The following is a 45445-nucleotide window of genomic DNA, read 5'->3' as shown; positions in this document are numbered from 1 at the left end:
AAACGCAGGAACTTGACCACTACGACTAACACAAACGATACCTAAAAGCGGGTCACTTCTCGGTGGAAACGCCGGGTCAGCTCTCAATGGGAATCAACAGGTGCCGGCATAACCACCGAGGCGATGCAAGCAGCGATCAAGGCTTATCTTAAGTCTATGCGGGTCGTCCTTTGTGAAAGGGAGCCGATTGCCTACTTGAAGATGAGCACCACAACTTGGATCACCGGTGAGACAGTGCCTGCAGCAGTAATGTCTGACGAGGAACACCACTCTGCGTTCCCGGTCTACCGCGGCATCAACGACTAGCACGACTGCTTACATAATAGACACCTTGTAAAGGCTCGCTTCGGCGGTCCTTTTTCGTTGTCACAATCACAATAATCTGGAGTGTCCTATCCAACCTCGACCGAGGCGGCATGGAAAGCAGAAGCGGAAACGTTCGTGGCTTGGCGGGACGCGGTCTGGCTCTACGTCTACGATGAGCAGGTCAAAGTTGGCTCCGGGGAGCGTACGCAGTCGACCGTTCAAGAATTACTGGACGAGCTTCCCGAAATCGTATGGCCATAATCGCGGAGCCTACGGCGAAACGCGACGGAACAATCGGGAAGAACGAGCGGGGGATTCGAAGGACGCCTCTCGCTTGAAGGTAACTCCTGAACCATCTCTGATCTCCTCGACGTCCCACGATGCTTGCCAGTCCTCGGGGATGCCATCGTTCCTTGCGTCCAGGAATAGGAAATCTACCTTCTGGTTATCGCCAGCAATGAAGGTCTCGTAGGGTGGGAAGGTTACCTTTCTAGCCTTATCGATCTGCAGCGAGATAACAGGGGTTCCGTAGGAGACCATGATGATACTCCCGGCTCCAACGCTTTCGAAGATGGCCGGGGGGAAATCTTCAGCCATGAAGTTCTGCTTCGCGTTCGCCCAATCCACTTGGAATGCACTAATCAGCACGAGTACGCCAGAGGTTGTGGCCGCGATGTAGCGACTATGACGAAAGGAAGCGGTGCGTCTGGTTAGGACATCACCGATCAGCAAGAAAAGAGCCAACCAGAACAGGCAAATTAGGTGAACGAAATAGCGATCGCTTACACCGTCACCAACCGTGCCCGCCATATAGAAGGCAAAGAGCGCCATCGTTACGGTGCTCGTCACATAAAACGCCGTTACCTCTCGTGCGGCCGCACCCGCCTTCAGTATCCGAGCCGCGATCAAGAGTGCGAACGATGCCGCGAACGAAAACCAAAGCCATTTGAAATCGTAGAGATTGTCGCTGACTACCTGGATCGCTTGTGACGGGGACAGGGTGTATTTTTGCGTGAAAACCCTGCCGTAAAATCCCGTCGTAGATTCACCGGCTTTTGGAAACATTAATTTCAACGCCAACCACGTGAGAATGGCAGAGGCCGAAATACCCAATAACAAGCCCATTATTCTACGCCGGGAAGGGAAAGGGTTTCCTATGGAAGCTGGAAGCCAGGCCGATATCTGAGCTCGAAAGAAAAACCCGAAGCCCAGACACACGCCGGCTAAAACGTATCGGCCTTTGAGTATGGCCCAAAGCGCGATCAGCCCGAACAGCATCATCCAGGCCTCGGTCGCGAAATTCAGCGAAATATATCGAAACTGAGGAACAGTAAGACCGATAAAGGCAGTTCCAGCGAGCGCCCATCCCGCGTCGATAGCAACGCGCAATATTCCGAAAATGGCGAACAGGGAACCGGCGAACGCGATCAAGTTAGCGAGAGCAAGCGTGGAAATATTTGGGGAAGCGCCCAGGGCGATAAGCCCGCCCAGTAGAAGCTGAACCAGTTGGCTCGGGTAAGGGTAGGGTTTTGGCGGGAAAAAGCTTGTCGCCAGCTGGTCATAGCGAATTGGGTTGCTGTAGCCGTGCCCCTCAGTGATCAAGCTGTGGCCGGAAGCGAGATACCGCATTCCATCGGCTATTCCCTCGTAGGGGCCGCTGGAAAAAGTCTGAGCAAACGCAAGCAAAGCTATCAGAATTATGACGGCCACTTGAATTGATGCCGAAATCCGAGCCTCGGTACCGGCCGGGAAAGTCTGTGCTTCGATCTCGTTAGCCGACATTGTTCTAGCGGTGCTTCCTGGCGATGATGATGCCTTGAGCGAGGCCGATCGCTCTATTGGTCAGCTCCTCGAGGATTTCCCCGTGCGGCGCGATAGCGTCGCGGACTTCGTCGAATCTCAGTGGGCGCTCATCCGGGAACTTCCACGTTTTGGTGACCTCGAGCGCGCCACGGATCACTCGATATACGAAGACGGGAGTCGGAAAAGTCACAAGGACAAGGGCGCCTGGCTTTGCGATCTCAAAGTGCCGAGCGACCGCTCTGCGAGTGTCTGCTTTGTCGAAGTGTTCAATGAGCCCAACGCTGAATACGAGGTCAGCTTCGCCTTTGAGCGCCCCGACATCGTTCAAGATGTCTCCGAGGACGCAATGAGCTCTTCCATCTTGATTCTGGTCTGAGAACTTCTTCAGGCCTTTAGCGTTCAGATCGAAAAGATAGTATTTCGAGGGTGAAAATTTGCTCGTGAACGATTGGTAGAAGCAGCTGTTCGCGCCACCCGGCTCCACGATGACTGGTTGGCGAGCCGGTTGGTGGCGATGGATGAGGTCGATCAATACACTGGTCGTAATTCGCCTGGTGACATGGGCAGTCCATGGAACGTGGTCATAGTAGTCGTCCCAGTCAGTTTTCTCGGAAAATTCAACCACGATTAGCTCCAAAAACAAATGTTCGCTGCACGGCGAAGCTAGCCAGGAACAGCGCCCCCTCGGCGAGCGCTTTGGCAATGAGCACGTGACCGTTCATCAGACCGGAAAGTGCTTCAGTAGAAAGCCAAGACAGGACCATCAGCAGCACGACGAGAGCTACATACTTTCCGAGTTCAGGCGCGACAGAGGTTTCACTCTTAAACACAACCCGCTTGCTGGCCGCAAAATTGAAGGTTCCGGCTACCAAACGAGACGCGAAGATCGACCAAAAAATGTTGCCTAGAAGACTGAACGCGGCCGCAAATACCGCAAAATCCAGCACTGCGGTTGCAATCGACACGCCGGCAAAGCGAACGAATACAAAGTAGATGCGGAGAGAGTCTTTTAGCGGGTTAAAGTGCGACGAGGAGTTGTTGTCGATGTACACGGTTTCGATCGGAACCTCTCGGATGTTGGCGCCGGACTTCACCGTCTCGACGAGCATGGCCAATTCGTAATCGTATCCACCGTAGGGAATTCTCAGGAATTTCGGGAGCATGGCGCGGGGCAGGTAACGCAGGCCCGTTTGGGTGTCAGTTATCTTCTGCCCTACAACCGCTCGGAAAACGCCCATCGTCAAAAGGTTTCCGAAGCGACTTCTTAATGGCACGCCATCGGCAAACGTTCGCGAACCGAGTATCAAGTCGCTTCCTGTTTTTCCCTCGAGACCAACGCGGAGGATGTCGGAGGGGAGGTGTTGCCCGTCAGCGTCGGCGGTGACAATCCCGGGACAGCTTGAGGACGAAACGACAAGGAAGTGATTGATGCCCGTCTTGAGGGCCTGCCCCTTACCCCGGTTGACCGCGTGGTGGATCACAACGACGCCGGGCTTTTTCTCAAGCGTTTCAAATATCGAACGGCACCGCTCTGCCGAGCCATCGTTGACGACCAGTACGGGGAAATTCGTATCTCGCTTGATGGACTCCACCAGGTCAACCAACGTTTCGGTAGGCTGATACGCTGGGATCAGCACCCAGGGTTCAGAAGTGAGTTGAGTTATCTGGTCCATTAGACAGCCCTGATCGAGTGTGTGTCGAGCCTTGCCTCACGCGCGTGGGCGTTGTCAATAGCGCGTCGAGACTATCCTCAGGTCGTATAAGTAGCTGCCGAATTCGGACTAGATCGGTAGCCGGTCCACGTTGGCGCGCACCCTAATGCTGGACACGAATAACCTCGTGCGCGACGAGAAGCAGAAAGGTGCTGTCGTCGAGGCGCTCAGCAACTTCCCCGTCGTCGGTTAGGTAATCAGTTCGCGGATTGTCTGTTGAGGCAAATTTAGGTGCGGAGGCAACAAGCGACTGCTCGATCACCGTATAGTGGCGCCCTGATGCTCCTTCGCAACGAAACCGACGGATCTCTTTATAGTGCGGCATGTTCACCTCGCATTGAAAAAGCCCGCCGCTCAGCGCAGCGGGCCATACGCAGTACTAGAGAAGCTGACCGCATCTCGGTCGGGAACAGAAAACCACAACTGCCCATTGCTTTCACTTCCGCCATTGGACGTAAGTTGACTACCATTCGGTGAAATAGTTGTCGCGCGGAGATCCGACATCGATCCTCGCATGGTCCGCCTGCCGGATCTCCTACCGCTAGGGGTGACGCGGCTAGGTCTGTTTGATCCCCCTCCATCGATTCGATCCATCTGAATGACTTCATAGGGATAACCGAGGGTTACACCCGCTCCCTATGTGTGCCCGAAACTGAAACATCACTGGGAAAACCTCATGAACATTGACGAACTGAAGCGGTTTGCTCCGGGTGGCAAGCCGACGATCATTGCTGCTCTCTCGGATGCGAACGACGACCTGAACGCTGCTGGTATCAACACGCCGGCGCGTATCTGCCATTTCATGGCGCAGATCGCCCACGAAAGCGGCGGCTTCCACACCATGTCGGAATACGCCTCCGGCAAAGCCTACGAAGGCCGTACGGATCTCGGGAATACGCAGCCGGGAGACGGCATCAAGTTCAAGGGCCACGGCCTCATCCAGACAACCGGCCGCGCGAACCATCGGGCGTTCACGGACTGGGGAAAGACCCGCTATCCCGGCTGCCCGGATTTCGAGAAGGTGCCGGATCAGCTCGCCCAGATGCCGTGGGCTCTCCGCTCGGCAATCTGGTACTGGACCGAGCACGGCCTCAATGCTTGGGCCGACAAGAACGATATCCGCACCATCACGAAGAAGATCAATGGCGGCTACAATGGGCTTGCTGATCGCCGCGCGTGGTTCCGCAAGGCAGTCTCCATTTGGGGCGATGGTCAGGTCTCGGAGATCGGCGGCAAGGGCGTGGCGTCCAGCAAAACGGGGAAAGCGGCGCTGTTCGGCGGGGGCCCATCGCTGGCAGGTATCGGATCGCAGGCCTATGAGGCCTCGCAGCTTGTCGATAGCGGCAAGTCGATCTCCGATAACCTCGGCATCCCGATCACAACGCTGGTGCTCTTCGTCGCTGTCCTTGGGCTGCTGGTCTACATCTTCAAGGACCGGCTGTTCATGTCGAAGTGGGAAGGCCTATGACGGTCATCCTCGCAATTGCCCGTTATCTCGGGTTCGCCGGCTGCTGCGTCGTCTTCCTGCTCGTTTACTACGAGGGAATCCCAGGCGCCTATCGAGTGCCATTCCTTTCCAGTCTTCCGATCGTTGGGGACATCACCACCGGCAAGGTCCATTCCTATGCCGCCGAACAGGTGAGGATCGCCACGGCCCAGCAGCGCGCAGTCTGTGACGGCAAGCTGGAGAAGCTTGTTTCAGTCGCCGAACTCGCTGCTGCGAACGCAACGATCGCGCGTGAGCGCGCTTTGCGCCGCATGGCAGACGAAGCGACGGCGGAGGCCGACAGGCGCGCCTCAGAATCCGAGAAGGCCAAAGCATCGGCCGACGCAAAGCTCGAGCAGATCCTCAAGGAAGCAGCGCAGGATCCAGATCTGTCGCGCCCAACCGAGAAAGACCGAGAATGGCAAGCAAAACACTGATCCTGACCGTGGCTCTGCTCGCTGGCTGCGCAACCACCGATGAGCAGACATATCAGAACGCAGAGAAACGTGTGACCAACGCTGCAGTGGTCGAGGGGCAGGCGAGGGCGCAGTTCGACTTCCCACCGCTTCCCCCTGCCTGCACTGCGAAGGTTGAACGTGTGAAGACGCGAGATGAACCGTGGGTCGTTATTAACTACCGTTGGCAGGTCTCTGCTGATAATCGCGATCGCCGAGCGGACGATTGCGCCAAGTGGGGCACGGATATGCGTGATAAGTACGGCAAGGCAGGCGGAGGCTAGAGCGGGCTCAACAACCTCAAGCTGTTGGTGTCTGTAATGAGCTCGATGATCTCGTCGTCTTCAAGGTCGAGGAGGGCTTCAGCTAACTCGCCCTCGCCGAGGCCCTGAGCGACCAATGGCACCCCGATCGTGTAGAGGCTGACGATGTCGTCGGGGGTGTAGCCGTTCGACCGAAGAAGCTCAAGAATGGCGTTCCGCGCCTCAAAATGCCGTTCCATAGGTAGTCCTAGTGATGTGCTGATCGAGCTTTCCATTGGGGAAGTCTCTTTGGTTGATCGCGCGGCGCGCCACGAGGCCAGAGGTTGTCGCTGTTGACGATCAGGGGGAGCTCGGCATCGTCGGCGGCCAAGATGAAGGCAGCTCTTGCAGCGTCTCCATTGGTCTGAGCTTCGAACGCTCGGATGCATGCCGATACCGCGGCTCGCCAGATATCGTCTTTGGGATGGTGCCAGTCACCCAACAGGGTGCCGGCGAGGTCGTTGACGGTCTTCGCAATCCGGTACTTTCCCGGCTGGCCTTCGATCCCGATGCCTAGCGGCGTGATCGGGACATCTGAGAGTTCTTCTTGGGTCATGACGCCCTCCCGAGCTGACGCGACTCAACGGGCGTTCAAGTGATTCGTTCCATTAGAAAACATGCATTTATGCGGCATTGAAAAGGGCAGGGAATTGACGCCAACGGATGAAGGAATCATGCACCGCGAAATCGGGATGCTGACAGCGAAAGTCGATATGCTCCTTGAGGGTATGCGCCGATCGGAAGAGAAAGCCGACGCCAGCCGAGCCTCGATGCATCGTCAGATCGAGACGGTCACTGAGCGTGTCGGCAAGGTCGAAGCTTATGTCTCCACGATCCGTGAGGACGTCGAGGAGATGAAGCCGACGGTCGATGAAGTGAAGGCTATGAAACAGAGAGGCATTGGAGCCCTGGCTGTGGTCGGCATAGCAGCTTCGATGCTGACGTTTCTGGTCACCCAGTATTTCGGGGAGCTGATCGGCTGGGTGCTGAGGCGATGAAGCCGCTCTATAAGGGCGAAGGGCTCTTCGGAAGCATTGAGGAAGGAAGATCCCTCCGCCCGATCGTCGTGATTTGGAAGCAGGACGATCAACCCTTTAACCTGCGGCTACCAGGAATGTTCCCCTTTGGAGGCGCAAAAAGCCCCGCAGGGAGCGGGGCCATGGGATTTCAATGATGAAAATACAACGAGTTACTGAAGCGGGGCGCTCGGATGTCTTCCAAGGCTATCGATAGCAAACCCGTGTTGCCTTCGTGACCCATCTGTCTTCGCGATTGCTGTAAACGCGTTCTTTCTTGGTGCGGCAGTCTGCAGGGTTCCGTCGGTAATCTTCTCGTTCGTATCGGCGATAATCATCTCGATAGTCTCGGTGGCTGGGATCGACGTATACGCCCCCTGGACCAAGGCGAATAACGGTATCTGCCAGTGCTGGCGCGGCGGCGCCTGTCATTGCCGCAACGGCAACTACAACTGATATGACTAGCTTTCTCATGTGTTGTCTCCAACAATCCTTCGAACGGCGGTATTGAAGAAGCAACGTAAGAAGAGAGAAACGGTTCCCCGCCGTTGTCGACGAAAGTGCCCCTTTCTCCGAAAGGATTCTAGCGTCGAAGGACCTTCGCGAACCAATTTCGCTCGCCCTTGCTATCGATTGGCTCGACGCCTGCGGAGAGGAATACTCGCCTCTCATAGTCTTTCTGAGCCGCAGCTTTCGCATCTTCGAGTTTCTTGTGCCGTCCTAGATCGATGTCTTCGCTGCAGACGCGGAAGTTGGTACGCTCGATCTCGATAGCGTAGAACAAATCATCAGGCGTTTCTGCTGCGTAGCCGAGCAGATCCTTTGACGAGTCGTCTTGCGAGTGCACGTTCTGCCACTCGAGCAAGGACACCGTCACGTGTCCCGTCGTGTTGCGTTGGCTGGTCATGAAATCCCCCGATTTTCACTTGCACGCGTTTCCTGTGCGGTCCAACCGGCCCACAGGTTATGATGGCAAATCAATCGCGCCTGTTGCAAGCGTTAATGACAAATCACCCACAAGTAGTTTTTAGTGGCTAGATTATTCCAAAGCGATGGCGGACAGCCTTCCATTCGAAAGAAGCCCCGCGGGCTGGGCGGGCCAGTTGGCTTCATTTCGCGTCCGGGGAAAGGACACCGACGCTATGGCGCCGCGAGTTTCGACAGTTTGTTGATCTCGTCAGCCAAGACCATGAGGGCGACGCCGAATATCTCTGCAGGGGTATCGTCCGGTTCGTCCAGCAGCGTTGCTACTTCCTTCAGTATCCGCGACGACATGGTAGTGACCACGCCGCGCTCGTCCAAACTGTGGCGAAGATCTGCGATAGTGCCCAGTCCCCGTGCGATCAGGCGCCTGCGCTCGAAAGGGGTGACCAAATGAACCTGGTTCGTCGCCCTGATCAACTCCACCACAAAGTCTGAGATTATCGACACGCTTCAGTCCCCGGTCGGTGCTGGTTCGATTTCATCCAGGATGTCCGGCGTGTCATTCCTTGGCGATCCGACTTTTCGGTCAATAGGCCACATTTTCATAAGTTCGGCGGGGAAGGGTGCCATGAGGTCGTCCGGATCGGGCTCTGGAGACAGCCAGCGCTCGTAGTCGTCGCGATGCAGTATGACTGGCATTCGGTCGTGGATCGTCGCCATCATTTCGTTTGGCGGGCATGTCACGACGGCGAAGTTGCGGACGTCGGCTCCGGTGGTCGGGTCGCGCCAGGTGTCCCAGATGCCGGCAAGTGCAAAGGGGCTGTCCTCGGCCATGGCTATCGCGTACGGCTGTTTGTTCTTGCCCGTGCCGAAGATGTCCTTCCACTCGAAGAAACCGTTGATTGGCACCAGGCACCGTCGCGACCGGTAGGCGGACTTGAATAGGCCGTTGGTTGCGATCCCCTCGCGTCGAGCGTTGATCGGCGGTGGGCGGCCGCCCGGCTTCATCCACGATGGCTGCAGCCCCCACCGCGCTGTGACGAAGACCGGCCCCATGATATCGGGTTCGCGTACCATGTCGCGGATGATGATCGGGTAGTAGAGGGAGGGAGCGCCGTTATATCTGGGAAACTGGTTGCTCAGCCCATCGACGTCGCGACGGGCAGCAAACGCGAAGTTCTGAAGCATCTCATTGAGAGTTGCTTTGATGTAGATTCGTCCGCACACATTGGTCTCCCGTCAGTCTCGGGGTAGCTTTCCCAGCAGAAATCTATTCCCGGTGTGGTTGCCGCATGCGGAACATTTCAGCCTCTTCGCTAGATTGGCAAGGGTGATGCGTTTGCCAACCTGCCGGCCGAGCTCCCATCGATCAATCGGTGAGTTTTTCAGGCATGCCGGACAGGCGGCGACCAACACATACATTTCCGCCAACGAGCCAAGGGTTTCGCGAGTTAGATCGACGGCGTAGTCTCCAGGTGGCGCCAGATTGATGCCCCTGCGGTGACGCATGTTCATTTCCGATCCAGCGTCGGCGTCCATCCTCGCGTCATTCCGCGGCTCATGGCGCCCTCTGTCAGAAGCAACTGCGCCCGCAGATGCCGAATGTCCTCAAGCAGCGTGGCGATGGTAGCGCACGCGTCGCCGTCGTGCCAGGCAAGTGCCGCCGCGACGTAGTCAATCTCCTCAAGCTCAAGGCGCACGTTCTCGTTCCGCGGATACATCACGGCTCTCCAGTTTAGGTTATTTTTGGCTAAGCAATGCTCGTTGTTCCCATTATGTTCTCGTTGCGACGAGAGTCAAGGAGGGATCATTTGCACCAATCGTTGTGCCGCCCTGGGCGCCACTCACGAGCGAAGCCTTCCTTCAATAGGCGTTGGCCGACCTCGTTGCCGTTGCGGTCGTAGATGTTGACCAGCGGCCGCCGCGAAGGCGTCTTGTCCCGCACACCATAGAATTCGATCGTTAGGCCGCCTTCGGCCAAAATCTCTTTCAGCCTCGCCTTGGCCAGCAAGGCCAGCTTGCGTTCCTTCATGCACTTGGCATGACTTCCGATCTCAGGGGTATCGACGCCAGAGACAAAGGGAACGCCTTCTCCCAGCAGTCTCAAGTTCTGTCCGTCGCATTTGACGGTGTCACCGTCGATGGCAGTGAGTGACACGCATACGAGCAGGGTAGCGATCATCGGAGGCTATCCCGATCGCGGGAGCCTTTAACCTCGGGCACGTTCATGAACATGTAGATGAGATCCATGCACCCAGCCTTGCAGTTCGATTTTCGACAATTCGATATACCTTGGAAGAAGTCGAACATCGTGCAATCAGCACCGTATTGCTCGATTGCCCGATCTCGATCGTAGATGCCGTGGCGCCCACAGGTGGAGCATTCCACGTTGATCTTCTTCAGCCGGAACATTCCCAGGGTGGGTGGCTTGTTCTGAATCATGCGTCATCGCCTCGATAGGATCGACTGCCACATGTCGATTTGATTGAAGCTTCCGCCCGAAGCTAGACATGAAATGACTTCTTCGGCGCAGAACGTCAAGAGAACATCGCGCGGATCATCGTGCTCGCCGAGCTTCGTTCGGCTCCATCTCTCGCGGGACTGTAGGCTTCTTCGCTTATGACGCGATCATGGAGCAAAAAGTGAGGGGTAGGCGATAAAATTCCTGAACAAAATCAATCGCACCTGATTTCCCCTCACAAAGCGCAATTTTCATTGTTTTTGCTAACTAATCTGCGGAAAATGACATTCCTGCAGGGGTCGCCAGAATTTCAATAACTTAGGGGCACTCTCAACTGCCATTCCTCCCTCGGGGTAATAGCGGCGGAGAAACCGCCTACAACCAAGGAGGCGGGCTACCTGCGAGCGAGGCTTGTCGGTACCAACTGCCGCGAGTTAATTGAAGAAAGCGCGTTAAGCACCGTTCTTGCGGGCCGCCGCACCGCAGGAAAGCCTGAACCTCTTCAGATAGCGCGAGCGCGGGCGCAGTTCTACATGTCACCAAGCCTTTGGAGCAAGGGGACAAACGAACCCGCCGACTTGCGGTCTATCACAGGGCGTCGCGCGTGTAGTAGGTCGGATCGTAGGGATAGCCGACCTTCAAAAGCGATGACACCGAGGAACAGCATGACAGCTCAATCCCTTGCTCATCAGCGTACCGCTTAATCGCTACAAATGCCCGGAGAATTCGTATTTCTGCCCGCGCGATACCGCTGAACGAGTGACTCGTCTTTTCGTAGAATCGAGGCTGATCCGAGTTGTTCACATCAATGCCGAAGAAGAGGATATGTTTCGGACGGGCCGCAAGGGCGAATTGCGCAACGGTTGTCGCTACCGAACCCGCGGGAACAGTGCCGCGGTCGGGATCGAGGGAGATAGCTCCTTCACCTGCTTCAAACACGGGACATTCCTGCGCAAAGTCCCGCAGGCTTCGCCGTTTGTGCCGGTAAGGGGCGAGCCCATTCCGGATCAGAACGATCCTCCTCCCTGAGAGCCAACTCTTATCGAGGGCACAAATGGCTCGAATGGCCGCAAGCGATAACAAACAGGTTGTTTCTCGGCTGACATGGTCCTGGAGGAAGTCGAAATGGCGCCAGATAAAACGCTCGTCTTCGACCGCAATAGCGAGCGGGTCCGGGATTTCTGTTTCCATAAGTTTGATGGCGCCGTTCAGCAGAACGGCCTGGCGGGGCGCAATACGGCGGATCAGCGAGTGACTGATCGACGGTCCACTCCCGACGATGGCGATCGTATCCGGCCATTGCAGGGTGGCAAAGTTCAGGGCGGTTCCGACCGCCTCGCCCTTATAGACTATGCTTGTGGCATTGCTGTCCGTGGCAGGTGTGATTTTCAATCCCGGAAGCCAGTCCTGAAAGTGACTTCTGGAGCGCCCAAGAAGAACTCTGGTACCGATCTTTACAAGCGATCTACGAAAGGGACGTGCGCTTTTTGTAGCTCGCATGGTCAACTCGATATTCGGGCCTTAAGCGTGATGTACCTACAGCGTCATAAAAAGGGATCCTGTCAACCGATATCTCGTATCCCATTGAAAACGCAAGTTACAATTCAGAAATGCAACGGTCGATAAGCTGGTCTCGGGCTCATCCCAGGCCCTCTTCGACGCAAGTGGCCGAGCGGCTGATGGGTTCCCGTCGTGGCGGAGATACAGGGTGGAAAGTGAGGGGCCAGCTATAAAATCTTGAAGCAAAATCAATTGCATTCAGATCACCGTCGAAATCGACGGCGATTGCTCGGGCAGGATGGCTCCCCCAAGCGGAGGGCAGATCGCGGGTTCCCAGCACGTTACCTTCACCGATCGGCTCGTTTCCGAGATCTACAAGCATGGTTGGGAAGGTGGGCCGAAAGGACTTACCACCGTCGGCTGGTCCGCCGCATGTCGACGATGCGGCCATCGCTTTGGCGGATTGCGACTTCGAAGCGCTGTCCGTTGCGCGAGGCGCGATAGTTGAAGAACCTGCCGCGGCAGTTTTCCCGATTGATATCACGGAAGCCGCGACCGCGAAGCAGCCGTTCACCCTGAGGGCAGCTTATCGGTCGCCCGCGGTTCAGGCTGCTGCCAACACCGATGTTGATACCGATCTGAGCGCTCGCCTCCCGGGGAACCGAGAGCGGCGACGTCAATATTGCCAGCGAAAGCATAAATGGGAAGAGCGACGATCGAAACATTTTCTGGGTGAAATTCATCATTATCTCCAAGGCCGAACCGGTGCCACTCTTGAAATGGGCGGAATAGGACGGCCGTCAATCCCATTCACAAAACAAGCGCCTGCGGGCAAAGCGTTTTTGCCTTGGCGGCGCCAATATGGCAGCCCGGCGAACCTTGTCATGATGAGCCACATTCGCCGCTTGGGATCGTCGATGTTGTTTTTATTGTAGGTCGTGGACGTCTGTCGGGCTGGTCATTTTCTGGGCTACAATCAGCGCCTGGGCAAGCGATCTCAAAAAAGAGCGTTGGCGCCAGCGGATGCGGCAGCACTTTTCTCCAGCTTGCGGCGTATGCGAAAGTGCTGCTTAACTCCAAGTTCAACTAGGAGGCTTCATTGAGACATGTGATTATAGCTGCTGCGGTTTTGCTGTCTTCGGCCTCCATTGCGGCAGCGGCCGCGGAGATCAATGCCCGCGATCACACCTGCAGCGAGGTTGCGCAGTTCATCCGGCAGAACAAATCGGTTTTTGTTCGTGTTGGTATCGGAGGTCGCACGTTCCGCTATCCGCCGGCGAAATGTAAGCTGGGTGACAAGCGCGACAGGACGAACTTTCGCGATTCAGCTGGAAAGCAATGCGTTCTTGACTACGCGTGCGTCTACGATCCGCAGTCGTTCTATAATTTCCGATAGAGCGTAGCTTCGGGATTGCAGGCGTTTCCGTTGAGATCAGGCCGCCGGCATCGTGAAGGTGAAGGTCGTTTCGGTTTCGTTGGAGGCGGCTTCCAATTTTCCGCCGTGGGCCTGTGCGATCTGCGAGGCGATATAGAGTCCCAGTCCCAGTCCACGCATGCCCGAGCCGGGTTCGGCTCGGCTGAAGGGCTGGAAGAGCTGTGCCAGGGCGCTCTCTGAAATGGGTGTCCCGGCGTTGGTTACGGACAGAACCAGCTGGCCCTCGCTCATATGTGCCCGAACGCGGACAGGCTCATCGGGTGAGCCGTGCGTAACGGCATTTTCGACCAGATTCGACAGCATCTGCGCCAGGCGCCCGTGGTCGACATCGGGGCTGGCTGCGAGATCGATCGCCAGCTCGATCTGCCGGTCCGGATGGCCGGCGCTGATCTCGGCGACCACCTGCTCAAGTGTGGGGGCCAGGGGGCGCCCGCTTTCCTTTTGCAGCGCCAGTCCGCCGCTCAGCCGTCCACGCGCAAAATCAAGCACATTGTCGATGAGCCCCGACATGCGCAGGACGCTGCCGCGCATCAGGCGGATGATTTTCTGGGCCTTCTCGGTCTGGGGCTCGCGCAGCAGCAGGTTGGTTCCGCCGTTGATCGACGCCAGGGGATTGCGGAGGTCGTGTCCAAGCACGGCGATGAACTGCTCGCGCAGTTCGGATGACGTCTGTGCGCTCAGCAGGCTCTCCTGCGCATCGCTCAGCTTGGTGCCGGCGTCCAGATGGTATGCGATGAGCTCGGCAAGCAGTTTGAACGTGCCCAGGGTCTGCGGATTGTTGAGCTTGGCCGGCTTAGGGTCAATTGCGCACAGCGTGCCGAAAAAGCGTCCGTCCGGCAGAACGATCGGCATCGAGATATAGCTCTGGAAGCCAGACAATTCAGGTGTGCGATGGTCGCAATAGATAGGATCTTTGGAGACATCGTCGATCACGATAGGATGGCGGTGCTGGCGCACTTCGTGGCAGAGCGTCGTTTCCGCGTTCAGTTCGCCGCCAGCGGGTAGACCGAAGGCTATGTGGTCGAGAACCTGACAGGCAATCCAGCGATCTTCCGTGACCCTTTCGACTGCCGCAAAGCCCATCCCGGTCGATCGGCAGACAACGTCGAGAATGGTCGGAACGGCTGCGATTTTCTGGACTGCATCTATGTCCTGCTGGAAGTCATGTGCCATTTTGCTTGGGTAAACTTCGCTTTCTCTGCGCCAACGTGAAGGGATCGTACCGGCTGGCAGCGGCATGCGCAATTGTGAACGACAAAAGGCCGAGGCGGGGAACCTCGGCCTTTCCTGGAGAATTCAGTTCAGAAATACCTAGCCGGCGGCTTTGGTCGCGTGGCGGCGGCCCTTGCCGATATCCGGCAGGAAGATCGTCAGCAGGCCAAGCAGCGGCAGGTACGAGCAGACATGGTAGACGAACTCGATGCCCATGCGGTCCGCAACCATGCCGAGGCCAGCGGCACCAATGCCGCCGATGCCGAAGGCGAAGCCGAAGAACAGGCCCGCAATCATTCCCACGCGTCCCGGTACCAGTTCCTGCGCGAAGACTACGATCGCCGAGAAGGCGGACGCCAGAATGACGCCGATCAGGAACGTCAGGATGACCGTCCAGGTATAATCGGCATAGGGCAGGGCCAGCGTAAAGGGCAGCGCGCCGAGGATCGAGAACCAGATGACGAACTTCGTGCCGAACCAATCGACGATGGGACCGCCCGCAACCGTGCCGATGGCAACCGCGCCGAGGAAGACGAACAGCAGGATCTGCGCTTCCTGCACCGACACGCCGAAACGCTCGATCATGTAGAAGGTGTAGTAGCTCGAGAGGCTGGTCATGTAGACGTATTTCGAAAAGACCAGCAGCGCGAGGACCGCGATCGCGGCGATCACCTTCTTGCGCGGAAGGACAACGGCGTGCGTTGCGTTCTTGCGGCCGGCGCTGGTCCGACGATGGTTGGCGTACCAGGAGCCGACCCGCCACAGGATGATCATCCCGGTCAATGCGGCGAGCGAGAACCATGCGACGCTCTGCTGGCCGCGCGGCAGGACGATGAAGGCTGCAAGCAGCGGCCCGATCGCGGAACCGAAGTTTCCGCCGACCTGGAACAGAGACTGAGCGAGGCCGTGCCGTCCGCCCGAGGCAAGACGGGCAACGCGCGAGGATTCGGGATGGAACACCGCCGAGCCGAGACCAACGACGCCGGCGCCGACCAGCAGCACCCAATAGGCATGCGCATAGGCGAGCAGGACCAGGCCGATCAGCGTGAAGCCCATGCCGATGGACAGCGAGTAAGGCAGCGGACGCTTGTCCGTATAAATACCGATCAACGGCTGTAGAAGCGACGCAGTGACCTGGAACACGAGACCAAGGAAGCCGATCTGCGTGAAGTCGAGGCTGTAGCTGTCCTTGATCATCGGATAAAGGGCGGGGATCAGCGACTGCATGGTGTCGTTGAGAAGGTGGCAGAAGCTCACCGCCATGATGATGCTGAACACGGTCTGTTCCGCAGAGTGTCTCTCTGCTGTCATTGCGCTGTTTGTCACGATTCTACTCCGTCGTTTGACGGTTCTGGGATAGACGACTTGTTCACGTCCCGCTTTCGTGTTTTGGTCTTATTGTTTCGCAAGTGGGCCAGAACTGATGAAGAACGGATCAAAGCCGACAGCAGGCGAGTTGGCGGGGCTTCACCTTGAGCGTCTTGCTGCGATCGAAGCGGCGTCGGAACCGGTCTACGCCATCCCATCGGACTATCCCTCCGGCTATCACGTGAAGGCCCACAGCCACAGCCGCGCGCAGTTCGTCTATGCGCGCACCGGCGTGGTGATGGTCTCATCCCGGCAGGGGCGCTGGATGGTGCCGCCGGAGCATGCCTTGTGGATTCCGGCGGGCCTCGAACACACGGTCGATATGCTGGGCGACGTGACGATGCTGTCGGCCTACGTCGCGTCCAGCGCTCTGACTGAGCGTCCGACGGCCATACGCGTCGTGGCGCTCACCGACCTTGCCCGGGCACTGATCGTGGAAGCGGTCGTGCCGCCGGAAGAGGTGTGTAATCCGGTGCGGCATGGCCTGATCATGGCGCTGCTGCTGGAAGAGGTTCTGCGGCTTCCGGACCGACCGCTCGGTTTGCCGTTTCCCGCCGACCAGCGCCTGGCTGCGCTCTGTCGCGGCTTTATCGAAAATCCGAGCGCGCATCTGGTGATCGAGGACTGGGCCGAACGGATGGCGATGAGCCGGCGTGCATTTACCCGTGCTTTCAGAAGAGAGACTGGAATCAGCCTGTCGACGTGGCGGCAACAGGCGGCCGTCTTCACCGCTTTGCCACGTCTGGCTTCCGGCGAATCGGTTACTGCGGTTGCTCTCGATCTCGGCTACGAAAGCGCTGCGGCGTTCACGACGATGTTTCGGCGAATGCTGGGCGCGGCCCCACGCGCCTATTTCCGATCGCCGGACTAGAACTAAGCCGCATCCACCTCCGCAACCTTATTTTCAATATCGCTGGCCCGCGATTACGGGTGGTCGGATTCTAATTCTGTGCCTTTTCGAAATTCGATACACATTCGTTTGACATTCGAATTATTTTCGCTTTTAGTATCGCTACTTTCGCAATTGCGGTGTCGTGTTGCGTTGCGGCATTCTAGGGGGCATGGGGAAACGTGAGCGGTCAGATTCACGATCTTTTCGTTATCGGCGGCGGCATCAACGGATGCGGAATTGCGCGCGATGCTGTCGGTCGCGGTTATTCCGTCGCCCTTGCCGAGATGAACGATTTCGCTTCGGGCACCTCGTCCGGCGCGACCAAACTCATTCACGGCGGTCTGCGCTATCTCGAGCACTACGAGTTTCGGCTCGTGCGCGAATCGCTGATGGAGCGCGAGATTCTCTGGGCGATGGCGCCGCACATCATCTGGCCGATGCGCTTCGTGCTGCCTTACCACAAGGGCGGGATCCGGCCGGCTTGGCTGATCCGCCTTGGGCTGTTCCTCTATGACCACTTGGGCGGCCGCAAGCTGTTGCCGGCGACGAAGGTGCTCGACATGCGCCGCGATCCGGCCGGCAAGCCGTTGAAGTCGCTGTTCACCAAGGCATTCGAATATTCCGATGGCTGGGTCGATGATGCGCGGATGGTGGTGCTGAATGCCCGCGATGCGGCCGACAAGGGCGCGCTGATCATGCCGCGCACCAAGGTCGTCTCGGCGCGACGCGAGAATGGATTATGGGTGATCGAGACCGTCGACACGGTGACCGGGCAAACCGGGCGGTTCCAGGCGCGCATGCTGGTGAACGCTGCTGGCCCGTGGGTCGATCACGTCATTCGCGCCGCCTTCGGACAGAATGAGGCGCGGCACGTGCGACTGGTCCAGGGCAGCCATATCGTTGTGAAGAAGAAGTTCAGCGACCCCAGGGCCTATTTCTTCCAGAACCCCGACAACCGCATCATCTTCGCGATTCCCTACGAACAGGATTTCACACTGATCGGAACTACCGATCGCGACTACACGGCCGATCCGAAGGATGTGAAGATTTCCGACGAGGAAACGACCTATCTATGCAAGGCGGCGAGCGAATATTTCAACGAGCCGGTGCGGCCAGAGGATATCGTCTGGACCTACTCGGCGGTTCGTCCGCTGTTCGACGATGGCGCGTCGAAGGCGCAGGAGGCGACCCGCGACTATGTGCTGAAGATGGAAGGCGATGGCGGTCAGGCGCCGCTTCTCAACGTTTTCGGCGGCAAGCTGACCACCTATCGCCGCCTTTCAGAGCATGCGTTGGAGAAGATCGCCGTAGCGATCGGCAGTAAAGGCGCGCCGTGGACGGCAAAGAGCCATCTGCCGGGCGGGGATTTTCCGGCAACCGGATACGAGGACGAGGTCCGCAAGCTGAAGGGCAATTATGCCTTCCTCGCGGACGGGCACGCCCGGCGCCTTGTCCGGCGCTACGGGACGAAAGCCGCAATCTTATTGGGTCAGGCGCAGAGGATCGAGGATCTCGGACGCTGTTTCGGGAGCGACCTCTATGAGGCGGAAGTTCGCTACCTGATCGACCATGAATGGGCCAGGCACGCCGATGATGTGCTCTGGAGGAGAACGAAGGAAGGCCTGCGCCTGACCAAGGAGCAGGCTGGGTTATTGGAGGAGTACATCGCCGCGCTACCGGCTCAGATGGCCGGATAAGAAGCGGCATGTGGTCCCCGCTGTGAGGAGGCACGGGAACCGGAATGCTAGAATTGCGGAACGCCGCAAAGATGGTGGGCGCGGATTATCATATCCACGCAACCAGTCTTGCGTTTGAACGAGGCACGCTGAATGTGCTGCTGGGGCCGACGCTCTCCGGCAAGACGTCGCTGATGCGACTGATGGCCGGGCTCGATCGTCCGACAAGCGGCTCCATTCATTTCGACGGCGTCGACGTCACCGGCATGCCGGTGCAGAAGCGCAATGTTGCGATGGTGTACCAGCAGTTCATCAACTACCCCGCCTTCACCGTCTATGAGAATATTGCCTCGCCGATGCGCATCGCAGGCAAGGATGCCGCGACCATCGACCGCGAGGTGCGCAAGGCTGCCGACCTCATGCGGCTCACGCCCTATCTCGACCGTACACCGCTCAACCTTTCCGGCGGGCAGCAGCAGCGCACGGCGCTTGCCCGCGCGCTGGTGAAGAACGCCAGCCTTGTGCTGATGGACGAGCCGCTTGCCAACCTCGACTACAAGCTTCGCGAGGAGCTACGGGCAGAACTGCCGAAGATCTTCGCGCAATCGGGCGCCATCTTCGTCTATGCCACGACCGAGCCTTCGGAAGCGCTGCTCCTCGGCGGCAATACCGCGACGCTTTCGGAAGGCCGCGTCACGCAGTTCGGCCCGACCATCAGCGTCTACCGCAAGCCGCTGGACCTGATAACGGCCAAGACCTTTGCCGATCCGCCGCTCAACTTCATCGACGTCGTGAAGGCTGGCGGCGTTTTCCAGCGCCAGAACGCAGAGATTTTTGCCGTTCCAAGCCACCTTGCCGGCATGGCGGACGGGCCGGTGACGGTTGCTTTTCATCCACATCACCTCGGTCTTTCCGAGCAGACCCCAGGTGCGGTGCGGCTCAAGGCGCGCACGCAGCTTTCCGAAATCACCGGTTCCGAGAGCTTCGTCTATCTCGACTATGACGGGGTGCGCTGGGTGATGCTGGCCCACGGCATTCACGACATCGACCCGGATACGGACATCGATGTGTTTCTCGACGTGCGTCACCTGATGGCGTTCGACACTGACGGGCGCGCAATCGCGTCCGACGCAACGGCTTGAGGGGGCAGGACATGGCACGCATCACGCTCGACCACATCCGCCACGCCTACGGGCCGAACCCGACGTCCGACAAGGACTACGCGCTGCGCGAAGTCGACCACGAGTGGAACGACGGCGGCGCCTATGCGCTGCTTGGGCCCTCCGGTTGCGGGAAGACGACGCTGCTCAACATCATCTCCGGCCTGCTGCAACCATCGCATGGCCGCATCTTGTTCGACGGCAAGGACGTCACCAACCTAGCGACACAGGCGCGCAACATCGCGCAGGTGTTCCAGTTCCCTGTCATCTACGACACGATGACCGTCTACGACAATCTGGCCTTCCCGCTGCGCAACCGCGGCGTATCCGAGCCCGAGGTGGATCGTCGCGTTCGCGAAATTCTCGAGATGATCGATCTGTCGCCGATGGCGCGGCGAAAGGCGCAGGGGCTCACCGCCGACCAGAAGCAGAAGATCTCGCTCGGCCGGGGGCTGGTGCGCAGCGACGTTAACGCCATCCTGTTCGACGAGCCGCTGACGGTCATCGATCCGCATATGAAATGGGTGCTGCGCTCGCAGTTGAAGCGGCTGCACAAGCAGTTTGGTTTCACCATGGTTTATGTCACGCACGACCAGACGGAAGCGCTGACCTTCGCCGACAAGGTGGTGGTGATGTACGAGGGTGAGATCGTGCAGATTGGCACGCCATCCGAACTTTTCGAGCGGCCGAGCCATACGTTTGTCGGCTATTTCATCGGCTCGCCTGGCATGAACGTTCTGCCTGCGCAGATCGATGGCAATCGCGCGACCGTCGGCGGCGAGACCTTGTCGCTCGACTATGCGCCGAAGACCGCGGCGGGCGCCAAGACTGAGCTTGGCATCCGGCCTGAATTCATTCGCCTCGGGCGTGAGGGCATGCCCGTTACAATCAACCGCGTCGAGGATATCGGCCGGCAAAAGATCGTTCGTGCGACGTTCGAGGGGCAGCCGATCGCGATCGTCGTGACCGAGGATTCCGAGATCCCGGCAGAGGCGCGTGTGACGTTCGACCCCGCAGCCATCAACATCTATGCCAATTCCTGGCGCGTCGGCAGGGAGGGCTGAGCGATGAACAAGACCTGGAACAACAAGGCCTGGTTTCTCGTGCTGCCCGTGCTGGTGCTCGTCGCCTTCTCGGCGGTGATACCGCTGATGACCGTCGTCAACTATTCGGTGCAGGATACGTTCGGGAATAACGAGTTCTTCTGGGCGGGCACGGACTGGTTCGTACAGACGCTGCATTCCGACCGCTTCTGGGCGGCGCTGCAGCGGAACCTTGCCTTCTCGCTGATCATCTTGGCCCTGGAGATCCCGCTTGGCATCTTTATCGCCCTGAATATGCCTAAGAAGGGGCTGGGCGTGCCCGTCTGCCTGGTGCTGATGGCGCTGCCGCTGCTCATTCCGTGGAACGTCGTTGGCACGATCTGGCAGGTGTTTGGTCGCGTTGATATCGGTTTGCTCGGCCATACGCTGGAGGCAATCGGGCTGGACTACAACTATGTCCGCGATCCGCTCGATGCCTGGATCACCGTCATCGTCATGGACGTCTGGCACTGGACGAGCCTTGTGGTGCTGTTGTGCTACGCCGGCCTCGTATCGATCCCTGACGCCTATTATCAGGCGGCGAAGATCGACGGGGCGTCGCGCTGGTCGGTGTTCCGCTATATCCAGCTGCCGAAGATGAAGCGCGTGCTTCTGATCGCCGTGCTGTTGCGTTTCATGGACAGTTTCATGATCTATACCGAACCCTTCGTCGTCACTGGTGGCGGACCCGGCAATTCGACGACCTTCCTGTCGATCGATCTGGTGAAGATGGCCGTCGGGCAGTTCGACCTCGGTCCGGCAGCTGCGATGTCGATCATCTACTTCCTGATCATCCTGCTGCTGTCATGGATCTTCTACACCGTGATGACCATCGGTGACGAGAACGCGTGAGAAAGGAGAGGACAATGGCTCAATCCATGACACAGACAATGAAATACAAGCCTGCGGGTAACTTCTCCTGGGTCGTTTCGACTGTTTACATCATCTTCCTGCTGCTGCCGATCTACTGGCTGGTCAACATGAGCTTCAAGGAGAATGCCGAGATCACCGGCACCTTCTCGCTCTGGCCGCTCAATCCGACGCTCAGGAACTACACGATCATCTTCACCGATCCGTCGTGGTACAACGGCTACATCAACTCGATCACCTATGTTGTCATGAACACGGTGATCTCGGTGCTGGCAGCGCTGCCTGCGGCGTACGCCTTCTCGCGCTACCGGTTCCTGGGCGACAAACATCTGTTCTTCTGGCTGCTCACCAACCGCATGGCGCCGCCGGCCGTCTTTGCGCTGCCGTTCTTCCAGCTCTACTCGGCCTTCGGCCTGATCGACACCCATATCGCGGTCGCGCTGGCGCACTGCCTGTTCAACGTGCCCCTGGCGGTCTGGATCCTCGAAGGCTTCATGTCCGGCGTGCCGAAGGAGATCGACGAGACGGCCTATATCGACGGCTACTCTTTCCCGCGTTTCTTCGTCCGCATCTTCATGCCGCTTGTGGCATCGGGGATCGGGGTGGCGGCCTTCTTCTGCTTCATGTTCTCGTGGGTGGAGCTGCTGCTTGCCCGCACGCTGACGACCACCGCGGCCAAGCCGATCTCGGCGATCATGACGCGCACGGTTTCGGCCTCGGGGATGGACTGGGGCGTGCTGGCGGCTGCCGGCGTGCTTACCATCATTCCCGGCGCGCTCGTCATCTATTTCGTCCGCAACTATATCGCCAAGGGCTTCGCGCTCGGCCGCGTCTAAAGGGGAGACCAGACATGAACTTTTCCTGGATGGCGTGGACGCTGCCGACCGCATTGTTTTTCCTGACGATTCTCCTGCTCCTGATCGGCATGAGCATCTGGGAATATCTGGCGCCGGGCGGCTCCCCGCGTGTGGGGGTCTTGAGGTTCGAGACCACGCGGGGAGATCGGCTCTTCATATCGCTGCTGGGGGCAGCGTTCATTCATCTCGCATGGTTGGGCCTTGTTGGTCCCAACCTGTGGTGGGCTCTTGGCCTTGCCGTAGTCTACGCCATCGGCGTGTTCCGCTACGTCTAGGACAGGAAAATACAGATGGCCGGGGGTACTGGCCGCCTGACGTGAAAACTGCAATCGCAAACCCTGGGAGGATATTATGCGACGGCATCTACTAGCGACGACAGCAGGCATCCTGCTGGCCATGGCGGGTTCCGCCTATGCCGGCATGGACGAGGCAAAAACATTTCTGGACAAGGAAGTCGGCGATCTCTCGACGCTTTCCCGTGGGGACCAGGAAAAGGAAATGCAGTGGTTCATCGATGCGGCGAAGCCTTTCGCCGGCATGGATATCAAGGTCGTTTCCGAGACGCTGACGACTCACGAATATGAATCGAAGGTGCTGGCGCCGGCGTTCACGGCAATCACCGGCATCAAGATCACGCACGACCTGATCGGCGAAGGTGACGTCGTCGAAAAACTGCAAACACAGATGCAGTCGGGCGAGAACATCTATGACGCCTATGTCAACGACTCGGACCTGATCGGCACCCATTGGCGCTACCAGCAGGCCCGCTCGCTGACCGACTGGATGGCGAACGAAGGCAAGGATGTCACCAACCCGGGACTCGACATCAACGACTTCATCGGCACCAAGTTCACGACCGCGCCGGACAAGAAGCTGTACCAGCTTCCCGACCAGCAGTTCGCGAACCTCTACTGGTTCCGGTACGACTGGTTCAACGACGAGAAGAACAAGGCGGACTTCAAGGCGAAGTACGGCTACGATCTCGGCGTTCCGGTCAACTGGTCTGCCTATGAGGACATCGCCGAGTTCTTCACCGGCCGTGAAGTCAACGGCAAGAAGGTCTTCGGCCATATGGACTACGGCAAGAAGGACCCTTCGCTCGGATGGCGCTTCACCGATGCCTGGCTGTCGATGGCCGGCAACGGCGATAAGGGCCTTCCGAACGGTCTGCCTGTCGACGAATGGGGTATCAAGGTCGACGAGAACTCGCGTCCCGTCGGTTCGTGCGTTGCCCGTGGCGGCGATACCAACGGTCCGGCTTCCGTCTACTCGATCCAGAAGTATCTGGATTGGTTGAAGGCCTATGCACCGCCGGCAGCGCAGGGCATGAACTTCTCCGAATCCGGCCCCGTGCCGGCGCAGGGCGAAGTGGCTCAGCAGATCTTCTGGTACACCGCCTTTACAGCTGATGCCGTAAAGCCCGGCCTGCCAGTGGTCAACGAGGACGGCACGCCGAAGTGGCGCATGGCGCCCAGCCCGCACGGCGTCTACTGGAAGGACGGCATGAAGCTCGGCTATCAGGACGTCGGTTCCTGGACGCTGATGAAGTCGACGCCTGACGATCGCGCCAAGGCCGCATGGCTCTATGCGCAGTTCGTGACCTCGAAGACGGTCGACGTGAAGAAGAGCCATGTCGGTCTCACCTTCATTCGTGAATCCACCATTCGCGACAAGAGCTTCACGGAGCGCGCTCCGAAGCTTGGCGGTCTGATCGAGTTCTATCGCTCGCCGGCCCGCGTCCAGTGGTCGCCGACCGGCACCAACGTTCCTGACTATCCGAAGCTGGCACAGCTCTGGTGGCAGGCCGTCGGCGATGCGTCCTCCGGCGCCAAGACCGCCCAGGAAGCCATGGATTCGCTTTGCGCCGAGCAGGAAAAGGTCCTGCAGCGCCTGGAGCGCGCCAAGGTGCAGGGCGATATTGGTCCAAAGCTCGCCGAGGAGCATGATCTCGAATACTGGAACAAGGACGCGGTCGCCAAGGGCAACCTCGCTCCCCAGCTGAAGATCGAGAACGAAAAGGAAAAGCCGGTCACCGTCAACTACGACGAACTGGTCAAGAGTTGGCAGTCCAACTAACGGGCTGCCTTGGCCGGGGCACCAGCCCCGGCCAATCCGCTGTTACGGGTTCATCTTCCGCTTTCGGCACCAAAATTTCCGAAAATACATCGCATGGCCCGGCGCGAGAGCGGCGGGCAGGGCATACCTTTGCACTCGAGGACGGTAATGAGCGGCTATATTCTCGCGATCGATCAAGGCACGACATCATCGCGCGCGATCATTTTCGACGCCAACATGCGCCTGATCGCGTCGGCTCAAGAGGAGATCGGACAGCATTATCCGCAGCCCGGCTGGGTCGAGCACGATCCGCTTGAGATATGGGAGACGGTGGTCAGCACCGCGCGGCAGGCGATTGCGAACTCCGGCATTGCGGCAGGCGACATCGCTGCGATCGGCATTACAAACCAGCGCGAGACAACGGTTGTCTGGGATCGCAAGACGGGCAAGCCGCTCCATAACGCGATCGTATGGCAAGACAGGCGTACCGCTGAAATCTGCGACAGCCTGAAGGTCGATGGCTATGAAAGGCTGTTTGGCGCGAAGACGGGGCTGCTGCTCGACCCTTATTTCTCGGGAACCAAACTGCGCTGGCTTCTCGACAACGTGCAAGGCCTGCGCGAACGCGCGGAGGCAGGTCAGGTGTGCTTCGGCACCATCGACAGCTGGTTGATCTTCAACCTTACAGGCGGTCGAGCGCATGTGACCGATGCGACCAATGCATCGAGGACCTTGCTCTACAACATAAGCGAAGGGCGCTGGGACGAAGAGCTTCTCGGCGTCTTGCGTATTCCGGTGGGGGTGCTGCCTGAGGTCAAGGATTGTGCCGATGTGTTCGGTGTAACCGATGCGGCACTGTTCGGCGCCTCCATTTCAATTCTCGGGGTGGCTGGCGACCAGCAGGCAGCGACGATCGGCAACGCATGCTTCGACCGCGGCATGATGAAATCCACCTATGGCACCGGTTGCTTTGCGCTGCTGAACACGGGTCAGGATCGCGTAACCTCGTCCAACCGGATGCTGACCACAATTGCCTATCGCCTGAAGGGACGGATCACCTACGCATTGGAAGGGTCGATCTTCATTGCTGGCGCTGCCGTGCAGTGGCTCAGAGATGGCCTCGGTATCATTTCCGATGCCTCACAGAGCGGCACGCTGGCGCTTCAGGCAGATCCCACCCAGCAGGTCTACGTCGTGCCCGCCTTTACCGGTCTGGGTGCACCCTACTGGGATCCGGAGGCCAGAGGTGCCATCTTCGGTCTCACGCGCAATAGCGGCCCGTCCGAACTCGCCCATGCCGTGCTGGAATCCGTCGCTTATCAGACATTCGATCTGTTGGTCGCGATGCGCAGGGACTGGGGCGACCACCATATCGAAACGGTGTTGCGGGTGGACGGCGGCATGGCGCGGTCGGATTGGACCATGCAGCGCCTTGCCGACATCGTGGCCAATCCCGTGGACCGTTCCGCAGAACTGGAGACCACGGCGTTGGGCGCGGCATGGCTTGCCGGGTCGCAGGCGGGCGTCTGGCCCGATCAGGAGCAGTTTTCGAAAGCCTGGGCTTCCAGCGCGCGGTTTCGACCGACGATGGAGGAGGGCGAGCGGCAGAGAAAGATCGCCGGCTGGCGCGATGCGATCTCGCGCACGCTCTCAGGGCCTCAACATCGGGGCTGACGCCTCCGACGCGGCTGGGTACGCATTCTGAGCCGTTCAGGCCGGCGTTCTGACGTCCGAACCGGCCAGCAGCGACAGCTGGCTTGCTGTTTTCTGTAGCATGATGATGGTCTGGCTGATGTCGGGGGCGGACGGGGCGTTAACAAGCGCGATGTAGGGACAGGTGAGGGCGGCTATGCCCCGCCCGTCCGGCCCGAGGATTGGCGCCGACAGGTTATAGACACCGGCCGTCTGGGCGCTTGCCATCATTTCGTAGCCGCGCTCGCGAATCTGGTCGAGCCGTTCTGAGAAGTCCGCACCGAGATCAACGTCCTTGCGATTGCGGGCGTGCTCGGCAATCATCATCTCGCGCTCTTCTTCGCTTCGAAATGCCAGCAGGACGTGGCCCGATCCCGTATCGAGCAGGCTGATATGCGAGCCGACGCGGATCGATATTCCCCAGTAGTCCGGCGCCTCGTGCTGTGCGATGACGACAACTGATCCTCTGTCGAAAACGGCGAGGTGGTTTGCCTGTTTGGTGTTTTGCGCCAGTTCGCGCATGAGTGGGGTCGCAAACGAAGCGAGTCGCCTGGTCGGTGCATGCAACTGGGAGAGCCCGAAGAGCTTCAGTGTGAGCGTGAAGCGATCGCCTTCCAGCTTGGTGACGTAGCCACGGCGCACGAGGCGATCGAGCATGCGGTAGAATTCGTTGGGGCTTCGGTCGAGGCGCTTGGCGATGTCTGCCTGGGTCAGACCTTCCTCGACGCTCGCCAGGAGCTCCAGGATATCGAGCCCCTTATCAAGCGCGGGAGCGCGGTAGCGATCGGTGTCGTCGGCTTCCATCAAGCTCTCCTGTAAATATCTCCTTACATATACGAATGATGGCGCGGCGAAAGAAGAAACTTCCACTTGACCGTTTACCTCAAGTGGCGCCTGTATATAAAAAGATAAATCACTGGTGAGTGGCTGCCGCTCGACCTTGAGCGCTGAAGGTGCAATCGGCCTTCGCCGCGTACCGTCTGCCGGGAGGCCGGCGCAACCTTTATCGAGAGTGTCATGACCCGCATCACCGATCTTCGCGTCTTCGATCTTCGCTTTCCGACGTCGCAGAGCCTTGATGGCTCCGATGCGATGAACCCGGATCCCGATTACTCGGCAGCTTACGTCATTCTGGAGACGGATCAGGCGGGCCTTGAGGGGCACGGGCTGACTTTTACCATCGGTCGCGGCAATGACATCTGCTGCATGGCGATTGAAGCAATGCGCCATTTGATCGTCGGCGCCGATCTCTCGGATATCCTCGCGCATCCCGGCAAGTTCTGGCGGCACCTTACCAGTGACAGCCAGCTTCGGTGGATCGGTCCGGAGAAAGGCGCAATGCATCTGGCGACCGGCGCCGTCGTCAACGCGACCTGGGATCTGCTCGCCAAGCTGGCCGGAAAGCCGGTCTGGCGGCTGGTTGCGGAAATGACGCCGGAAGAGATCGCCGACATCGTCGACTACCGGTATCTGACGGACGTGTTGAACCGCGACGAGGCCGTGGAAATCCTGGGCCGGGCGGAGCCCGGCAAGGCGGCGCGCATCGCGACGCTCGAGCGGGAAGGCTACGCCTGCTACACGACATCCGCCGGTTGGCTGGGCTACGATGATGAAAAGCTCACACGGCTATGCCGGGAAGCGATCGATGCAGGGTTCAACCACATCAAGATGAAGGTCGGTCGCGATCTCGACGACGATATCCGCCGGCTCAGGATTGCCCGCGATGTGATCGGACCGGACCGTTATCTGATGATTGATGCCAACCAGGTTTGGGAGGTGGGGCAGGCGATCGAGTGGGTTCGCCAGCTCGCCTTCGCCAAGCCTTTCTTCATCGAAGAGCCCACAAGCCCGGACGATGTGGCCGGGCATCGCAAGATTCGGCAGTCGATCGGGCCTGTGAAGGTTGCCACCGGCGAGATGTGCCAGAACCGCATCATGTTCAAGCAGTTCATCGCGGAAGGCGCGATCGATATCGTCCAGATCGATTCCTGCCGAATGGGCGGGTTGAACGAGGTGCTGGCTGTCCTGCTGATTGCCGCGAAGTTCGATTTGCCGGTGTGGCCGCATGCCGGAGGCGTCGGGCTCTGCGAATACGTCCAGCATCTGTCGATGATCGACTACGTGGCCGTATCCGGTACCAAGGATGGCCGTGTGATCGAATATGTCGATCATCTGCATGAGCACTTCCTCGATCCCTGCGTCATCAAGAATGCCGCCTATATGCCGCCTCAGCGTCCGGGCTTTTCCATCGAGATGAAGCCGGCATCGATCGCGCAGTACACTTTCCAGAAATAGTGATGGTCGACGGCGATTTTCTTGCGCGCTATGCTCCCCGGTATTGCGAATGGGAGGTCATTCATGTTTTTAAGCGACGACAAGATTAGCGAAATCAAATATTTTCGGCATAATCTTCACAAATCGCCTGAAATCTCGGGAGAGGAGGCGGAAACCGCCCGGAAGGTTGAGGCGGCGCTTGCTGCGACGCATCCGGACCGCATCGTCTCGGGGCTTGGTGGCCATGGTCTGGCGGCGGTGTTCGCCGGTGCCGCCGACGGGCCGACTGTTCTGATCCGTGCCGAACTCGACGGGCTTCCCATCGAGGAAATTTCCGATCTGCCTTATCGTTCGTCTGTTTCTGGGAAGGGGCATCTCTGCGGACATGATGGCCACATGGCTATCCTCCTGGCTGTCGCCACCGGGCTCGGCGCGCAGCGTCCGGCGAAGGGGCGGGTCGTGCTGTTGTTCCAGCCGGCCGAGGAAAACGGCGCGGGTGCAGCCGCGGTTCTTGCCGATCCGAAATTCGCCGAGGTGAAGCCGGATCTATCCGTATCGCTTCACAACTTCCCGGGCGCGCGACGCGGACATGTGCTGCTGAGGGAAGGGCCGGTCAATTGCGCTTCGCGCGGCATGAAGATCGTGCTGGACGGCAAGACGTCCCACGCCTCCTATCCCGAAGATGGCATCGCGCCGACGTTTGCCATGGCCCGGCTGGTCGCCAGCCTGACGGCCCTTGCGAGCAACGGCGGGCTCGACGCCGACTATGCGCTCGTTACGGTAACGCACGCCCGGCTTGGGGAGCCTGCGTTCGGCATCAGCCCCGGCAGAGCGGAAATCTGGGCGACGTTACGCACCTTGACCGACGAAAAGATGGAGGAGCTGGCCAGGCGCGCGGAAGAATTGGTGCGGGCAGAAGCGCAAGCCGAACGTCTGCAAGTATCGATCAGCTACGAGGATGTTTTCAGGCAGTGCCACAATTCGCCCGAAGCCGTCGCGGAGCTGCGACGCGCTCTGGATGACGAGGGGGTAAGCCACGACAGTGCCGCCGGCATATTGCCGATGAAGGCGTCGGAGGATTTCGGGCTGTTTCGGACGGTTGCGCCTTCAGCGATGTTTTTTCTCGGCGCAGGCGAGCGTCATCCGCAATTGCATAATCCGGACTATGATTTTCCCGATGAACTGATCGAGGTTGGGGGCCGCATCTTCATGCGCGTTGTCAGGAATATTCTGGGTTGATCGCGTTTGTCGGCCGCGTCGCGGCCGCAATACGCCTAAAGAATCGGTTGTGTATTTGATGTCAGGTAGGAAACTGATGCGGACTTGGGTAGCCTGGAACGGCTTCCGCCTATCAGAAGGCGAGACCGATGGTAGTACCGTCGCGATCTGATCTTTTATCATTCTTGCACCGCATCCACGGTCGTCGCTGGATGAAGGGCTCGTTGCTGGTGCTTCTCGGCCTTATCGTGGCCGGCTCCAGCAGCACGACGCCGCCGATGATGAGCGTCGAGGAATTCGACGCTCTTTATGCCGATCCCTTGCCCAATCCTGTGAGGCCGATGCATGTCTTCCATCTGGGACATAGCCTCGTTGGCCGGGACATGCCGGCCATGCTCGCGCAGCTGGCCCCCAAGGGGCACCGTTATGAAAGCCAGCTCGGCTGGGGCACGACCCTTCAGGCGCAATGGGGCCCAAAGGAGGGTATCAACGGCTTCGATACGGAGAACCGACATCCGCGCTACCGCGATGTTCGCGATGCGCTGAAGAGCGGCGAGTACGATGCTTTTGTCATGACCGAAATGGCGGGTATCGAAGCATCGATCCGCTACTACGAGAGCCGCGACTATGTCGAGCGCTGGGCCGCCCTGGCGAGACAGGGAAGAAGCGATATTCGCGTCTATCTCTATGAAACCTGGCGTTCGCTTGACGACCCGGAGGGGTGGCTGGAGCGCCTGGACCTTGATCCCGGCCAATACTGGGAGGGAGAAATCCTTCGCAGGGCGCTGTGGCCGGCAGGGCAGAAGCCTCAGATCTACGTGATACCGGCCGGCCGCGTCATGGCGAAGGTCGTGCGTGAGATCGAAGCGGGCAAGGTCCCCGGTCTTGCAAGGCGGGAAGACCTCTTCGCGGTCGATCGGCTGGGCAAGCAGGACATGATCCACCTCAATGATGTCGGCACCTATCTGGTTGCCCTGACGCATTATGCGGTGCTTTATGAATGCAGCCCCGAGGGACTTCCCTATCAGCTTCGGCGCGGCGATGGCACACCTGCCGCCGCGCCAAATGCGGAGGCGGCCCGCCTCTTTCAGGAGGCCGTCTGGGATGTCGTGACCAGGATACCGCAGACCGGCGTTCCCCAGGCAGGTGCCGGCCCATCGGAAGATCCGGCGACCTGCAGGGCGAAGCTCACGGCATTGCAATAGCCGATCGGGTCTCTGGACAGCCGATCTGGCGTGCAACAACGCTGCGCGCCTTTCCTTGCGGGCAATCCCGGAGGCCGGATTTAAAGGGCGAGTTTTATCGACACCCGGCGGAAATTGGACGATACTCATGGCAGCGGACCGGCTGGCTGCACCGCTATCGCCTACATGCCCGCATCATACGCTCTTTATCAAAATGCGATGGGATTATCATGTTTGCTCAAGACATTATGAATACGAACGTTACCACGATCAGCTCTGACAGCAGCGTGCATCAGGCGATCGACCTGATGGTTGCAAAGGATATCAGCGGTCTTCCGGTCGTTGATAACGACGGCATTCTCTGCGGCGTCCTGACCGAAGGCGATCTGCTGCGCCGCATCGAGCTTGGAAGCGGCAGAGCCAACGGCAAGTCCGAAGAAAAGTCGCTTGTGGACTTCGACGAGTACATTCGAAGCCACAGCTGGCGCGTGTCCGACCTGATGTCGGCAAATGTGGTGAGCGTAGCGCCGGACGCACCCGCCGCCGCCGTTGCCGAACTCATGTTCGAGCACAAGATCAAGCGCGTTCCCGTCGTCTCCGGCAAACGTCTGGTGGGGGTCGTCAGCCGGGTTGATCTGCTGAAGGGCATCGTCGGAGCGCCGACCAGCAGCGTCGCCAAAGGGGACGAGGCGCTTGCCCGTGCAATTCGGGCGCGATTGCACTCCGATCTTGGCCTTGATGTCAGCGAGATCACGGTTTCCGTTCAGGATTCCCGAGTTGCCGTGGAAGGAAAGGTGGCGAGCGAGCTCGAACGCCGTGCCATCCGGGTTCTCGTTGAAAATGTGCGGGGCGTCAGTGGCTTCATCGACAAGCTGAATGTCGCCGCTTAACTTTCGTCAGGTTTATCTTTGGGCGTCCGTGGTTTGACCATGGGCGCCTTTTGCTCGGAACAATCCATGCTTGCGCTCAAAAATTCGCGAGCGGGATGCATTTCTGCTTTCCGGCGAGGGCAGGTAGTTCTATTTAGAAGCGGCGCTATTCGGGCGCGATCGGGCGCGACCTTTCCTGTCTACGTCGCTCGAATGCTTTGCATTTCACACTGGCAATTTGATGACGACAGCAGAGACGAGCGAGACGATTGACGATGCGCAAAGCGCTCGTCGGGCGAAGATTGTGGCACTGGTCGTTGCCGTATCCTTCTTCATGCAGATCCTCGACGGAACGATCGTCACGACATCGCTGCCGCAGATGGCAGCCAGCTTCGGTGTGCTGCCGGTATCCATGAGCATCGGCATTACCGTCTACATGCTGACGATGGCGGCGTTCATTCCGCTGGCCGGCTGGCTGGGTGACCGTTACGGCGCAAGACGCGTTTTCATGGCATCCATCGCCGTCTTCACGATCGCCTCGCTTTTCTGCGGTCTTTCGGAAAATCTGACACAATTTATCGTCGCCCGTGCCATCCAGGGCGCTGGTAGCGCGCTGATGACGCCTGTCGGCCGTATCATCGTCTTGAAGAATGCCCGCAAATCGGAGTTGGTGCAGGCGATCGCGCTGATCACCTGGCCGGCACTGACGGCGCCGGTGATCGGACCTCTGGTCGGCAGTTTCATCACGACCTATGCAAGTTGGCACTGGAATTTCCTGATCAACCTTCCGATCGGCGCATTTGGGATGGCGCTCGTCTGGCGCTTCGTGCCGAAGGGGCGCGAGGAAGAGGTTGGCAGGCTCGATCTGCCGGGGTTCTTCCTGAGTGCGCTGGGGCTGACGCTGCTGCTGGCCGCCCTGGAACTCTCCGTGAAGTGGCATGGCGGATTGCTGCCGGTGCTGACAATGCTGGCGATGGGCGCGGTGCTCTCGTTCATGGCGACGCGCCACTTTTTGACGGTCCCCAACCCGCTGCTCGATCTCTCTGCCTTCACGATCCAGACATATGCCATCGCGACGCTTTCTGCGGGAACGGCGAGCCGGGTGGCAATCAATGCCACGCCGTTTCTGCTGCCGCTGCTGTTTCAGCTCGGCTTCGGTCTGAGCTCCATTGAAGCCGGCGCCTATCTGCTGGTCTATTTTCTCGGCAATCTCGGCATGAAGGCGGTGACCACGCCGCTCCTGGCGAGGTTGGGTTTCAGAACCGTGCTCTGCTTCAACGGCCTGATTGCGGCTTTGTCCATTGCCGCCTGCGGTTTCGTCGCGCCGGATACACCGCGCGCCATCATTTACGTCTTGCTGTTCGTCGCAGGTCTGTCGCGCTCGATGGAGTTCACGGCGCTCAACACGCTCGCGTTTGCCGACATCAACCCGGCACAACGGAGCTCAGCCTCGACGCTATCCAGCATGCTGCAGCAGGTGTCCATGCTGCTCGGCGTTGCGATCGCTGCAGCCGTGCTGAACGTTTCTGTCGCGCTGCGGGGACATGAAAATCCTGATCTTCTCGATTTTCGTTGGGCGTTCCTGGTGATCGGCGCGATCGGCGTGGTGTCATCGATGCGGTTCCTGCGACTGCCGCCGGAGGCGGGCGCCGAGGTTTCAGGACATCGCATCGCCAGGTAGGGCCGCTTATTTGCGGCTTGCAATGCCTTGTCGGGACTGAATAATGACCGGGCGCGGTCTGGCTTCTCGTCTTTCGCCTTCCTGTCGCCTTTCTTTCCGATAAAAAGCTGGAGTTTGATTTAAACTCGACAACCCAGGCGGGGATGCTTTGCGGCTCACACTTGTTCTTCTTCGGACGGTTCTCTTTCTGGCGCTGACATCGGTGGGCGCTGCTGTCGTGCATGCGCAGACGGCACCGGTGGTTCAGCAGCAGACCGAGGCACCGGCGCCGCTGGCGAACACGGCGATCGAGGATGCCGCCAAAGCCATCGATAAGGCGAAGAACGAGCTCGCCTCTCTCCAGAACGGGGTGAAGGAGAACGGCAGCGACGACGATGCGCTCGTCGCGCTCGCTGGCAAGGCCGATCAGCTTGGCCGTTCGGTTGCCGGCGTGTCGGCTGCGGGGAAGCCTCGGCTCGACCAGATAAAGGCTCGACTGACGGAGCTTGGCGAACCACCCAAGGAGGGGCAGCCGCCCGAAGCCGATATCGTAACGAATGAGAGAAATGCGCTGACATCGGAACGCGCGCAGATCAACGCGGTGACCGGCGACGCGGAGAACATTTCGGCCGCGATAAGCAAGCTTGGCAACGAGATCGCCGAGATCCGTCGCGAGCTTTTCGCGGCAACCCTGCTGCGCCGAACAGATGTTTCCGCTTCGGTCCTTCAGGATGCGGCGAGCGCGTTTGTCGAGGAAGTAACGGAGTTCGGCCAGGCGCTGACTAGTTGGCTGACCTTCGTCCTGAAGTTCAAGGCGCTGGCCTTCTTCGCGGCGATCTTCATGTCGCTGGCGACCGCACTCATCCTGCTTTCAGGCGGTTATCGTCTTTTTGGCAATTACCTTCAGCGTAAGGAAAGCGCCACGCCGCCGTCCTATATCAGCCGGCTTTCGATCGCGTTCTGGTCGACGTTGATCCGCACGCTGTCGCTGGCCGCGTTGCTGGTTACGTCCTACTTCTTCCTCGATAGTTTCAACGTTCTCAGACCTGATATAGCGCCGGTCGTCGGAGCGCTGTTCGGTTCGATCGGGCTGGTCTATTTCGTTAGGCGTTTCTCGAATGCGGTGTTTGCACCGGGTGAGCCGCACTGGCGCCTGGTGAAGCTGTCCAACCGCGGCGCGACCTCGATCGGCGCCTGCCTGCTTGCGATGGCCGTGGTTCACGCGGCCGACTACTTCCTCGGAAGCATCAGCGAGGCGATGGGCTCGCCGCTCGTGCTGACGGTCGTCAGGAGCCTGATCGCTGCCTTGATCATCGGGTTGATCATGATCGCGGCGTCTTTCGGCAGGCCCATGCTTGCGCGCAACGGTGATCCGGATGCGCCCGGCCGTCATTGGCCGCGGGGAATGGCCATCATTCTGCGCGTTCTGGGTGCCGCGCTGATCGTGGCGGCACTGACCGGCTACGTCGGTCTGGCGCGATTTGTCGCCTCGCAGCTCATCATTACCGGTGCCATTGTCGTCACGACCTATATCGGGCTGCTCTCCGGGCGGGCGATTTCGCGCACGGAAACCTTCGGTGAAACCGGCTTTGGGCGCTTTTTGGCGAAAAAGTTCAAGCTCGGACCGGTCGCGATCGATCAGGTGGCGTTGCTCGTCGGTTTCTGCATTTACGGCGTTGCGCTTATGGTCGGCATTCCGCTGATCCTGCTTTTGTGGGGATTCCACGTGCAGGATCTGCAGCTCATCGCCTACCGGCTGTTCACAGAGGTCAGGCTCGGCGGCATCAGCATTTCACTGGTCGGGATCTTTACGGGGATCCTGCTTTTCGCCGGCGGCTATCTCTTTACTCGCTGGATCCAGCGTTGGCTCGACAGCAATGTCATGGCGCGTAGCCATGTCGATCTCGGGGTGCGCAATTCCGTCAAGACGGGCATCGGCTATCTCGGTGTCGGCGTGGCGGCGCTGATCGGCGTTTCCGCAGCCGGCATCGATCTGTCGAGCTTCGCGCTCGTGGCTTCCGCGCTCTCCGTCGGTATCGGTTTCGGCCTGCAGAACATCGTGTCGAACTTCGTTTCGGGCTTGATCCTGCTCGTCGAACGTCCCTTCAAGGTCGGCGACCACGTTGTGTCAGGGACGGCCGAAGGGATCGTGAAGCGCATCTCCGTTCGCGCCACCGAAATCGAGACCTTCCGCAAGCAGTCGATCATCGTGCCGAACTCGGAGCTGATCAACGCCTCGGTCGGCAACTGGACCCATCGCAACCGGATGGCTCGTTCTGAGATTCCTGTGTCCGTCAGCTACCATGCGGACCCTCAGAAGGTGATGGATATTCTGCTGGAGCTGGTCAATGCAGTGCCGTTGGTGCTGCGCAACCCGGAGCCGCATGTGGAGTTCCTGCGGTTCGGCACCTATTCGCTCGACTTCGAATTGCGCTTCATGCTCGCGGACATGGGCGACGGAATGAAGATCCGCAACGATCTGCGCATCGCCATTCTGAAGCGCTTCAGGGAAGAGGGGATCGACATCCCGCTTCCGCAAAGCGACATCGTCTTTCATCGCCCCCAGGATACCTTCAAGGCAGAACCTCTGCCTCCGGAACCGGAAGCAAAGCCGGAGGAAACCTCCAGCGACGACGGTGTCGAGGAGGACGGCAGGGTGCGCCGCCTGCGCGGCAAGTCGGCAGATGGTGCTCTCAAGGGGTAACCGCTCCAGCTGCTTCACCATGCACGCTGCTGTGCGAAGGAAGGCACCAAGCTTAAGATCAAGATCCTCGGCACGACCTACAATGCCACGGTCGTTGGCGAGAGCTCTTCGATCCCGACAATGCGGCCTTGCGCGCATAGTCTTTTAAGTATGTTTGCAGGAAAGTCAGGGCGGTCCGCGTGGTCGCCCTTTTGTTCATCTGTGAGGAGCTGCCGATTAATACTTATTCAAACTGCTTGAGATACCGATTCCGATAACAGCTCATGTTTCATGCAAAAGGTTTTGAAATGGCTTTTTTGGGTATTTCGGGGATGCAGTATTCCGGGGGCATGTTTGCTGACGCACGCATCATTCTCGCTGAAGATTCAAACGTCTTCACGTCGATGATCGGAATAAGGCTCAAGGAACTCTTCGGCATCGATGTGGAGATTTGCCGCAACTTCGAAGAGCTTCAGCTTTCCTACGACAAGTCGACGGATCCGATCACGCTCGCCGTTTCGAACATCAACCTGCCCGGCGCCGAAAATGGCGAGGCGCTCGAATATCTGATCGATCTCAGCATTCCGACGATCGTCTTTACCGGCACGTTCCAGGAGGGAATGCGCGACAAGTTGATGGCGAAGGACATCGTCGACTACATCCTCAAGGATAACGTCTTCGCGGTCGATCTGCTGGCGGAATCGATCTGCCGCTTCCTCACCAATCATCGCCACCATGTGCTCATCGTTGACGATAGCGCTACCGCTCGCGCGCTCCTGTCGAGCCGCCTGAAGCGCTACAATTTCCGGGTCAGTACGGCCGAGAGCGGCGCCAAGGCGCTCGAAATCCTCAAGGCCAATCGCGATATCGGCCTGATGGTCACGGACTACAACATGCCCGATATCGACGGCTTCGAGCTGACGCGACGTATTCGCGCCAATATCGGTTCGCACGAGTTGCGGATCATCGGCGTATCCTCCTCTTCGAACCGGCTGCTGTCGGCACGCTTCCTCAAGGCCGGCGGCAACGACTTCATGCTGCGGCCCTTCATCGACGAGGAATTCTACTGCCGCGTGAACCAGAACCTCGACACGCTGTTGCAGATCCAGACCATGCGCAAGGAACGCGCCGTCGCCTGATCCGGCTCGCGCCGCACTAGAGATACGGCAAGCGACTCGGATAATCTTGTCGCTTGCCGCCAGTTGCTTTCGCTCGGTGTGATCATCGCGCGAGATTCTGCCCATCGAAGCTCTCTTTTTACAATTTACAGTGTTGATATTGCGCTGTGACTTCCCGACGGGGAATCTGTCGGTTATCCTTTTGGGAAACCGGCGAGATGCCCCGATTCGGGTGCCTGACTCGCGAGAGGGCGGGGCCGGATGGCTTTTCAGATGGAGATCAACCGAGGAGGGGCGGGGCCGCGCTTTGGCAGCCAGACGATACTCCTGGTTGAAGATTCCCGCATGTTTTCCATTGCGCTCTCCCATCGGTTTCATGTCGAGCTTGGGCTTAACGTCAAGGTGTGCGCGTCACTGAACGCGCTGAGCGAAGCGCTCTCCCAGCAGGATGGTCGCTATACGATGGCGGTCGTCGATCTGAACCTTCCGGACTCACCCTATGGCGAGGTTCTGGATTGCGTCATCGCGCACGGCATTCCAACGATTGTCTTCACTGCAACGTTCGACCTTGCAACGCGCAGCCGGATCATGGAGCGCAACGTCATCGACTATGTCCTCAAGGACAGCGAGTTTGCGCTCGACAACCTCGTGGGGACTGTCCGCCGTACGATGACCAACCGCAAGACCCGGGTGCTGGTCGTGGACGACGTCAGGTCCGCAAGACAGATCCTTGTGGGCTTGCTCCAAGCGCAGCAGTATCTGGTGGTCGAGGCCTCCAGCGGCGAGGAGGCGCTGGCCGCGATGCAGACCTACGACGACATAGAGGTAGTCATTACCGATCATCACATGCCTGATATGAGCGGCTACGACCTGACGCGGCGGCTGCGCCGGCGATATGGTTCCGACCGCTTGCGGATCATTGGCGTTTCGTCGTCGAACGACCGGATGCTTTCGGCGACTTTCCTGAAGGCGGGGGCGTCGGATTTCCTGTATCGGCCGTTCGTTCCCGAGGAACTGCAGTGCCGTGTCGCCAACAATGTCGACACGCTGGTGCAGTTGAAGCAACTCAGGGCGGCTGCGGCCTGCGATTACCTCACGGGCCTTTATAACAGGCGGTATTTCTACGATCAGGGGCCGAGGCTCGTCTCCGACTGTCTACGGCAGAAGGCTGTGAGCTCGGTTGCGATACTCGATATCGACCATTTCAAGCGGCTCAACGACACCTATGGCCATGAGATCGGCGACCAGGTCTTGAAGGAAGTGGCAGAGCGGTTGGCTGCGATTTTCGACGGCAGCGACAATCTGCTCTCGCGACTCGGCGGCGAGGAGTTTGCAATCCTTTTCCCGATGATGGATTCGATCGCGGCGACGAAGCTATGCGATGAAATACGCTCGGATATTTCCCGGCTGAAGGTGAAGGCCGATGACGAGGAGTTGTGCGTAACGGTGTCGATCGGCGTTGCGGAGATTTCCGACTACGAGACCTTCGACAACTATCTGAACGCGGCCGACCAGTTTCTCTACATGGCCAAGCACAAGGGCCGCAATCTTGTCTATTCCGATGCCAAGCTGACGGGAGAGGCGGCGCAATAGTCGCCGCCGTCTTTTCTGGATCAGGCGGCGATTGCCTGCCGCGCGGTGGCCATCGTCATCTTGCGCTCTGCGCGCTCCTGCTGCGGTGAGCGATGATAGAGCTCGCGATAACACTTCGAGAAATGCGACGCCGACACGAAGCCGCAGGCAACCGCGACTTCGACGACCGGCATGGACGATTGCACGAGCAGGTGACGAGCGCGGTCCAGGCGAATCTCGAGATAGTAGCGAGCGGGGGAGCGGCCCATTTCCTGGCGGAAGAGACGCTCGATCTGGCGGCGCGACAGGTCGGCGCCATCGGCAATTTCCAGCAAGGACAGCGGCTCGGCGAGATTGCCTTCCATCAGCTCGATGATCGATAGAACCTTGCTGTTCTGAACGCCGAGGCGCGCCCGAAGCGGCAGGCGCTGACGATCGTGCGGGCTGCGCACCCGGTCCGTCAGATGTTGCTCGCAGACGCGGTTGACCAGGGTTTCACCGAAATCCTGGCCGATCAGATTGAGCATCATGTCGAGGGAAGCGGTGCCGCCGGCACAGGTATAGAGGTTGCTGTCGACCTCGTAGAGATCGGCATAGACCTCGGCCTGCGGGAACGCTTCGGAAAAGCCGGGCAGATTTTCCCAATGGATGGCGCAGCGCTTGCCGTTGAGCAGCCCAGCCTGCGCAAGCACATGCGCGCCGGTACAGAGGCTGCCGACCGCCACGCCGCGATTGTAGGATTCGCGCAGCCAAGCATTCACGGACTTGTTGTTGAATTCTTCGACGTCGATGCCGGAACAGACCAGAACCATGCTCGGGCGGCTCTCTCCGCCGAGGTTGCGGCGCTCGTCCGCCAGCGACGTGTTCGCTTCGACGCCGATGCCGCAGGAAGAATAGACCTTCTCGCCATCGACTGAGGTCAGGCGCCAGCTGTAGGCGGCGTAGCCGAGCATGCGATTGGCAATGCGCAAGGTATCGATCGCTGCCGAAAACGGCAGCATCGTAAACTGCGGAACCATGAAAAAGACGATAGACCGTTTCTTATGCGACATCTTATTCATGAGACAATCCCGTGCTGGAGGCCGAAGTGTCTATTCGTTGCTTGGAATACATGGTTTAGATATCCCAAAAGCGACATTCTCATGGAAAAATGCGGCTAGCTAGAGCAAATTTGCGACATTCGCTGATTTGACGTCCGTCAATTCATTGCCGGCGGCTGCGAATGGCCGGTGACGGGGTTGTCTGGAAATACATGTATCTGAAATTCAAGATTAAATTTCGATCCTCCGAAAACGAAGAAGGCGGCGCTGCAGGGAAGCAGGCACCGCCTTCATGCGGGGAGGTATGTCGGATCCATTACATCGCCTTGCGTTCATCCGCGCTGTCGGCCGATGGCCAGCCGATGTCCTTGCGGATGTCGAACGGCATGGATTCAATTTCGCGGGCGGCCTGCCACTGATGCCATGCATGGACAAGCTTGCGGGCGTAGCCAGCCAGATGCTGGTAGGTGTGGCTGGAGGAGACAGTCCCGGTGTCCCTGTAGGTGATCGTGGTCATTTCCTTTTCCTCTTCCTCGATGCCTGGGAGGCTCAATTCACGATACGAATATGAGCTTCGCCCGCCCATCAATCAAACGAATAGAGTTTATGGCTATCATCAATGATATTGAATGATGCTGCGTGTCTTGGGCGGGTTTCGTTCTTGAGGCTATCGGGGGGATGATGGCGAGAACCTTCCACCAAGGGCAATTGGCCGACTGCCGATCCGACGGCTAAGGCGTTTCAGCGTAGAAGGCCGTCGCTATCGAATTCGTCCCATCCGCTCAACGCGGTCATAGGTTCGTCAGGGTCCAGTTCCGTTCGTTTGGTTGTCTCTTTCTTCTTCAGTGTCCGCGTCAGCTTTGCCTGGTACGCAGCGCGCCTCCGGTTTTCTGCTTTCGCGGCGGCGTCATGCTCCCGCCACTCATCGACGGCGCCGCGGTCAAGCAGCTCCTCGACAACGCGGGGGTCGAATACATGGAACGCGATCTTCCTCGCTCTTCCCTGCAATCTGACTGTTCGTATTCCAGCACTTGGCAGGCGGCCGTCCTCTAGCCAACGCTTCCTCTCTGAAGCGGTAATCGTGAGGATGTCTTCGATCTCGCGAGGGATGACGGGAAGGTCCGCGATGTCCTCCAGCGCTTTCGCGACGGCGGAAGAGGTCGCGCGGAACACCGTCTTGGCATTCTCCGGCATGATGAGGATGAGTGCGCCCGACTGCATGTCCAGGGACTTTTTGACAATGGGCGGCAGCCGGGAACGGACTTCTTGTAAAATTCCTTTGACCCGAACAGCGGATCCCAGCGTCGCCTCCACCGGAAGCGGCCACTCCTTGATTAGCTCGGGATCGTCGCTGTCTTTCGTTTTCGTCTTCGTTTTGGGCATACTCGGTCAGATGGGATCCAAACGGTCGCGCTTCAACGGGCTACGACCAGATGCCTCGGGGCGAGGGGATTCTCCCGGATCTCCCATCCTGTGGGTAATGTTTTTCTAGGCAATCCTGCGGTGTGCACATTTCCTTACAAACCGCCGTTTTCCGGCCTTGAAGCCGCGAAAATTGCGCCACGATCTGGCGTTCTTCTTCGCATAGTTTTTGTGACACAAGGATGAGATCGAAATGACTTCAGGAATTTCGAACTTCGTGCAGGGCAAGGCCATGTATGCAATCGTCGCTGCGGGCGGACTGCTGGTTAGCTGGCTCGCAGGAAGTCAACCGATTCAGTCCCATCGCGTCATCCCTGGTCAGGAGCTTGTCAACAGCGCGAGTGGTACCGACTCCAGGCCGCAAAAGGACGATATCATCAACCAATTGCCATTCACTCCAGTGGTCCAGGCGTCAGATATCGCAGTGAATGCCATCACGTTGCCGGTTCCAGCGGCCCTGAAGATCGCCGCGGCTCACCCGGAGAAACTGCGAGATAGAATTCCAACGCCAATGAATCGGCCGAAACCGCCGACAGGCTTCGAGTCGTGCCTTCCCGGCTGCGAAACCCGTGACAGGCTGGTTACGGCGGCAAGCAGGGACATCGTTCCGCCACCGCCATTGGATTTGACGCCCGTTGACGCCGCCCCTGTACCCCCAGAGAGTAAAATGGAGCTGGTCGTAGACGATGGGCGAACCGTTTTTCATGGTGCGATCCACGCTACGTTGGCCGCCTTTTCGGTTGGGAAGACGACTGCCATGCGGATCGTTGGCGCCAGAGAGTAGATGAGGCTTTCAGTGAGGCACAGCACCCGGAGAATGGGCGCGATCGCGCCTCGCGCCGAATGCACGCGCCGACGCCCTTCGAAAGTCCGAAATCCGTGCTATCGGTCCCATCATTTCGGCTATAAAGTGGAAGACATCGCCCAACGGGGATCCAAGGCCAATGCTCCCAGAGAAGGAGGACCGTTTGCCTGTTGCGCTGGAACAGCGCGACGTAAGCGTCGACCAACGCATGTTCTCGCCTTCCGTTTCCCGAAATTCAGCGCCGATCCTGGCGGCGCTAAAACGTGTCCTTCCAACACATGGCGCCGTGCTGGAGATTGCTTCGGGGACTGGCGAGCACGCCGTGTGTTTTGCAGGAGCAATGCCCAACCTCACATGGCAGCCGAGCGATCCGGATGCCGACGCTCGCGCCAGCACGTCCAGCTGGATCAAATTTGCAGGGCTGAAGAATGTGCTGGCACCGCAGAATATTGATGTGTGCTCAGGGCTATGGGGCGTCGAACAAACGGGGCGTTTTGACGCTATCGTGTCGATCAATATGATCCATATAGCGCCTTGGGCGGCAAGCCTAGGATTGTTCGCAGGAGCTGGCCGTTTGCTGCGCGCTGGCGGGCTTCTTGTGCTCTACGGCCCATTCATGCGCGACGGCGCACACAACGCCCCATCGAACGCCGCGTTCGACGCGGCTCTAAGGGAGCGCAACGCATCCTGGGGTGTGCGTGATATCGCTGATCTTCAACAAGTGGGTGCGGCCGCTGGACTCAATCTCCGCGAGACAATCGAGATGCCTGCCAACAATATGTTGCTGGTCTTCTCTAGAGGTAGTGCCTGAAGGACAACGTCCCAGAGACCTGAAGACATTCGAGGGGCGGTGCGATCGAACCGGAATTCGCGCGACCGAGTGCCAACGTGGTGCTCTCGGAATGGAGACGAGTTGATGCCGACACCAGAGCAACCCAGTCTGATAGTCCGACAGAAATCGCCACCGAACATCGAGTTTCCGTTTGCGTCGCTCTCCGACTGGCTGATTCCATCCGATCTGTTCTTCGTACGAAACCATTTCCCGTCGCCGGACCTTGATGCGCGAGACTGGAGATTGCGCGTTGACGGGGCGGTAGAGCGGCCGATCGAACTTAACCTCGACAGCATCAGGGCAATGGCAAGCACGACTCTCACCGCGGTGGTCGAGTGCGCGGGCAACGGGCGCGTCAACTATGTGCCGCCGAAGGAAGGGTTGCAGTGGCAGAACGGAGCCGTCGGCAATGCCCGGTGGACAGGTGTTCTTCTGCGCGAGATCTTGGAAATGGCGGGCGTTAAGCCAACCGCACGTGAGGTCCTGCTCGTAGGCGCCGACAGCGGCGTCGTAGACACAAGCAAGAAAACGGCCTCTCCCGGTCCCATCGCTTTTGCGCGCAGTTTGCCACTTGAGAAGGCCATCGCTGACAGCACCATCCTTGCCTACTCGATGAACGAGGAGCCGCTGGCGCGCGATCACGGTTACCCGCTCCGCGCGGTCGTGGGTGGCTGGTTCGGCATGGCTTGGGTCAAGTGGATCACGCATATCACGGTCGTGGAACAACCGTTCCTTGGCTACTGGCAGGCGCGCGACTATTTCCGTTGGGAGCGCAGCCTTGGGGAGCCCACGCTCGTCCCACTTACGGAGATGGAGGTCAAAGCGCAGATCGCGCGTCCCGTGCAGGGGGCGCGTCTCATCATGGGTCAACCGTATCGGATTTTCGGAGCCGCCTGGAGCGGAGAGGCTGCCATCCGGCACGTGCAGGTCTGCACGGGAGATAGCAGCGGCTGGCGCGAGGGAAGGCTCCTCGAAACAGAGCGTCCCTTTGCGTGGCGCTTCTGGGAGTACATCTGGACCCCTGAAGAAGTGGGGCGATATGCACTGCGATGTCGCGCGAGCGATGGGGCGGGGCGCGTGCAGCCCGACCTCCCACGTTCCGACAGCGAGAGTTACGCGGCCAATTGGATCGTTCCGGTTGAGGTTGCCGTCGTTTCCGAGCCACAGACCTATGAGGAGGAATTCGTAATCTAATCACCGGCATGGGCGGAATGGCAGCTTGGCGCAACTGCGTCCGGTGATGTCACTGCGCCATGACGCCTCGGACCGATAGCGGCCATCCTTGCCTTGGGCCTAAGGCGAATGTTGTTTTGCCGGATCGTGGATAGGCGTGATACCCGCTATTTCTAGGTCGCCTCAGCGACTGTGACGACGAGGCTCGGTGTTTCCTGCCGCCCGGTCGGCGGAACCGAGCTATCCGCCGACGCGTCGCAAAGTTCTTAGAGCAATACCGAGCGCGGACCCAGCGATCGCAGATCTAGGTCATCGATCAGGTGCGAGGGCAGGCGTGCTAATTGGCGTCTGGTGCTCCGCGCAGCCATGTTTCTCAGCTGGTGAGACTTGAACCGGTTCAGCGTCGCAAAGAACGAGCGAAGAGTGCTGCTCATCGCCATCTCCCTTCATCGTTGTTGATTTCCCAGTAATTTAGCCAGTGGTTGACTTTCAAACAAACAAAATGATATGGTGTTATCATTCAGAAAAATTGAAAGATGAGACGATGACCATTCCCCTTCGCCGTCCCATTCCCTTGCTGGACAATGACGTGTTGCGGACGTTCGTTGCCATCGCCGAGACTGGCAATTTTTCGACTGCAGCAGAGGCTGTCTTCCGCACGCCGTCCGCGGTTTCAATGCAGATCAAGAAGCTCGAGGAGCAGCTCGGCGCGACGCTTTTCCTGCGCGATGCGCGGTCGGTGTCGCTGACCCAGCACGGTGAACTCCTGTTGTCCTACGCGCGCAATATCCTCGCGCTCTCGAACGAAGCGGTGTCGCGGTTCATCATGCCGGAGTTGAGCGGCGTGGTTCGGCTTGGTGCCCCCGAGGATATCGGTGAGCGGCTTCTGCCGAGCATCCTGAAGAGTTTTGCCGAGACCTTTCCCGGCATCATGGTCGATGTGACCATCGACATGAGCATCGGGCTCAGAAAGCGCATGGACGAGCAGCGGCTTGATATCGCGCTCATCAATTGCGCGACGCGACCGTTGCCTGTCACCGGTGAAGTCGTCTTTCGCGAAAGGCTCGTTTGGGTAGGCGCGAAGTGCGGCACTGCCCATCGGCGCGATCCGCTGCCGATCTCGATATGGGAGGACGGCTGTATCTGGCGCTCGGAAGCGCTCTCGCAGCTTGAGCGCATGAAACGCGACTATCGTGTTGCGTTCCTCAGCGGCCATACCATGGCACAGCGGGCGGCGGTGCTTTCCGATCTGGCGATTGCGCCGCTGCCGCGGTCCTACGTCGGCGAGGGCATGGTGATACTTGGGGCGCAGGAGGGACTTCCCGAGCTTG

Annotated in this window: 45 protein-coding genes (1 of these 45 only partly in view); 27 read left to right on the top strand and 18 right to left on the bottom strand. The window is 59.0% G+C overall.

The features are described 5' to 3' along the window. Positions 1-576: 576 nt before the first annotated feature. Genes A6U87_RS25385 through A6U87_RS25375 form a run of 3 tightly spaced genes read right to left on the bottom strand, consistent with a single transcriptional unit; the run spans position 577 to position 3782 of the window. Entirely contained in the window at positions 577-2088 is a 1512-nt protein-coding gene (locus tag A6U87_RS25385; protein ID WP_065694087.1) for a hypothetical protein, read from the bottom strand. Between the two features lie 4 nt (positions 2089-2092). Further along, a complete protein-coding gene (locus tag A6U87_RS25380) occupies positions 2093-2734 on the bottom strand; it encodes a methyltransferase domain-containing protein (RefSeq protein ID WP_158007299.1) in 642 nt (213 codons plus the stop codon). Beyond that, entirely contained in the window at positions 2727-3782 is a 1056-nt protein-coding gene (locus A6U87_RS25375; RefSeq protein WP_065694085.1) for a bifunctional glycosyltransferase family 2/GtrA family protein, read from the bottom strand. The genes A6U87_RS25380 and A6U87_RS25375 overlap by 8 nt, the downstream gene beginning before the upstream one ends. Positions 3783-4497: 715 nt before the next feature. Between A6U87_RS25375 and A6U87_RS25370 the strand changes: the two genes are divergently transcribed. From A6U87_RS25370 to A6U87_RS25360, 3 genes are read left to right on the top strand one after another with little or no spacing between them, the layout of a single operon-like run. Next, positions 4498-5289 carry a glycoside hydrolase family 19 protein gene (locus A6U87_RS25370; RefSeq protein ID WP_065694084.1) on the top strand — a complete coding sequence of 264 codons (792 nt, stop codon included), beginning with the start codon at positions 4498-4500 and terminating at the stop codon, positions 5287-5289. Continuing rightward, the gene (locus A6U87_RS25365; protein WP_065694083.1) at positions 5286-5744 is read left to right on the top strand and encodes a hypothetical protein; all 459 of its coding nucleotides are present in this window, start codon (positions 5286-5288) and stop codon (positions 5742-5744) included. Before A6U87_RS25370 ends, A6U87_RS25365 begins: the two co-directional genes overlap by 4 nt. Further along, a complete protein-coding gene (locus A6U87_RS25360; RefSeq protein ID WP_065694082.1) occupies positions 5726-6046 on the top strand; it encodes a hypothetical protein in 321 nt (106 codons plus the stop codon). The genes A6U87_RS25365 and A6U87_RS25360 overlap by 19 nt, the downstream gene beginning before the upstream one ends. On the opposite strand, the gene A6U87_RS25355 is transcribed toward A6U87_RS25360, so the two are convergent. Both A6U87_RS25355 and A6U87_RS25350 read right to left on the bottom strand, forming a co-directional pair. Beyond that, positions 6043-6264 carry a hypothetical protein gene (locus A6U87_RS25355; RefSeq protein ID WP_065694081.1) on the bottom strand — a complete coding sequence of 74 codons (222 nt, stop codon included), beginning with the start codon at positions 6262-6264 and terminating at the stop codon, positions 6043-6045. The two genes, A6U87_RS25360 and A6U87_RS25355, sit on opposite strands and share 4 nt — an antisense overlap. Positions 6265-6272: 8 nt before the next feature. Further along, the gene (locus A6U87_RS25350) at positions 6273-6620 is read right to left on the bottom strand and encodes a DUF982 domain-containing protein (protein ID WP_065694080.1); all 348 of its coding nucleotides are present in this window, start codon (positions 6618-6620) and stop codon (positions 6273-6275) included. Between the two features lie 118 nt (positions 6621-6738). Between A6U87_RS25350 and A6U87_RS25345 the strand changes: the two genes are divergently transcribed. Further along, complete coding sequence (locus tag A6U87_RS25345) at positions 6739-7062, top strand: DUF1515 family protein (protein ID WP_065694079.1); 324 nt, start codon at positions 6739-6741, stop codon at positions 7060-7062. A 601-nt stretch (positions 7063-7663) separates the two neighbouring features. Here A6U87_RS25345 and A6U87_RS25330 read toward each other — a convergent pair. The 7 genes from A6U87_RS25330 to A6U87_RS25295 form a co-directional block, all read right to left on the bottom strand. Continuing rightward, positions 7664-7987 (bottom strand): hypothetical protein, encoded by a 324-nt coding sequence (locus tag A6U87_RS25330; protein ID WP_065694076.1) that lies wholly within the window; start codon positions 7985-7987, stop codon positions 7664-7666. A 233-nt stretch (positions 7988-8220) separates the two neighbouring features. Next, positions 8221-8511: a hypothetical protein gene (locus A6U87_RS25325; RefSeq protein WP_065694075.1), complete on the bottom strand. Its 291-nt coding sequence runs from the start codon at positions 8509-8511 to the stop codon at positions 8221-8223. A 3-nt stretch (positions 8512-8514) separates the two neighbouring features. Then, positions 8515-9231, bottom strand: a complete 717-nt coding sequence (locus A6U87_RS25320; protein ID WP_065694074.1) for an SOS response-associated peptidase — start codon at positions 9229-9231, stop codon at positions 8515-8517. 284 nt (positions 9232-9515) lie between these two features. Further along, positions 9516-9725, bottom strand: a complete 210-nt coding sequence (locus tag A6U87_RS25310) for a hypothetical protein (protein WP_065694072.1) — start codon at positions 9723-9725, stop codon at positions 9516-9518. Between the two features lie 86 nt (positions 9726-9811). Beyond that, on the bottom strand, positions 9812-10186 hold the full coding sequence (locus A6U87_RS25305) for a thermonuclease family protein (protein WP_065694071.1): 375 nt from the start codon (positions 10184-10186) through the stop codon (positions 9812-9814). Beyond that, positions 10183-10446: a hypothetical protein gene (locus tag A6U87_RS25300; protein ID WP_065694070.1), complete on the bottom strand. Its 264-nt coding sequence runs from the start codon at positions 10444-10446 to the stop codon at positions 10183-10185. The genes A6U87_RS25305 and A6U87_RS25300 overlap by 4 nt, the downstream gene beginning before the upstream one ends. A 607-nt stretch (positions 10447-11053) precedes the next feature. Beyond that, on the bottom strand, positions 11054-11857 hold the full coding sequence (locus A6U87_RS25295; RefSeq protein WP_083199673.1) for a hypothetical protein: 804 nt from the start codon (positions 11855-11857) through the stop codon (positions 11054-11056). A 488-nt stretch (positions 11858-12345) separates the two neighbouring features. Here A6U87_RS25295 and A6U87_RS30250 point away from each other — a divergent pair, with 488 nt between their 5' ends. Further along, the gene (locus A6U87_RS30250; RefSeq protein WP_198928761.1) at positions 12346-12900 is read left to right on the top strand and encodes a hypothetical protein; all 555 of its coding nucleotides are present in this window, start codon (positions 12346-12348) and stop codon (positions 12898-12900) included. A 164-nt stretch (positions 12901-13064) separates the two neighbouring features. Beyond that, positions 13065-13361, top strand: a complete 297-nt coding sequence (locus A6U87_RS30535; protein ID WP_065694068.1) for a hypothetical protein — start codon at positions 13065-13067, stop codon at positions 13359-13361. 36 nt (positions 13362-13397) lie between these two features. Here the strand turns inward: A6U87_RS30535 and A6U87_RS25280 are convergent, their stop codons facing one another. Further along, entirely contained in the window at positions 13398-14573 is a 1176-nt protein-coding gene (locus A6U87_RS25280) for a GAF domain-containing sensor histidine kinase (RefSeq protein WP_065694067.1), read from the bottom strand. Between the two features lie 138 nt (positions 14574-14711). Further along, the gene (locus tag A6U87_RS25275) at positions 14712-15923 is read right to left on the bottom strand and encodes an MFS transporter (protein WP_065694066.1); all 1212 of its coding nucleotides are present in this window, start codon (positions 15921-15923) and stop codon (positions 14712-14714) included. Positions 15924-16035: 112 nt separating this feature from the next. On the opposite strand from A6U87_RS25275, the gene A6U87_RS25270 reads away from it, so the two are divergent. The 9 genes from A6U87_RS25270 (at position 16036) to glpK (ending at position 26246) form a co-directional block, all read left to right on the top strand. After that, positions 16036-16851, top strand: a complete 816-nt coding sequence (locus A6U87_RS25270) for a helix-turn-helix domain-containing protein (protein WP_065694065.1) — start codon at positions 16036-16038, stop codon at positions 16849-16851. 200 nt (positions 16852-17051) lie between these two features. Further along, positions 17052-18569 carry a glycerol-3-phosphate dehydrogenase gene (gene glpD, locus A6U87_RS25265; RefSeq protein WP_065694064.1) on the top strand — a complete coding sequence of 506 codons (1518 nt, stop codon included), beginning with the start codon at positions 17052-17054 and terminating at the stop codon, positions 18567-18569. A gap of 44 nt (positions 18570-18613) precedes the next feature. Further along, the gene (locus A6U87_RS25260; RefSeq protein ID WP_065694063.1) at positions 18614-19690 is read left to right on the top strand and encodes an ABC transporter ATP-binding protein; all 1077 of its coding nucleotides are present in this window, start codon (positions 18614-18616) and stop codon (positions 19688-19690) included. An 11-nt stretch (positions 19691-19701) separates the two neighbouring features. Continuing rightward, positions 19702-20772, top strand: a complete 1071-nt coding sequence (locus A6U87_RS25255) for an ABC transporter ATP-binding protein (RefSeq protein WP_065694062.1) — start codon at positions 19702-19704, stop codon at positions 20770-20772. 3 nt (positions 20773-20775) lie between these two features. Further along, on the top strand, positions 20776-21642 hold the full coding sequence (locus tag A6U87_RS25250; protein WP_065694061.1) for a carbohydrate ABC transporter permease: 867 nt from the start codon (positions 20776-20778) through the stop codon (positions 21640-21642). A gap of 26 nt (positions 21643-21668) precedes the next feature. Continuing rightward, positions 21669-22496 carry a carbohydrate ABC transporter permease gene (locus A6U87_RS25245; RefSeq protein ID WP_056537139.1) on the top strand — a complete coding sequence of 276 codons (828 nt, stop codon included), beginning with the start codon at positions 21669-21671 and terminating at the stop codon, positions 22494-22496. Positions 22497-22510: 14 nt separating this feature from the next. Next, on the top strand, positions 22511-22792 hold the full coding sequence (locus tag A6U87_RS25240; RefSeq protein ID WP_065694060.1) for a DUF2160 domain-containing protein: 282 nt from the start codon (positions 22511-22513) through the stop codon (positions 22790-22792). A gap of 76 nt (positions 22793-22868) precedes the next feature. Further along, positions 22869-24593 carry an ABC transporter substrate-binding protein gene (locus A6U87_RS25235; RefSeq protein WP_065694059.1) on the top strand — a complete coding sequence of 575 codons (1725 nt, stop codon included), beginning with the start codon at positions 22869-22871 and terminating at the stop codon, positions 24591-24593. A gap of 147 nt (positions 24594-24740) precedes the next feature. After that, on the top strand, positions 24741-26246 hold the full coding sequence (gene glpK / locus A6U87_RS25230; RefSeq protein ID WP_065694058.1) for a glycerol kinase GlpK: 1506 nt from the start codon (positions 24741-24743) through the stop codon (positions 26244-26246). Positions 26247-26282: 36 nt separating this feature from the next. Here glpK and A6U87_RS25225 read toward each other — a convergent pair whose 3' ends face one another. Continuing rightward, the gene (locus A6U87_RS25225) at positions 26283-27068 is read right to left on the bottom strand and encodes an IclR family transcriptional regulator (RefSeq protein WP_065694057.1); all 786 of its coding nucleotides are present in this window, start codon (positions 27066-27068) and stop codon (positions 26283-26285) included. Positions 27069-27281: 213 nt separating this feature from the next. Between A6U87_RS25225 and A6U87_RS25220 the strand changes: the two genes are divergently transcribed. The 8 genes from A6U87_RS25220 to A6U87_RS25185 all read left to right on the top strand — a co-directional run bounded on the left by A6U87_RS25220 (position 27282) and on the right by A6U87_RS25185 (position 38863). Next, a complete protein-coding gene (locus A6U87_RS25220) occupies positions 27282-28559 on the top strand; it encodes an L-fuconate dehydratase (protein WP_065694056.1) in 1278 nt (425 codons plus the stop codon). A gap of 63 nt (positions 28560-28622) precedes the next feature. Then, positions 28623-29777, top strand: coding sequence for an amidohydrolase (locus A6U87_RS25215; protein ID WP_065694055.1), 1155 nt, complete (start codon positions 28623-28625; stop codon positions 29775-29777). A 128-nt stretch (positions 29778-29905) separates the two neighbouring features. Then, positions 29906-30961 carry a hypothetical protein gene (locus A6U87_RS25210; RefSeq protein WP_198928760.1) on the top strand — a complete coding sequence of 352 codons (1056 nt, stop codon included), beginning with the start codon at positions 29906-29908 and terminating at the stop codon, positions 30959-30961. 227 nt (positions 30962-31188) lie between these two features. Next, positions 31189-31830, top strand: a complete 642-nt coding sequence (locus A6U87_RS25205; protein WP_244499567.1) for a CBS domain-containing protein — start codon at positions 31189-31191, stop codon at positions 31828-31830. 220 nt (positions 31831-32050) lie between these two features. Next, positions 32051-33490, top strand: coding sequence for an MFS transporter (locus tag A6U87_RS25200; protein ID WP_065694052.1), 1440 nt, complete (start codon positions 32051-32053; stop codon positions 33488-33490). Between the two features lie 148 nt (positions 33491-33638). Continuing rightward, complete coding sequence (locus A6U87_RS25195) at positions 33639-36173, top strand: mechanosensitive ion channel family protein (RefSeq protein WP_065694051.1); 2535 nt, start codon at positions 33639-33641, stop codon at positions 36171-36173. Between the two features lie 287 nt (positions 36174-36460). Further along, a complete protein-coding gene (locus A6U87_RS25190; protein ID WP_065694107.1) occupies positions 36461-37291 on the top strand; it encodes a response regulator in 831 nt (276 codons plus the stop codon). A 240-nt stretch (positions 37292-37531) separates the two neighbouring features. Further along, the gene (locus A6U87_RS25185) at positions 37532-38863 is read left to right on the top strand and encodes a diguanylate cyclase (protein ID WP_065694050.1); all 1332 of its coding nucleotides are present in this window, start codon (positions 37532-37534) and stop codon (positions 38861-38863) included. A 20-nt stretch (positions 38864-38883) separates the two neighbouring features. On the opposite strand, the gene A6U87_RS25180 is transcribed toward A6U87_RS25185, so the two are convergent. The 3 genes from A6U87_RS25180 to A6U87_RS25170 form a co-directional block, all read right to left on the bottom strand. Next, complete coding sequence (locus A6U87_RS25180) at positions 38884-39903, bottom strand: GlxA family transcriptional regulator (RefSeq protein ID WP_065694049.1); 1020 nt, start codon at positions 39901-39903, stop codon at positions 38884-38886. Positions 39904-40198: 295 nt separating this feature from the next. Continuing rightward, a complete protein-coding gene (locus A6U87_RS25175) occupies positions 40199-40399 on the bottom strand; it encodes a hypothetical protein (RefSeq protein WP_065694048.1) in 201 nt (66 codons plus the stop codon). 224 nt (positions 40400-40623) lie between these two features. Beyond that, on the bottom strand, positions 40624-41265 hold the full coding sequence (locus tag A6U87_RS25170; protein WP_065694047.1) for a hypothetical protein: 642 nt from the start codon (positions 41263-41265) through the stop codon (positions 40624-40626). Between the two features lie 232 nt (positions 41266-41497). Between A6U87_RS25170 and A6U87_RS25165 the strand changes: the two genes are divergently transcribed. The 4 genes from A6U87_RS25165 to A6U87_RS25150 form a co-directional block, all read left to right on the top strand. Continuing rightward, positions 41498-42088: a hypothetical protein gene (locus A6U87_RS25165; protein ID WP_065694046.1), complete on the top strand. Its 591-nt coding sequence runs from the start codon at positions 41498-41500 to the stop codon at positions 42086-42088. A 160-nt stretch (positions 42089-42248) separates the two neighbouring features. Further along, the gene (locus A6U87_RS25160; RefSeq protein ID WP_065694045.1) at positions 42249-42920 is read left to right on the top strand and encodes a DUF938 domain-containing protein; all 672 of its coding nucleotides are present in this window, start codon (positions 42249-42251) and stop codon (positions 42918-42920) included. A 105-nt stretch (positions 42921-43025) separates the two neighbouring features. Beyond that, on the top strand, positions 43026-44135 hold the full coding sequence (locus tag A6U87_RS25155) for a sulfite oxidase (protein ID WP_065694044.1): 1110 nt from the start codon (positions 43026-43028) through the stop codon (positions 44133-44135). Positions 44136-44616: 481 nt separating this feature from the next. Continuing rightward, positions 44617-45445, top strand: partial view of a LysR family transcriptional regulator gene (locus A6U87_RS25150; protein ID WP_198928759.1) — the 5' portion only. The gene runs 113 nt beyond the window's last position; only the first 829 of its 942 coding nucleotides appear in the window; its start codon is at positions 44617-44619; the stop codon falls past the right edge of the window.

This window comes from Rhizobium sp. AC44/96 (genome assembly GCF_001692185.1).
Taxonomy (GTDB): Bacteria; Pseudomonadota; Alphaproteobacteria; order Rhizobiales; family Rhizobiaceae; genus Rhizobium.
Note: the sequence above shows the minus strand (reverse complement) of the source record. Positions and strands in the feature narration are given on the sequence as shown.

Bases quoted from the DNA above. Each gene is read 5' to 3' on its own strand.
- A6U87_RS25385 (WP_065694087.1), bottom strand. From the start codon at position 2,088: ATGTCGGCTAACGAGATCGAAGCACAGACTTTCCCGGCCGGTACCGAG.
- A6U87_RS25375 (WP_065694085.1), bottom strand. From the start codon at position 3,782: ATGGACCAGATAACTCAACTCACTTCTGAACCCTGGGTGCTGATCCCA.
- A6U87_RS25370 (WP_065694084.1), top strand. From the start codon at position 4,498: ATGAACATTGACGAACTGAAGCGGTTTGCTCCGGGTGGCAAGCCGACG.
- A6U87_RS25365 (WP_065694083.1), top strand. From the start codon at position 5,286: ATGACGGTCATCCTCGCAATTGCCCGTTATCTCGGGTTCGCCGGCTGC.
- A6U87_RS25360 (WP_065694082.1), top strand. From the start codon at position 5,726: ATGGCAAGCAAAACACTGATCCTGACCGTGGCTCTGCTCGCTGGCTGC.
- A6U87_RS25355 (WP_065694081.1), bottom strand. From the start codon at position 6,264: ATGGAACGGCATTTTGAGGCGCGGAACGCCATTCTTGAGCTTCTTCGG.
- A6U87_RS25350 (WP_065694080.1), bottom strand. From the start codon at position 6,620: ATGACCCAAGAAGAACTCTCAGATGTCCCGATCACGCCGCTAGGCATC.
- A6U87_RS25345 (WP_065694079.1), top strand. From the start codon at position 6,739: ATGCACCGCGAAATCGGGATGCTGACAGCGAAAGTCGATATGCTCCTT.
- A6U87_RS25330 (WP_065694076.1), bottom strand. From the start codon at position 7,987: ATGACCAGCCAACGCAACACGACGGGACACGTGACGGTGTCCTTGCTC.
- A6U87_RS25310 (WP_065694072.1), bottom strand. From the start codon at position 9,725: ATGTATCCGCGGAACGAGAACGTGCGCCTTGAGCTTGAGGAGATTGAC.
- A6U87_RS25305 (WP_065694071.1), bottom strand. From the start codon at position 10,186: ATGATCGCTACCCTGCTCGTATGCGTGTCACTCACTGCCATCGACGGT.
- A6U87_RS25300 (WP_065694070.1), bottom strand. From the start codon at position 10,446: ATGATTCAGAACAAGCCACCCACCCTGGGAATGTTCCGGCTGAAGAAG.
- A6U87_RS30250 (WP_198928761.1), top strand. From the start codon at position 12,346: ATGGTTGGGAAGGTGGGCCGAAAGGACTTACCACCGTCGGCTGGTCCG.
- A6U87_RS25280 (WP_065694067.1), bottom strand. From the start codon at position 14,573: ATGGCACATGACTTCCAGCAGGACATAGATGCAGTCCAGAAAATCGCA.
- A6U87_RS25275 (WP_065694066.1), bottom strand. From the start codon at position 15,923: ATGACAGCAGAGAGACACTCTGCGGAACAGACCGTGTTCAGCATCATC.
- A6U87_RS25270 (WP_065694065.1), top strand. From the start codon at position 16,036: ATGAAGAACGGATCAAAGCCGACAGCAGGCGAGTTGGCGGGGCTTCAC.
- A6U87_RS25260 (WP_065694063.1), top strand. From the start codon at position 18,614: ATGCTAGAATTGCGGAACGCCGCAAAGATGGTGGGCGCGGATTATCAT.
- A6U87_RS25255 (WP_065694062.1), top strand. From the start codon at position 19,702: ATGGCACGCATCACGCTCGACCACATCCGCCACGCCTACGGGCCGAAC.
- A6U87_RS25250 (WP_065694061.1), top strand. From the start codon at position 20,776: ATGAACAAGACCTGGAACAACAAGGCCTGGTTTCTCGTGCTGCCCGTG.
- A6U87_RS25245 (WP_056537139.1), top strand. From the start codon at position 21,669: ATGACACAGACAATGAAATACAAGCCTGCGGGTAACTTCTCCTGGGTC.
- A6U87_RS25240 (WP_065694060.1), top strand. From the start codon at position 22,511: ATGAACTTTTCCTGGATGGCGTGGACGCTGCCGACCGCATTGTTTTTC.
- A6U87_RS25235 (WP_065694059.1), top strand. From the start codon at position 22,869: ATGCGACGGCATCTACTAGCGACGACAGCAGGCATCCTGCTGGCCATG.
- glpK (WP_065694058.1), top strand. From the start codon at position 24,741: ATGAGCGGCTATATTCTCGCGATCGATCAAGGCACGACATCATCGCGC.
- A6U87_RS25225 (WP_065694057.1), bottom strand. From the start codon at position 27,068: ATGGAAGCCGACGACACCGATCGCTACCGCGCTCCCGCGCTTGATAAG.
- A6U87_RS25220 (WP_065694056.1), top strand. From the start codon at position 27,282: ATGACCCGCATCACCGATCTTCGCGTCTTCGATCTTCGCTTTCCGACG.
- A6U87_RS25215 (WP_065694055.1), top strand. From the start codon at position 28,623: ATGTTTTTAAGCGACGACAAGATTAGCGAAATCAAATATTTTCGGCAT.
- A6U87_RS25210 (WP_198928760.1), top strand. From the start codon at position 29,906: ATGGTAGTACCGTCGCGATCTGATCTTTTATCATTCTTGCACCGCATC.
- A6U87_RS25205 (WP_244499567.1), top strand. From the start codon at position 31,189: ATGAATACGAACGTTACCACGATCAGCTCTGACAGCAGCGTGCATCAG.
- A6U87_RS25200 (WP_065694052.1), top strand. From the start codon at position 32,051: ATGACGACAGCAGAGACGAGCGAGACGATTGACGATGCGCAAAGCGCT.
- A6U87_RS25190 (WP_065694107.1), top strand. From the start codon at position 36,461: ATGGCTTTTTTGGGTATTTCGGGGATGCAGTATTCCGGGGGCATGTTT.
- A6U87_RS25185 (WP_065694050.1), top strand. From the start codon at position 37,532: ATGGCTTTTCAGATGGAGATCAACCGAGGAGGGGCGGGGCCGCGCTTT.
- A6U87_RS25180 (WP_065694049.1), bottom strand. From the start codon at position 39,903: ATGAATAAGATGTCGCATAAGAAACGGTCTATCGTCTTTTTCATGGTT.
- A6U87_RS25175 (WP_065694048.1), bottom strand. From the start codon at position 40,399: ATGACCACGATCACCTACAGGGACACCGGGACTGTCTCCTCCAGCCAC.
- A6U87_RS25170 (WP_065694047.1), bottom strand. From the start codon at position 41,265: ATGCCCAAAACGAAGACGAAAACGAAAGACAGCGACGATCCCGAGCTA.
- A6U87_RS25165 (WP_065694046.1), top strand. From the start codon at position 41,498: ATGACTTCAGGAATTTCGAACTTCGTGCAGGGCAAGGCCATGTATGCA.
- A6U87_RS25160 (WP_065694045.1), top strand. From the start codon at position 42,249: ATGCTCCCAGAGAAGGAGGACCGTTTGCCTGTTGCGCTGGAACAGCGC.
- A6U87_RS25155 (WP_065694044.1), top strand. From the start codon at position 43,026: ATGCCGACACCAGAGCAACCCAGTCTGATAGTCCGACAGAAATCGCCA.